General features: G+C 56.1%; 54 protein-coding genes (2 of these 54 cut by a window edge). 29 read left to right on the forward strand and 25 right to left on the reverse strand.

Annotation, left to right across the window (positions count from 1 at the left end; genetic code table 11):
* A protein-coding gene (locus tag DEU53_RS06860) for a sensor domain-containing diguanylate cyclase (protein WP_101763522.1) crosses the window boundary here: on the forward strand, positions 1-1,286 show its 3' portion. Its footprint begins 307 nt before the window's first position; only the last 1,286 of its 1,593 coding nucleotides appear in the window; its start codon lies off the left edge, out of view; the stop codon is at positions 1,284-1,286.
* Positions 1,287-1,318: 32 nt separating this feature from the next.
* Here the strand turns inward: DEU53_RS06860 and bcp are convergent, their stop codons facing one another.
* Together bcp and DEU53_RS06870 are read right to left on the reverse strand one after the other, a co-directional pair.
* On the reverse strand, positions 1,319-1,786 hold the full coding sequence (gene bcp, locus DEU53_RS06865; RefSeq protein ID WP_110866493.1) for a thioredoxin-dependent thiol peroxidase: 468 nt from the start codon (positions 1,784-1,786) through the stop codon (positions 1,319-1,321).
* Between the two features lie 140 nt (positions 1,787-1,926).
* Positions 1,927-2,493, reverse strand: coding sequence for a glycine cleavage system transcriptional repressor (locus DEU53_RS06870; RefSeq protein WP_101763524.1), 567 nt, complete (start codon positions 2,491-2,493; stop codon positions 1,927-1,929).
* 143 nt (positions 2,494-2,636) lie between these two features.
* On the opposite strand from DEU53_RS06870, the gene dapA reads away from it, so the two are divergent.
* From dapA to ypfH, 6 genes are all read left to right on the forward strand, one after another.
* A complete protein-coding gene (dapA, locus tag DEU53_RS06875; RefSeq protein ID WP_110866494.1) occupies positions 2,637-3,515 on the forward strand; it encodes a 4-hydroxy-tetrahydrodipicolinate synthase in 879 nt (292 codons plus the stop codon).
* 14 nt (positions 3,516-3,529) lie between these two features.
* Entirely contained in the window at positions 3,530-4,558 is a 1,029-nt protein-coding gene (gene bamC, locus DEU53_RS06880; RefSeq protein ID WP_101763526.1) for an outer membrane protein assembly factor BamC, read from the forward strand.
* 144 nt (positions 4,559-4,702) lie between these two features.
* Positions 4,703-5,416, forward strand: a complete 714-nt coding sequence (purC, locus tag DEU53_RS06885) for a phosphoribosylaminoimidazolesuccinocarboxamide synthase (protein ID WP_007884822.1) — start codon at positions 4,703-4,705, stop codon at positions 5,414-5,416.
* Positions 5,417-5,630: 214 nt separating this feature from the next.
* Positions 5,631-6,500 (forward strand): neutral zinc metallopeptidase, encoded by an 870-nt coding sequence (locus tag DEU53_RS06890; RefSeq protein WP_110866495.1) that lies wholly within the window; start codon positions 5,631-5,633, stop codon positions 6,498-6,500.
* 26 nt (positions 6,501-6,526) lie between these two features.
* On the forward strand, positions 6,527-8,458 hold the full coding sequence (locus tag DEU53_RS06895) for a tRNA(Met) cytidine acetyltransferase TmcA (protein WP_110866693.1): 1,932 nt from the start codon (positions 6,527-6,529) through the stop codon (positions 8,456-8,458).
* Positions 8,459-8,531: 73 nt separating this feature from the next.
* The gene (gene ypfH, locus DEU53_RS06900) at positions 8,532-9,227 is read left to right on the forward strand and encodes an esterase (RefSeq protein ID WP_110866496.1); all 696 of its coding nucleotides are present in this window, start codon (positions 8,532-8,534) and stop codon (positions 9,225-9,227) included.
* Between the two features lie 47 nt (positions 9,228-9,274).
* Here ypfH and DEU53_RS06905 read toward each other — a convergent pair whose 3' ends face one another.
* From DEU53_RS06905 to DEU53_RS06915, 3 genes are read right to left on the reverse strand one after another with little or no spacing between them, the layout of a single operon-like run.
* Positions 9,275-9,463 carry a YpfN family protein gene (locus DEU53_RS06905; protein ID WP_008108368.1) on the reverse strand — a complete coding sequence of 63 codons (189 nt, stop codon included), beginning with the start codon at positions 9,461-9,463 and terminating at the stop codon, positions 9,275-9,277.
* 19 nt (positions 9,464-9,482) lie between these two features.
* A complete protein-coding gene (gene dapE, locus DEU53_RS06910) occupies positions 9,483-10,610 on the reverse strand; it encodes a succinyl-diaminopimelate desuccinylase (protein WP_064739513.1) in 1,128 nt (375 codons plus the stop codon).
* A gap of 1 nt (position 10,611) precedes the next feature.
* The gene (locus DEU53_RS06915) at positions 10,612-10,980 is read right to left on the reverse strand and encodes an ArsC family reductase (RefSeq protein ID WP_101763530.1); all 369 of its coding nucleotides are present in this window, start codon (positions 10,978-10,980) and stop codon (positions 10,612-10,614) included.
* Positions 10,981-11,384: 404 nt separating this feature from the next.
* Between DEU53_RS06915 and ypfM the strand changes: the two genes are divergently transcribed.
* Complete coding sequence (ypfM, locus tag DEU53_RS23300) at positions 11,385-11,444, forward strand: protein YpfM (protein WP_137386901.1); 60 nt, start codon at positions 11,385-11,387, stop codon at positions 11,442-11,444.
* A gap of 196 nt (positions 11,445-11,640) precedes the next feature.
* Here ypfM and acrD read toward each other — a convergent pair whose 3' ends face one another.
* From acrD to narQ, 3 genes are all read right to left on the reverse strand, one after another.
* A complete protein-coding gene (gene acrD / locus DEU53_RS06920) occupies positions 11,641-14,757 on the reverse strand; it encodes a multidrug efflux RND transporter permease AcrD (RefSeq protein WP_110866497.1) in 3,117 nt (1,038 codons plus the stop codon).
* A gap of 195 nt (positions 14,758-14,952) precedes the next feature.
* Positions 14,953-15,585 (reverse strand): response regulator, encoded by a 633-nt coding sequence (locus tag DEU53_RS06925; protein WP_110866498.1) that lies wholly within the window; start codon positions 15,583-15,585, stop codon positions 14,953-14,955.
* Between the two features lie 109 nt (positions 15,586-15,694).
* Positions 15,695-17,383: a nitrate/nitrite two-component system sensor histidine kinase NarQ gene (gene narQ, locus DEU53_RS06930; protein ID WP_110866499.1), complete on the reverse strand. Its 1,689-nt coding sequence runs from the start codon at positions 17,381-17,383 to the stop codon at positions 15,695-15,697.
* A gap of 244 nt (positions 17,384-17,627) precedes the next feature.
* On the opposite strand from narQ, the gene DEU53_RS06935 reads away from it, so the two are divergent.
* The 8 genes from DEU53_RS06935 (at position 17,628) to nudK (ending at position 24,909) form a co-directional block, all read left to right on the forward strand.
* Complete coding sequence (locus DEU53_RS06935; RefSeq protein WP_101763534.1) at positions 17,628-17,900, forward strand: YdgH/BhsA/McbA-like domain containing protein; 273 nt, start codon at positions 17,628-17,630, stop codon at positions 17,898-17,900.
* Between the two features lie 279 nt (positions 17,901-18,179).
* Entirely contained in the window at positions 18,180-19,682 is a 1,503-nt protein-coding gene (gene ansP / locus DEU53_RS06940) for an L-asparagine permease (protein WP_101763535.1), read from the forward strand.
* Between the two features lie 163 nt (positions 19,683-19,845).
* A complete protein-coding gene (gene napF / locus DEU53_RS06945; protein WP_110866500.1) occupies positions 19,846-20,316 on the forward strand; it encodes a ferredoxin-type protein NapF in 471 nt (156 codons plus the stop codon).
* A complete protein-coding gene (locus DEU53_RS06950; protein ID WP_110866501.1) occupies positions 20,306-20,584 on the forward strand; it encodes a chaperone NapD in 279 nt (92 codons plus the stop codon). Before napF ends, DEU53_RS06950 begins: the two co-directional genes overlap by 11 nt.
* Positions 20,581-23,067 (forward strand): nitrate reductase catalytic subunit NapA, encoded by a 2,487-nt coding sequence (napA, locus tag DEU53_RS06955; RefSeq protein ID WP_110866502.1) that lies wholly within the window; start codon positions 20,581-20,583, stop codon positions 23,065-23,067. Before DEU53_RS06950 ends, napA begins: the two co-directional genes overlap by 4 nt.
* Positions 23,068-23,078: 11 nt before the next feature.
* The gene (gene napB, locus DEU53_RS06960; protein WP_110866503.1) at positions 23,079-23,510 is read left to right on the forward strand and encodes a nitrate reductase cytochrome c-type subunit; all 432 of its coding nucleotides are present in this window, start codon (positions 23,079-23,081) and stop codon (positions 23,508-23,510) included.
* A 7-nt stretch (positions 23,511-23,517) separates the two neighbouring features.
* On the forward strand, positions 23,518-24,102 hold the full coding sequence (napC, locus tag DEU53_RS06965) for a cytochrome c-type protein NapC (RefSeq protein WP_101763540.1): 585 nt from the start codon (positions 23,518-23,520) through the stop codon (positions 24,100-24,102).
* 228 nt (positions 24,103-24,330) lie between these two features.
* Positions 24,331-24,909 (forward strand): GDP-mannose pyrophosphatase NudK, encoded by a 579-nt coding sequence (gene nudK / locus DEU53_RS06970; RefSeq protein ID WP_101763541.1) that lies wholly within the window; start codon positions 24,331-24,333, stop codon positions 24,907-24,909.
* Positions 24,910-24,997: 88 nt separating this feature from the next.
* Here nudK and DEU53_RS06975 read toward each other — a convergent pair whose 3' ends face one another.
* From DEU53_RS06975 to DEU53_RS07010, 8 genes are read right to left on the reverse strand one after another with little or no spacing between them, the layout of a single operon-like run.
* Positions 24,998-25,960, reverse strand: coding sequence for a ribokinase (locus tag DEU53_RS06975; RefSeq protein WP_101763542.1), 963 nt, complete (start codon positions 25,958-25,960; stop codon positions 24,998-25,000).
* Entirely contained in the window at positions 25,960-26,853 is an 894-nt protein-coding gene (gene alsK, locus DEU53_RS06980; RefSeq protein WP_110866504.1) for an allose kinase, read from the reverse strand. The genes DEU53_RS06975 and alsK overlap by 1 nt, the downstream gene beginning before the upstream one ends.
* Positions 26,850-27,542: a D-allulose 6-phosphate 3-epimerase gene (alsE, locus tag DEU53_RS06985; protein ID WP_061717928.1), complete on the reverse strand. Its 693-nt coding sequence runs from the start codon at positions 27,540-27,542 to the stop codon at positions 26,850-26,852. The genes alsK and alsE overlap by 4 nt, the downstream gene beginning before the upstream one ends.
* Positions 27,542-28,591 (reverse strand): ABC transporter permease, encoded by a 1,050-nt coding sequence (locus DEU53_RS06990; RefSeq protein WP_110866505.1) that lies wholly within the window; start codon positions 28,589-28,591, stop codon positions 27,542-27,544. The genes alsE and DEU53_RS06990 overlap by 1 nt, the downstream gene beginning before the upstream one ends.
* Before the next feature lie 16 nt (positions 28,592-28,607).
* On the reverse strand, positions 28,608-29,597 hold the full coding sequence (locus tag DEU53_RS06995; protein WP_101763545.1) for an ABC transporter permease: 990 nt from the start codon (positions 29,595-29,597) through the stop codon (positions 28,608-28,610).
* On the reverse strand, positions 29,590-31,095 hold the full coding sequence (locus DEU53_RS07000) for a sugar ABC transporter ATP-binding protein (protein ID WP_110866694.1): 1,506 nt from the start codon (positions 31,093-31,095) through the stop codon (positions 29,590-29,592). The genes DEU53_RS06995 and DEU53_RS07000 overlap by 8 nt, the downstream gene beginning before the upstream one ends.
* A 2-nt stretch (positions 31,096-31,097) precedes the next feature.
* A complete protein-coding gene (locus DEU53_RS07005) occupies positions 31,098-32,081 on the reverse strand; it encodes a substrate-binding domain-containing protein (protein ID WP_110866506.1) in 984 nt (327 codons plus the stop codon).
* Between the two features lie 12 nt (positions 32,082-32,093).
* On the reverse strand, positions 32,094-32,924 hold the full coding sequence (locus tag DEU53_RS07010; protein WP_101763547.1) for a DeoR/GlpR family DNA-binding transcription regulator: 831 nt from the start codon (positions 32,922-32,924) through the stop codon (positions 32,094-32,096).
* A gap of 488 nt (positions 32,925-33,412) precedes the next feature.
* On the opposite strand from DEU53_RS07010, the gene DEU53_RS07015 reads away from it, so the two are divergent.
* A complete protein-coding gene (locus DEU53_RS07015) occupies positions 33,413-34,486 on the forward strand; it encodes a DUF1176 domain-containing protein (protein WP_110866507.1) in 1,074 nt (357 codons plus the stop codon).
* A 92-nt stretch (positions 34,487-34,578) separates the two neighbouring features.
* Here the strand turns inward: DEU53_RS07015 and ampH are convergent, their stop codons facing one another.
* The 3 genes from ampH to tal all read right to left on the reverse strand — a co-directional run bounded on the left by ampH (position 34,579) and on the right by tal (position 38,924).
* A complete protein-coding gene (gene ampH, locus DEU53_RS07020; RefSeq protein WP_101763549.1) occupies positions 34,579-35,748 on the reverse strand; it encodes a D-alanyl-D-alanine-carboxypeptidase/endopeptidase AmpH in 1,170 nt (389 codons plus the stop codon).
* 146 nt (positions 35,749-35,894) lie between these two features.
* Complete coding sequence (gene tkt / locus DEU53_RS07025; RefSeq protein WP_110866508.1) at positions 35,895-37,904, reverse strand: transketolase; 2,010 nt, start codon at positions 37,902-37,904, stop codon at positions 35,895-35,897.
* Positions 37,905-37,973: 69 nt separating this feature from the next.
* Positions 37,974-38,924, reverse strand: coding sequence for a transaldolase (gene tal / locus DEU53_RS07030; RefSeq protein ID WP_101763551.1), 951 nt, complete (start codon positions 38,922-38,924; stop codon positions 37,974-37,976).
* Positions 38,925-39,265: 341 nt separating this feature from the next.
* Between tal and maeB the strand changes: the two genes are divergently transcribed.
* A complete protein-coding gene (maeB, locus tag DEU53_RS07035) occupies positions 39,266-41,545 on the forward strand; it encodes an NADP-dependent oxaloacetate-decarboxylating malate dehydrogenase (RefSeq protein ID WP_110866509.1) in 2,280 nt (759 codons plus the stop codon).
* A 104-nt stretch (positions 41,546-41,649) separates the two neighbouring features.
* On the opposite strand, the gene hemF is transcribed toward maeB, so the two are convergent.
* On the reverse strand, positions 41,650-42,570 hold the full coding sequence (hemF, locus tag DEU53_RS07040; protein ID WP_110866510.1) for an oxygen-dependent coproporphyrinogen oxidase: 921 nt from the start codon (positions 42,568-42,570) through the stop codon (positions 41,650-41,652).
* 48 nt (positions 42,571-42,618) lie between these two features.
* Positions 42,619-43,476 carry an N-acetylmuramoyl-L-alanine amidase AmiA gene (amiA, locus tag DEU53_RS07045; RefSeq protein WP_110866511.1) on the reverse strand — a complete coding sequence of 286 codons (858 nt, stop codon included), beginning with the start codon at positions 43,474-43,476 and terminating at the stop codon, positions 42,619-42,621.
* A gap of 211 nt (positions 43,477-43,687) precedes the next feature.
* Here amiA and DEU53_RS07050 point away from each other — a divergent pair, with 211 nt between their 5' ends.
* The 11 genes from DEU53_RS07050 to DEU53_RS07100 all read left to right on the forward strand — a co-directional run bounded on the left by DEU53_RS07050 (position 43,688) and on the right by DEU53_RS07100 (position 53,494).
* Positions 43,688-44,113, forward strand: coding sequence for a GNAT family acetyltransferase (locus DEU53_RS07050; protein ID WP_061717913.1), 426 nt, complete (start codon positions 43,688-43,690; stop codon positions 44,111-44,113).
* Between the two features lie 8 nt (positions 44,114-44,121).
* Positions 44,122-44,574 carry a DUF2919 domain-containing protein gene (locus DEU53_RS07055; protein WP_233501682.1) on the forward strand — a complete coding sequence of 151 codons (453 nt, stop codon included), beginning with the start codon at positions 44,122-44,124 and terminating at the stop codon, positions 44,572-44,574.
* Positions 44,575-44,637: 63 nt separating this feature from the next.
* Positions 44,638-45,258 carry an RpoE-regulated lipoprotein gene (locus DEU53_RS07060; protein ID WP_110866512.1) on the forward strand — a complete coding sequence of 207 codons (621 nt, stop codon included), beginning with the start codon at positions 44,638-44,640 and terminating at the stop codon, positions 45,256-45,258.
* 101 nt (positions 45,259-45,359) lie between these two features.
* Positions 45,360-46,256, forward strand: coding sequence for a Dyp-type peroxidase (locus DEU53_RS07065; RefSeq protein WP_110866513.1), 897 nt, complete (start codon positions 45,360-45,362; stop codon positions 46,254-46,256).
* Between the two features lie 269 nt (positions 46,257-46,525).
* Positions 46,526-47,542, forward strand: coding sequence for a sulfate ABC transporter substrate-binding protein (locus DEU53_RS07070; RefSeq protein WP_110866514.1), 1,017 nt, complete (start codon positions 46,526-46,528; stop codon positions 47,540-47,542).
* Positions 47,542-48,375, forward strand: a complete 834-nt coding sequence (gene cysT, locus DEU53_RS07075) for a sulfate/thiosulfate ABC transporter permease CysT (protein WP_064739484.1) — start codon at positions 47,542-47,544, stop codon at positions 48,373-48,375. Before DEU53_RS07070 ends, cysT begins: the two co-directional genes overlap by 1 nt.
* Positions 48,375-49,247, forward strand: a complete 873-nt coding sequence (gene cysW, locus DEU53_RS07080; protein ID WP_110866515.1) for a sulfate/thiosulfate ABC transporter permease CysW — start codon at positions 48,375-48,377, stop codon at positions 49,245-49,247. The genes cysT and cysW overlap by 1 nt, the downstream gene beginning before the upstream one ends.
* Positions 49,237-50,325 carry a sulfate/thiosulfate ABC transporter ATP-binding protein CysA gene (gene cysA, locus DEU53_RS07085; RefSeq protein WP_110866516.1) on the forward strand — a complete coding sequence of 363 codons (1,089 nt, stop codon included), beginning with the start codon at positions 49,237-49,239 and terminating at the stop codon, positions 50,323-50,325. Before cysW ends, cysA begins: the two co-directional genes overlap by 11 nt.
* Positions 50,326-50,397: 72 nt before the next feature.
* Positions 50,398-51,279 carry a cysteine synthase CysM gene (cysM, locus tag DEU53_RS07090; protein WP_110866517.1) on the forward strand — a complete coding sequence of 294 codons (882 nt, stop codon included), beginning with the start codon at positions 50,398-50,400 and terminating at the stop codon, positions 51,277-51,279.
* Between the two features lie 176 nt (positions 51,280-51,455).
* Positions 51,456-52,136 (forward strand): response regulator transcription factor, encoded by a 681-nt coding sequence (locus tag DEU53_RS07095; protein ID WP_008107810.1) that lies wholly within the window; start codon positions 51,456-51,458, stop codon positions 52,134-52,136.
* Complete coding sequence (locus DEU53_RS07100) at positions 52,133-53,494, forward strand: ATP-binding protein (protein ID WP_110866518.1); 1,362 nt, start codon at positions 52,133-52,135, stop codon at positions 53,492-53,494. Before DEU53_RS07095 ends, DEU53_RS07100 begins: the two co-directional genes overlap by 4 nt.
* Positions 53,495-53,732: 238 nt before the next feature.
* On the opposite strand, the gene crr is transcribed toward DEU53_RS07100, so the two are convergent.
* From crr to cysK, 4 genes are all read right to left on the reverse strand, one after another.
* Positions 53,733-54,236 carry a PTS glucose transporter subunit IIA gene (gene crr, locus DEU53_RS07105; RefSeq protein WP_008107804.1) on the reverse strand — a complete coding sequence of 168 codons (504 nt, stop codon included), beginning with the start codon at positions 54,234-54,236 and terminating at the stop codon, positions 53,733-53,735.
* A 41-nt stretch (positions 54,237-54,277) separates the two neighbouring features.
* Positions 54,278-56,005, reverse strand: a complete 1,728-nt coding sequence (ptsI, locus tag DEU53_RS07110; protein WP_110866519.1) for a phosphoenolpyruvate-protein phosphotransferase PtsI — start codon at positions 56,003-56,005, stop codon at positions 54,278-54,280.
* Between the two features lie 157 nt (positions 56,006-56,162).
* Positions 56,163-56,420: a phosphocarrier protein Hpr gene (gene ptsH / locus DEU53_RS07115; RefSeq protein WP_101763576.1), complete on the reverse strand. Its 258-nt coding sequence runs from the start codon at positions 56,418-56,420 to the stop codon at positions 56,163-56,165.
* 388 nt (positions 56,421-56,808) lie between these two features.
* Positions 56,809-57,671, reverse strand: partial view of a cysteine synthase A gene (gene cysK, locus DEU53_RS07125; RefSeq protein ID WP_101763577.1) — the 3' portion only. 109 nt of this gene lie beyond the right edge of the window; 863 of the gene's 972 nt are visible here — the last part of the coding sequence; its start codon lies off the right edge, out of view — the gene reads right to left on this strand; it ends in the stop codon at positions 56,809-56,811.

Raw genomic sequence — 57,671 nt, forward strand, 5'->3', positions numbered from 1 at the left:
TTAACTCGGTGGCGGTGGTGGACAGCAACGGCATCGTGAAAGCCATTTCACCCGAATCGCTGATGCTGAAAGGCATGCAGCTCACCAGCCAGGCTTCGCGTGAAGCGCTGGCGCAGCGTCAGCCGATGGTCAGCAAACCCAGCATCTCCGCCGCCAATAATTTGATTGTATTTGTCTCCTGGCCGATCTGGAGCAAAGACGGACGTTACCTTGGCTACGTCGGCGGCACCATCTATCTGAAGAAGAAAAGCATCCTCAACGCGCTGCTCGGCGAGCAGTTCTATCGCGATGGCACGCATGTTTACGTGCTGGATCGCAATAATCAGGTGCTGTACCACCAGAATACCCAGCTGATTGGTAAAAGCGTGCCGGGCATCGTTAGCGATCGCCAACGCGAGGAGAAAACCAACGGTGAAGTGCAACTGACGGAAGAGAACGTGCCTAAGCTGGCCGGTTACGCCATCGTGCCCACCACCGGCTGGATGGTGGTGGCGTTGAAACCCACCGATGTGACGCTGGCGCCGCTCACCGGCTTGCTGCTGAAAGTGTTGAAAAACTCCGTGCCATTTGCGCTGCTGACCTTGCTGGTGGCGGTGATTCTGGCGCGTCTGATTGCGCTGCCGCTGTGGCAACTGGCGCGCAAAGCCAGCCAGATGGATTCCCAGGGCGTGTCGAACGAGATTGGCGGCATTCGCGCCTGGTATTTCGAAGCGGCGCAGGTCAAACGCGCGCTGCTCACCGGTATTGGTTTAGTGCAGGATAAGATTGGTCGCCTGAAATCGGAAGTGCAGAGCGATCCTATGACCAATCTGCTTAACCGTCGAGGCCTGAGCGCGGTGCTCGACTACTTCGCCACCATGCGCCAACCGTTCTCGGTGCTGGCGCTGGATATCGATCACTTCAAACGGGTCAACGATACCTTCGGTCATGACGTCGGCGATGAGGTGATTAAACATGTGGCGCGAACCTTACGCAGCAGCGCCCGTCAAACCGATGTGGTGTGCCGTAACGGCGGGGAAGAGTTCCTGATGTTGCTGCCTGCGACGTCGGTGGAAGACGCACGCATTCTGGCCGAGCGCGTGCGCATCAGCATTGCAGAAAACTGGATTGATCAGGTTGGCAATGTCACGCTGTCGGTGGGCATTGCCGACTGGCAGCCGGAAAGTGGTTCGCAGGAGCAGAGCCTCAAGCAGGCCGATGCCGCGCTTTATCAGGCGAAAAATGCCGGACGCAACTGCGTGATGATCTCCGGTCAGGATGCGTTGGTCAGCAGCATTACGCATTAACGCTCCGGGTGCGGCCTGCGCACCCGTTTATCTCAGGCTGACTTCAGATAATCCAGCACGATGTCGTGGTGATTGGAGGTTTTGAAATCCTCGAACACTTTCTCAACTTTGCCGTTGGCATCAATCAGGAAGCTGATGCGGTGAATGCCGTCATAGGTTTTGCCCATAAAGGTTTTCTCGCCCCAGACGCCAAACTGCTCGCACACCTGATGATCTTCATCCGATAACAGCGTGAAGTTCAGCAGCTCTTTATCGGCAAAGCGTGACAGCTTCTCCGCTTTGTCGGTGCTGATACCCAGCACAACAACGCCTTCAGTTTTCAACTCATCCATGTTGTCGCGCAGACCGCAAGCCTGCACGGTGCAACCCGGCGTCATGGCTTTAGGATAGAAATAGACCAGAACGCGCTGTCCCTGGAAGTCGGCCAAATTTACTTGTTCGCCGTCCTGATCGGGCAAACTAAATTTCGGTGCGGTATCACCGGCTTTCAGTGGATTCATCACAACTCTCCATTTTTTTACATGCTGTGGGTAATACACCATCAAGAGCAAAAGTGCCAGGTGGTGTTTACCGTCAGGGTTATTTCACCACACGGTTTGCCGCAGCGGCAGAGTGTGTGGCGAAATAACCCGGAGCCTGATTAAACGGTGCTGTTAGCATCGTCGGTGACACTATAAAGACGAATTGAGCCTTGTGCATGCAGTTCTTCGCACAGCTGATTGAAAGCCTGCTCGATGGGCGCACTGAATTGATTGGCTGGGCTGTGCGCCGTTATTTGAATATAGAGCGTCGGTGCCACGCCATCCTGCGCCGGTTTAATTCTGGACACCAGTTCGGCAATGTTCATCTGATGTTTATCGAACAGATCGGTGAAGCGCTCAATGATATGCGGTGAATCCGGCACTTCAATCTGCACCCACACGGTGGCGGGCATCGGTGGCGTGGCGCGCGCATTGGTGCGCTTCATTACAATCAGCAACTCCAGCTCGGCACCTTTCATCGGCAGCGTCGATTCAATCAGGGTGATCGCGTTCCAGCTACCGGACAGCAGCATGATAAAAGTGAACTCATCGCCCAGCATTGCTAAACGGCTGTCCTCGATATTGCAGCCGCAGCTGCTGACGTGACGGGTGATGGTATTGACGATACCCGGACGATCAACGCCCAGTGCGGTGATCACCAGATGGTGAGGCTGTGACTGCGACAAAATGGCATTTCCTGTACGTTCGCTAATAACTATAAGGTAAACATAAAAAAAACTGCTGACAAGCGCGGGAATGGCGTGGCTCGCTTGCTTTTCTTTCAATGTAAAACGTAACATGAGGCACTTGTTTGTCGAGGGGATAGCCCATGTTCACCGGAAGTATTGTTGCGCTCATTACGCCAATGAATGAAAAAGGTAATGTCTGCCGCGAAAGTTTGAAAAAACTGATTGATTATCATGTTGCCAGCGGCACCGCGGCGATTGTTTCTGTTGGCACCACCGGCGAATCAGCCACGCTCAGCCATGACGAGCACGGTGATGTGGTTATGCAAACCCTGGAACTGGCGGATGGCCGTATTCCGGTTATAGCCGGCACCGGCGCAAATGCCACGGCTGAAGGCATCTCTCTGACCAAACGCTTTACCGGCAGCGGTGTGGTGGGCTGTTTAACGGTCACGCCTTATTACAACCGTCCGACGCAGGAAGGTCTGTTCCAGCACTTTAAAGCTATTGCGAAAAGTACCGATCTGCCGCAGATGCTGTATAACGTTCCTTCGCGTACCGGTTGCGACATGCTGCCGGAAACCGTCGCGCGCTTGGCCGAAATTAAAAATATTATCGGAATCAAAGAGGCCACCGGGAACTTATCGCGTGTCTCACAGATCCAAGAGCTGGTTAATGATGAGTTCATCATCGTCAGCGGCGATGACGCTACGGCGCTGGACTCCATGCAACTGGGCGGCAAAGGCGTAATTTCGGTCACGGCTAACATTGCAGCGCGTGAAATGGTTGAACTCTGTGCCTTAGCGCAACAGGGCAAATTCGCCGAAGCGCGTCGCCTGAATCAGCGTCTGATGCACCTGCACCAGACGCTTTTCTGTGAACCCAATCCAATCCCGGTGAAATGGGCAGCAAAACAGCTAGGATTAATCGCGGATGACACGCTGCGCTTGCCAATGACGCCACTGACCGAAGCTGGTCAGACGAAAACGGCGCAAGCGTTGATTAAAGCGGGTCTGCGATAATTTAGGGAGAATCAATGAGTTATTCAGTTAAGCGCTCGACGCTGGCAACGGTAGTGGGCCTTTCCACCCTGATGCTGCTCACAGCGTGTTCCAACGATCAGCGTTATAAGCGCCAGGTCAGCGGGGATGAATCTTACCTGCAGGCGCCTGAGCTGCATGATTTAAAAGCCCCCGCGGGCATGATTCTGCCGTTGCAGAATGGGGATTACGATGTTCCGCACAGCGTGGCGAAAGGCGCGGTTGGTAAAGAGCTGGATATTCGTCCGCCAGCCCAGCCGCTGGCGCTGCTGAACGGCACGCGTGCGCAGTTCACCGGTAATACGGGCGTGCTGGCAGTGGAAAGCAGTCGCGGTTCTATCTGGTCGCAGGTTGTGGGTGTGATTCAGTCTTACAAGTTCCCGATTGCCCAGCGTGATGACGCTTCGCAACAGCTGACCACCGATTGGGTGCAGTGGAACCGTGCTGACGAAGATAACCAGTATCGCGGTCGCTATCAGATCAGCGTGCAGAATCAGAGCTATCAGCAAGTGCTGACCGTACGTTTGCTGGAACTGCAGCAGTCTGGTCAAGCCGTTACTTCTCCGGCACAGATTCAACGCTATACCGGCCAGATGTTGAACGACATCAGCACCGGTCTGGATAAAGTCGATTCTGCCAGCCAGGATGCGGCGGCCAACCGTGCCACCGGACAGATTGATGTGCAGAGCGGCGCGGATGACACCGGTTTACCGCTGTTGATTCTGCGCGCACCGTTTAACGTCACCTGGCAGCGTTTGCCAGCGGCGCTGAAACGCGTGGGCATGGAAATCACAGATGACAACCGTTCGCAGGGCAGCCTGAAAGTGACCTACAAACAGCCGGGCAGCGGCGTGTGGGATCAGATTGGCGCCAAAGATCCAGAACTGCCCAACGGCGATTACAAGTTGCAGGTTGGCGATCTGGATAACCGCAGCAGTCTGCAGTTCATCGATCCGAAAGGTCACGTGCTAACCCAGGCGCAGAACGACGCGCTGGTGCAGGTGATTCAAGGCGCGCTGAAATAAATTGCCAAAGGGCCGGAGATTCTCCGGCCTTTTTGTTTTGGATTTGGCATAATAGCGCCCGGCGAAGTAAACGATTGCGTCACGCAATCGGCGCGCGGTGAAACACCGCTGAACACGGGTTCTTTCATGTTTGGAGTTAACAAGATGCAAAAGCGAGCTGAGTTGTATCGCGGTAAAGCGAAAACCGTATACAGCACCGATAATCCGGATCTGCTGGTACTTGAATTCCGCAACGATACGTCAGCAGGAGACGGTGCACGAATCGAGCAGTTTGATCGCAAAGGAATGGTAAACAACAAGTTTAACCATTTCATCATGACCAAATTGCAGGAAGCGGGCATTCCGACCCAGATGGAAGCGCTGCTGTCAGATAACGAAGCGCTGGTGAAAAAGCTGGAGATGGTGCCGGTGGAGTGCGTGGTGCGCAACCGAGCGGCAGGATCGCTGGTAAAACGTCTGGGTGTGGAAGAGGGCATTGTGCTCAATCCACCGCTGTTTGATCTCTTCCTGAAAGATGACGCCAAACACGACCCGATGGTCAACGAATCCTATTGCGAAACCTTCGGCTGGGTGAGCAAAGCGAATCTGGCACGCATGCAAGAGCTGACCTTCAAAGCCAATGATGTGCTGAGTAAACTGTTTGATGACGCAGGTTTGATCCTGGTCGACTTCAAGCTGGAGTTTGGTCTGTTTAACGGCGAAGTGGTGCTGGGCGATGAGTTCTCGCCAGATGGCGCGCGTCTGTGGGACAAAAACACCATGGATAAAATGGACAAAGACCGTTTCCGTCAGAGCCTTGGCGGCTTGGTTGAAGCGTACGAAGAAGTTGCACAGCGTTTGGGTGTGAAGCTGGATTAAGTCCTGTTTGCACCGGCCCGTAGCGGCGCGATTTATCGCGCTCTTTTACGGTCGGTGCACCTTCCAGACATTGCGCGATAAATCGCGCCGCTACAAATTCCTTCCCCCTTTATCACACCATTTCTCTCATTCTTACCGTGCTGTCACTACAACACTGGTGCTTACCGCTGCCGCCAACTAAAATCATGCCAAACATGTTTAAAGGAGTTAGACCATGCGCTGGCAAGGGCGTCGTGAAAGCGACAATGTAGAAGATCGACGCAATGATTCACCTGGCCTTGGCGGCGGCGGGGGACGGCAAATCCGCATTCCACGCGGCAAAGGCGGCCTTATCTTGCTGGTGGTGGTCGCTGTTGCCGGCTATTACGGCTACGACCTCACCGCGTTATTGGAAGGCGGCGGCAGTGTCGCGCCAACGTCGCAGCAGCGTCAGGTAAACACCGCGCAGAGTAACGAAGATGCCAAATTCACCTCGGTGATTCTGGCAACCACCGAAGATACCTGGAGCAAGCTGTTCCAGCAGATGAACAAACAGTATGTGCCGCCGAAGCTGGTGATGTATCGCGGGGCAACGCGCACCAACTGCGGCACTGGCCAATCGGCGATGGGGCCGTTTTACTGTCCTGCCGATCAAACTGTGTATATCGATTTGTCATTCTACGATGACATGAAAACCAAACTCGGCGCCGGTGGCGACTTTGCGCAAGGCTACGTGATTGCGCATGAAGTGGGGCATCACGTACAAAAGCTGCTGGGCATTGAGCCAAAAGTGCGTCAGATGCAGCAGGGCGCGAGCCAGGCGCAGGCGAATCAGCTGTCGGTGAAAATGGAGCTGCAGGCGGATTGCTTCGCCGGCGTTTGGGGCCATTACATGGAGCAGCAAAACGTTCTGGAAGTGGGCGATCTGCAGGAAGCACTCAACGCGGCTGAAGCGATTGGCGACGATCGTCTGCAGCAGAAAGGTCAGGGCCGCGTAGTGCCGGATAGCTTCACCCATGGCACCTCTCAGCAGCGTTACACCTGGCTGAAACGCGGTTTCGATAGCGGCGATCCTGGCCAGTGCAACACCTTCGCTAGCAAGTGATCTCCCTGGTTGAACAAACGGCGGCGATGCAGCGTGCAGGCATTCGCCGCCTTTGCGTGATAGCGGGTGATGCGGAGTGGGCGCAGCAGCAGGCCACAGGTTGGCACACCGCGCTGCCCGGCGACTGGCTGACGGTGAGCGACAGCACCGATTTCTCGCACGCCGTTGCTCCCGCGGCTTTACGCACCTTGCTGGGGCGTGAATTCCAGCATGCGATATTTGATGCCCGCCGCGGTTTTCACGCCGAAGCTTTTGCAGCACTGGCCGGAACCTTACGCGCGGGCAGCTGGTTATTGCTGTTAACGCCTGATTGGGAAAGCTGGCCCAAGCAAACCGATGCCGACAGCTTGCGCTGGGCGGATGTCGCTGAACCGATCGCCACGCCGCACTTTATCCACCATCTGCAATCCCTGATGCGGCAAGACGCGCAGGTGATGTTGCAACGTCAGCATCAAGCGGTGCGTTATCCGGTGGAAACGCATCTGCCCGACTGGCGCTGTCAGGCGCCGCAGCAGCAGATGCAAATCCTTGAACAGCTTGAAGCGATGCCGCCGGGCGTGGCAGTGATCACCGCCGCGCGCGGTCGCGGCAAATCGGCGTTGGCCGGCATGCTAGCGCAGCGCAATCAACACTGTTTAGTCACGGCGCCGGCCAAAGTCTCCACGGCGGTGCTGGCAGAATTCGCTGGTGAGCATTTCAGTTTCATGGCTCCCGATGCCGTTCTCGCGCAGGAAGCGACGCCTCAGGCGCAGTGGCTGATTGTCGATGAAGCGGCCGCCATTCCCGCGCCCATCCTGCAACAGCTGGTGCAACGTTTCCCGCGCGTACTGCTTATCACTACCGTGCAAGGTTATGAAGGCACCGGACGCGGCTTTATGCTGCGCTTCTGCGCCACCTTGCCGGATGTGCGCCTCTTCCAGCTCGACGAGCCGTTGCGCTGGTCGCCGAACGATCCGCTGGAGCAGTGGCTCAGCCAGGCGTTGCTGTTTGAAGAGGCGCAGGAGAGCCGCGCAAGCGATGAGATCGCCATTTATCCGGCAACGCCGGACCACAACATAACGGCGCTGGAAGCGGGCTATCGCCTGCTTGCCAGTGCGCACTATCGCACTTCGCCACTGGATTTACGGCGCATGCTGGATGCGCCCGGCATGCGTTTTTGGTTGGCGGGTGCAGCCGAACAGGTAACCGGCGCGCTGTGGCTGGTGGAAGAGGGCGGATTGGATCAGCCACTGGCCGACGCGGTGTGGGCCGGTCATCGTCGGCCGCGTGGCAATCTGGTGGCGCAATCGCTGGCGGCCCATGCCGGTTTCGCGCAGGCGGCAACGCTGCGCTCACTGCGCATTAGCCGGATTGCGGTGCAGGCGTCACAGCGTCAGCGTGGGATCGGCAAAGCATTGGTGGCCACCGCACGACAGCAGGCGCAGAATTGTGATTATCTCTCGGTAAGTTTTGGCTACACCGAATCTTTGTGGCGCTTCTGGCGCGCCTGCGGTTTTACGCTGGTGCGGATTGGCTCGCAGCGCGAAGCCAGCAGCGGCTGCTATGCCGCGATGGCGCTGCTGGCAATCTCTGCGGCAGGTGAAGCGCTACAACAGCAGGCAGCGCAGCGCCTGGCGCGTGATTGGCCGTGGCTGCAAGCGATTATTGAGCTGCCGTTAACGCTGGCAAGCGATGCCAATCCACAGTTGAACGAGGATGACTGGGCGCTGCTGGCCGGTTTTGCCTGGGCGCAGCGCCCGTTCGAAGCCAGCTACGCGGCGCTACAGCGGCTGGTGCGCCAGTCTCCTTCACCGTTGTTGAATGCCATCCTGCTGCAAAAACAGACGCTAACCGATGCCGCGCAACATGCCGGTCTCAGCGGGCGTAAAGCCTTGATAAACCAGCTGCGATCGGAAGCTGGCGCAGCACTGATTTGCCTCAATCCCGACGCGGCGCAGCGGCTGCGTTCATTGCAATAAATCCATTATCTCGTTCAAATTTTCCCGATATCTCTGTGCCAGCAGCGGCGTATAGTGATTTGAGGAGGATCTTATGGCACTACGATATGTAATTGTTCAGCAACCCAGCAGTGCAGCACAGCTGTTTCTGCTGTATCACGGCATCAACGACAACCCGGATTCGATGGCGCAGATTGGTAGCTGGTTCGCGAAAGCGTTCCCGCAAGCGCTGGTGGTGTCGGTCGGCGCACCTTACGCGGGCAGCGTGCCGCAAGGACGTCAGTGGTTTGCCGATATTCCGCCGCACGATCGTTCGGAACAGCAGGGCGTGGATGCGATCATGCCAGAGTTCGTGGTATCGGTGCGTCACTGGCAGCAAGAGAGCGGCGTGCGTGCCGAAGCCACGGCGCTGGTGGGCTTTTCCCAGGGCGGCATCATGGTGCTGGAAGGCATGAAAGCGCAGCCGGATTTGGCGGGACGCGCGATTGTGTTCAGCGGCCGCTATGCCACGCTGCCGTTGCGGGCCAGCACGCGCAATACCATTCATCTGATTCATGGCGATTACGACGAACAGATCCCGCTGCAGCACGCTGAAGAGGCGAAGCAACGTCTGATTTCGTTGGGCGGCGATGTCACGCTGGATGTGGTGGAAGATTTACCGCACGCGATTAACGATCGCAGCATGGAACTGGCGCTGAATCATCTGCGTTATACTGTGCCGCGTCGTTACTTCGATGAGGCGCTGAGCGGTGCGAAGCCGGGCGATGATGATGTGGTGATGATGATGTAGCAGGATGCGTAACGGCGCGAGTTATCGCGCCGTTTGCGATATGACGATTATTTCTTTTTCGGCCAGTCGTCCTCGTCATCCCATTTATCGTTGAAATCACGATGCGGCGGTAACGTCGGTTTGTTGTCCATGAATTTTTTATGGTCGATACGTTTTAGGTCTTTGTAAACGTTCATCAAAATACCAACCATCAGCAGGATCACCAGGATCCACCAGTACTCTTTAAAGAATTCCATCCCCTTTCTCCTTTCGCGCTTAGGCGATCAGCTGTTCCATGATGCGCTGATACATACGGCTCAGCATCTGCAAATCTGACGCTTTCACGCACTCATTGATCTTATGAATGGTGGCGTTCACCGGGCCCAGTTCCACCACCTGCGCACCCATGCGCGCAATGAAGCGCCCATCGGAGGTGCCGCCGGTAGTTAGCAACTGCGGCTTAATTTCATTATAGTGCGCCACAGCGTTCACCACGGCATCCACCAGCTTACCGCGTGATGTCAGGAATGGCTGGCCGGAAACATTCCACTCCAGCGTATAGCGCAGCTGGTGACGATCGAGCAGCTCCGCCACGCGATCTTTAATCATCTGATCGGTCAACTGCGTGCTGAAACGGAAGTTGAACTGCACAAAGAATTCGCCAGGAATTACGTTGTTGCTGCCGGTTCCGGCCTGCACGTTGGCGATCTGCATGCTGGTCGGTGGGAAGAATTCGTTGCCTTCATCCCACACGGTTTCTACCAGCTCATTCAGCGCCGGCATGGCGCGATGCACCGGATTATCCGCCAGATGCGGATAGGCTACGTGGCCCTGCACGCCGTGAAGGGTGAGATTCGCGGTCATCGAGCCGCGACGGCCATTCTTCACCACGTCACCCACAATCTCGGTGCTCGATGGTTCGCCGACCAGGCAATAATCCATGCGTTCGTTGCGCGCCATCAAGCGCTCAACCACTTTCACCGTTCCGTTAACCGCGCTGGCTTCTTCATCGGAGGTAATCAGAAACGCCAGACGACCTTTATGCTGCGGATTAGCGGCCACAAAGCGTTCCGCTGCCACCACCATCGCCGCCAGCGAACCTTTCATATCGGCGGCACCGCGGCCAAACAGCATGCCGTCGCGGATGCTGGGTTCAAACGGCGGGCTGATCCAGCGGTTGGCGTCGCCCGGCGGCACCACATCGGTATGACCGGCAAACGCCAGCGTTTCGCCCTGGCCGCGCGTCGCCCAAAAGTTCAGCGTATCGCCAATGTGCATTGGCTCAACCGTGAAGCCGATGGCTTCCAGACGCGCAATCAGCAGCGCCTGACAACCGGCATCATCCGGGCTGAGTGACGGGCGACGGATAAGCTGCTGAGCCAGCTCAATAACCGGACAGAACATGTTATGACTTCTCCTGGATAAAGGCGGAATAAAGGGAATCTTTGAAGCCGACCAGCAGATCGCCATTCGGCGCGGCTAACACCGGACGCTTGATGATGGCAGGCTGCGCCAGCATCACCGCTTTGGCGCTGGCGGCATCGTTTACCGCGTCGCGTTCGGCTTCCGGCAGCTTGCGCCACGTGGTACCGCGCGTATTCAGCAGCGCCTCATAACCGAGTTGATCGATAAACGATTGCAGCAGCGCGTCGTCAATGCCCTCCACGCGATAGTCGTGAAAACAGTAGTCGATACCGGAAGACGCCAAATAGTTGCGTGCTTTTTTAATCGTGTCGCAATTTTTAATTCCGTACATCACCCACTGCGCTGTCATCGCTTATTCCCGTTGAGTAAAAAATAAAGCGCGAGTTTACCACAGCGCTCTAAGGGCTGTGAGCGCTGACAGTGAAAGCCGGCCTTATTCACCCATTTTTCATGGCCCTTAAGCCGTTATAAATTTTATTACTTAGGGCCAGGAAGCGCTTTCACTTACGCACTTAATAATTGCCTGCGACATCATTAAGCCACTAAGGATTATCCTAAACGCAGATTTCTGCTAGCCGATTTAAGTCAGCCATTTTTCCTGCCGCATTATAGAGTTGCTGAAATGTGCGTCAGTACGCAATTTCAACAGATTGAAGCTTTTCTACGCTTTTGCCGATAGTGATAACAGGTGGAAACGTATTCACCACCAGAAAAAAACGGCGTAGAATTGCCGCTACAATAAGAGAGGGTTTTATGGTCGACACCGAAATGGGAAACTGGAAAGAATTCATCGAAGCGATGTTACGTAAGTAACGCGTGAAGAGAAAAGCAGGGCACTTCCCAACTTGCTGTAATTCTTACCACACACAACAATAAAGCCGCCATGGATGTTCATGGCGGCTTTTTTATTCATTTAACCGCGCGCGATGAATCACGCCGCGACAAGTGTGTGCACTTGATATGCGCGGAACCTGATGTCCGCACAAGCCTTAGCGGCGCAATGGCATGCTCAATCGTGTGGCTTCTCTTTTAGCGGGAAGCGGCGGCGTACCACCACAAAGAACAGCGGCACAAAGAAAATCGCCAGCACGGTGGCAGAAATCATCCCGCCCATCACGCCGGTACCCACCGCGTGCTGGCTGCCGGAACCGGCACCGCTGCTGATGGCCATCGGCAGCACGCCGAAGATAAACGCCAGCGAAGTCATCAGAATCGGGCGCAGACGCTGACGCGAGGCTTCCAGCGTCGACTCCATCAGCTCGCGGCCTTTACTGTTGATCTCATTGGCGAACTCGACAATCAAAATGGCATTCTTCGCCGACAAGCCAATCACCGTGAGCAAGCCCACCTGGAAATAGACATCGTTCTCCAGCTCGCGCATCCAGGTTGCCACCAGCGCGCCCACCACGCCGAGCGGCACCACCAGCATCACTGAGAATGGAATCGACCAGCTCTCATACAACGCCGCCAGACACAGGAACACCACCAGCAGCGAAATCGCATACAGCGCCGGCGCCTGCGAACCGGATAAGCGCTCCTGATAGGAGGCGCCGGTCCACTGGAAGCCTACGCCCAGCGGCAGCTGCCCAACCAGTTTCTCCATCTCGTCCATCGCGGTACCGCTGCTGACGCCGTTCGCCGCTTCACCGACAATCTCTAGCGCAGAGTAACCGTTGTAGCGCTCCAGACGCGGTGAACCGGTTTGCCAATGGCTGGTGGCGAAGGCAGAGAAGGGCACCATGCTGCCGCTGTTGTTACGCACATACCACTTATTCACGTCTTCCGGCAGCATGCGGAACTCTGCCGCCGCCTGCACGTAGACTTTCTTCACGCGACCGCGATCGAGGAAGTCATTAACGTAGGTTGAGCCCCACGCGGTGGTTAAGGTGTCATTGATGGTGTCCAGCGACACCCCAAGCGCCTGCGCTTTGCGCTGGTCGACATCAATCTGCAACTGCGGGCTGTCGTCGAGGCCGTTGTGACGTACGCGTGACAGCGCCGGATTGCTGTCAGCCAGCTCAAGCAACTTATCGCGCATTGCCATTAGCCGCGTGTGGCCGATGCCGCCGTGATCCTGCAGCTCCATATCGAAGCCTGATGAACTGCCCATGCCGGTAATCGCGGGCGGGCTGCTGGCGATAACGCGCGCTTCGTTGATCTTGTGGAAGGCTTTTGTCGCACGCTCGATGATGGCGAAAGAGGTGCGATTGCTGCCCGGACGCTCCTCCCAATCTTTCAAGCGAACGAACAGGCGCGCGACGTTTTGACCGTTACCGCCAGGACCCGCTCCGATGGTGGAGAACACCGAAACCACATTGTCTTTCTCCTGGGTCATATAATAATTTTCGACCTTCGCCACCACGTCCGAGGTTTGTTGCAGCGTCGAACCGGCCGGCAATTGCACCTGCGTCAGGAACACGCCGCGATCTTCCAGCGGCAGGAACGAGGTGGGCAGACGAATAAACAGGAACGCCATCACGCCGATAATCGCCAGATAGAGCAGCAGCCAGCGGCCGCCTTTACGCAGAATTTTGGCGACGCCGCGCTCGTAACGTTCTGCGCTGGCGTTGAAGGTGCGGTTAAACCAGCCGAAGAAGCCACGACGACCGTGATGATGGCCTTGCTCCAGCGGTTTCAGCAGCGTGGAACAGAGCGCGGGCGTCAGAATCATCGCCACCAATACCGACAGCACCATCGCCGAAACGATAGTGATCGAAAACTGGCGATAGATGGCGCCGACGGTGCCGCCAAAGAACGCCATCGGCACAAACACCGCCGACAGCACCAGCGCAATGCCGACTAGCGCGCCCTGAATCTGGCCCATCGATTTACGCGTAGCGGCGCGCGGCGACAGACCTTCCTCGCTCATGATGCGCTCGACGTTTTCCACCACCACGATAGCGTCATCCACCAGCAAGCCGATGGCGAGCACCATGGCGAACATCGTCAGGGTGTTGATGCTGTAGCCGAAGGCGTAGAGCACCGCAAAGGTGCCGAGCAGCACCACCGGCACGGCAATAGTCGGAATCAGCGTGGCACGGAAGTTTTGCAGGAACAGATACATCACAAGGAACACCAGCAGGATCGCTTCCAGCAGGGTCTTCACCACGTCTTTAATCGAGGCCTTAACAAACGGCGTGGTTTCGTAAGCGACTTTGGCTTCCAGCCCGTGCGGAAAGTAATGCGACAGCTCAGCAATACGCTCACGCACCAGTTTGTCGGTGTTCATCTCATTGGCACCGGAAGCCAGCTTAATGCCGAGCCCCGATGCCGCCTGACCATTGTAGCGGCTGAGGAAGTCATATTTTTCCGCGCCCATCGCCACATCCGCCACATCGCCGAGCGTCACCACCGAGCCGTCGCTGTTGGTTTTCAGCGTCACCGCTTTGAACTGCGCCGGGGTTTGCAGCATCGACTGCGCATTCACCGTGGCGTTGAGCGCTTGCTTGTCCACCGACGGCAATCCGCCTACCTGACCCACCGCCACCTGCGCATTTTGCGATTCAATCGCGCTCACCACGTCTTCGGTGGTCAGCGCGTAGGCAATCAGCTTGTTGGGATCGAGCCAGATACGCATCGCATATTGCGAGCCGTAAGCATCCACCTGGCCGACACCATCAACACGGCTGAGCGGATCCTGAATGTTACTGGCGACGTAATCTGAAATATCCTGTTTGTCCATGCTTCCGTCGGTAGAGACGAAGGCAATCATCAGGATATTGCTGTCACCGGTTTTATTCACCGTCACACCTTGTGACTGTACCGCCGCGGGCAGTTTACGCAGTGCACTTTGCAATTGGTTTTGCACCTGCTGGCGCGCTTCGTCGGGATTGGTGCCCGCGGTAAAGGTGAGGGTAATCTGGGCCTGGCCGGTGTTGCTGCTGTTGGAGGACATGTACATCAAATTATCGATGCCGGTCATGTTCTGTTCGATAACTTGCGTAACGGTGTTTTCCAGCGTTTCCGCGGATGCGCCGGGATAGTTGGCGGTGATACGCACGTTAGGCGGCGCGAGGTCGGGATATTGCTCAACCGGTAGCGAGACGATCGCCAACGTACCGCACAGGCAGAGCAGAATAGACAGAACCCAGGCGAAAATGGGCCGGTCGATAAAGAAATTCGACATGAAACCGACACTCCTCAACTGCGTATTTTTTACTTTTATTATGATGAGCGCGATGCGCGGACGGCGTCACGCTGGCGGAGTGCAAACTGCTCTCTCGAAAGACTCCTGCTGCAGACACTCTACGCGGCACAAATTAGAGAATCGTGAGTAAATTATGGAGAAAGTGTAAATATAGTGACGGTTTTTTGTGCGCGACTACAGATGTCGGCTTTCGAGCCACAGTACCGTAGCGGCAACGCGCGAACGGACATCCAGCTTGCGCAGCAGGTTGCGAATGTGCACTTTTACCGTCTCTTCGGAGATATGCAAGGTGGCAGCAATTTCCTTATTCGATAAGCCACGCGCCACTTCCTGCAGCACATCCAGTTCGCGTTCGGTGAGCTGTTTGAACGGGTTTGACGTCGGCTGGCGCGTCGCCAGATAATCGGCCACCACCTCGCTAAACACGTTTTCACCTTTAGCGCCGCGCATCACTTGCGCCAGCAGCAGTTCGGGTTCGCTGTCCTTGAGCAGATAGCCATCGGCACCGGCATCCACCATCGCATAAATATCACTGCGCGCATCGGAAACCGTCAGCACCAGAATGCGTGCGGCGATGCCTTCATTACGCAGCGCTTTCAGCGTGTCCAGCCCGGACATGCCTTTCATGTTGAGATCCAGCAGAATGACATCCGGCGACAAACGGCGTGCTTCGGCCAGCGCTTCAGTGCCATTATTGGCTTCCGCTACCACGTCCAGCCGGGGCTCCAGCGCCAGCAGCTGGCGAATACCACGGCGCATCAGTGGATGATCGTCAACGATCATAATAGTCAGGGAAGGGTTAGCCATAATATCTCCAGTATCAAAGGCAACTTTCTTTCATTAACGCATCTGCCGTAGCGGCGCAGTTTATTGCGCGATGAATCGCGCCGCTACAGCAGGTGCGCTCTATAATCTGTCAGCTCAACCGGTGCGTCGGGCGCGGTGGAAAACGCAGCGTGACGCGCGTGCCTTGCGCCTGCGGGGTGATCATCAGCGTGCCGGATAATCGCGCGGCGCGCTCCGCCATGATGGTGAGACCATAATGTCCTGGCGGCTCTTCGAGGCTGCTGATGCCGCAGCCATCGTCTTCGATGGTCAGTAAGTGGTCCTCATCAGCGACACGCTGATAGTGAATCTGAATATTGTGCGCCTGCGCATGGCGAATCGCGTTGAGCAGCGCTTCGCGCGCAATCTGCAGCACATGCACTTGCTGCTGCGCATCCAGCATCTGCAAGCCGGGCTGATAATCGAAGTCGATTGCTGCCTGCGATTGCTCCTGCAGCGGCGCAATCATCGCCTGCATCGCCTGCACCAAATCAGCCTGTTCGATGGTCAGACGGAAGGTGGTCAGCAGTTCGCGTAGCTGCTGATAGGCTTCGGCCAGCGCGCGATCGAAATCAGCGATAATCGCCAGCGCCTGCGGTTGCGACCCATCGACATTGCGTCGCAGCAGCGCCAGCTGGATGCGCAGGAAAGAGAGCGACTGCGCCAGCGAATCGTGCAGTTCACGCGCAATGGTGGCGCGCTCTTCTATTAATAGCATCTGCTGATACTGCTTTTGCGTCTGCCAAATCCACAGTGCGCGCGCCAGCATGTTCGCCAGGCTCTGCATCAGTTCGTCGGCGGGCGGTGCGCGGTGGGTTTGCCAGCACAGTTCGCCCAGCCGCTGCTCTTCCTGCATCAACGGCAAACGCTGCCAGCTCACCTCATCCGCCGCCACACCGGCCTGAAACTCAATCCCTTCGCTGACAATTTTCAGCACCGTCAGCGCTTCACGGCGCTGTACCAGACGCAGCAATCCCTGAAACAGTTCGGGATTGGGTGGGCTGCTGGTGAGAATTTGTGAGCTTTCATACAGTAGAGAAAGTGTGCGATTGGCCTGGGTGAGATCTTCGGTTTTATCACGCACCGCGCACTCCAGCAGGCGATAGTGCGAATGCAGCCGTTCGGCCATGGTAGTAAAAGCCTGCGCCAGCACGCCCAGTTCATTCGGCTGTTGCACCGGCAGCGGCGGAAAAGCGAAGTTCGCCTGCTCAACATATTGGCTGGCGGTCACCAGCGCGTTGAGCGGTCGCACCACGTTGCGGCGGATAAAGCGAATCGTCCACAACGCCAGCGCCACAATCGCCAGAAAACCGAACAGGCTGCTGGCGGCCACCAGATGCATCTTCAGTTCAGCATAATGCTGTAATGCCAGCACGAAGCGGTCGATCTCGCTGACGTAGCCCGCGACACGCTGCTGGTAGATTTGTGCCCGCCTGGGCTGCAACGTTTCCTGCAGCATCGGCCAGCTGTGACGCAGATAGCGATAGCGGCTACTCACTTCAAGCGGTACCCACGCGCGCTCCAGATGCTGCAGCGCCGGGGATTCCAGCGTTTGCCGGTAGAGTTGGATGTGATGATCCAACTGCTGCGGATCGCGCGTGCTGTCCCACGCCAGACGGTATATCTGCATGCGCAGCGATCCGGCGACATTCACCGCTTCGGCATCGCGCAGGCTGCTGGAGAGCGTCATCAGCGCCAGCCCGGTGGTCAACAGCGACAGCAGCACAATCACGCTAAGTGCGCGCGCAATGGTACGAGTAACGGGACGTTTCACAATCACAGTAATAACCCTTGTAAGAGCGGGGGATTATAGGGCAGCCGTGCGGTGACGGCGAGTGACATCTCGTCACATCAGGTTACTTTTAACAGAGAAAACCCTTTCTCTTTACCTTTCTCTAAATAACCCGCGCTAAGCTGGCGAATTATTAAACGGCTTTACGGCTTGCTCAACCTGGTTTTCATTCCCTGCGTGATAATAAGTCCTGTAACGCTTAACCCTTAACGGAAGACAACAGGAGCATCACATGAAGAGACGTTATGCCGTTCTGACTGCTGCACTGCTTGCCACCGCAAGTTTCTCGACGCTGGCGGCCCAGCCCGTAAGCGCCACGCAAGCGCAAAACCTGCAAAGCGCGGGCACCGTTTCCATCAGCGGCGTACGCGGCTCGCTGGATGACGCAACGCGCCATCTGTCGCAAAAAGCGCAAGAGGAAGGTGCCAGCGGCTATCGTGTTATTGGTGTACAAACTCCGGGCGACTCCAGCCTGTGGAGCGGCACCGCAGAGATTTATCGTTAATTCCCTCCAGTAGTTATCCCTGTAGCCATCCCTTTACCGGTCAGCCCTCTGGCCGGTTTTTTTGTGCACCGCGACGGATTATTACAATTCATCTTGTGCAGCCTGGCGGTATTTTTTGCTTCGTTCTTGCAGAACGGGTAGGATTCATCGCCGTAAATTCCCAGCCCGCCACGCGACATCGTTCCGCCGCTGTGACACCGGGTTTTTACCCCATTTCGCACCGCCATACGCAATCGTTTGGTTACGCGGTGATTGATGGTCAGGACAAACAGGATAGCTATGAAATCAACTAAAAAAACCGCAGCCGAACAACGCGCTGCGAAAAGACGCTGGCTCAACTCGCACGACAGCGGTTACCACAAAGCAATGGGTAACCGCCAGGTACAAATGATCGCCATCGGCGGTGCTATCGGTACCGGTCTGTTCCTCGGTGCTGGCGCGCGCCTGCAAATGGCCGGTCCTGCACTGGCGCTGGTTTATCTGGTGTGCGGTATCTTCTCCTTCTTTATCCTCCGAGCGTTGGGCGAACTGGTGTTACATCGTCCTTCCAGCGGCAGCTTTGTTTCTTATGCGCGTGAATTCCTTGGGGAAAAAGCGTCTTACGTTGCGGGCTGGATGTATTTCGTTAACTGGGCGATGACCGGTATCGTCGATATCACCGCAGTCGCGCTTTATATGCACTATTGGGGCGCGTTTGGCGATGTGCCGCAGTGGGTGTTTGCGCTAGGCGCGCTGGCGATTGTCGGCACCATGAACATGATCGGCGTGAAGTGGTTCGCCGAGATGGAGTTCTGGTTCGCGCTGGTGAAAGTGCTGGCTATCGTGGTGTTCCTGATTGTCGGCGTGGTGTTCCTCGGCAGCGGTAAACCGCTGGACGGCAATACCACCGGCTTCCATCTGATCACCGATAACGGCGGTTTCTTCCCGCACGGCTTGCTGCCAGCGCTGGTGTTGGTGCAGGGCGTCGTGTTCGCCTTCGCCTCGATTGAGCTGGTAGGTACCGCAGCAGGCGAATGTAAAGATCCCAAGACCATGCTGCCAAAAGCCATCAACAGCGTGATCTGGCGTATCGGCCTGTTCTACGTCGGTTCCGTGGTGCTGCTGGTACTGCTGCTGCCGTGGAATGCCTATCAGGCGGGGCAAAGTCCGTTCGTGACCTTCTTCTCCAAACTGGGTGTGCCTTATATCGGTAGCGTAATGAACATCGTGGTGCTGAGCGCCGCGCTGTCGAGCCTCAACTCGGGTCTCTATTCCACCGGCCGTATTCTGCGCTCCATGTCGATGGGCGGTTCTGCGCCACAGTTTATGTCGAAGATGAGCAAACAGCAGGTGCCGTATGCCGGCATTCTGGTCACCGTTGCCGTTTACATCATCGGCGTGGTGCTGAACTACTATGTGCCGTCGCAGGTGTTTGAAATCGTTCTGAACGTGGCGTCACTCGGCATCATCTCGTCGTGGGCCTTTATCGTGGTGTGCCAGATGCGTCTGCGCAAAGCGATCAAAGAGGGTAAAGCCGAAGATGTCAGCTTCAAGCTGCCGTGGGCGCCGTTCACCTCCTGGTTGACGCTGCTGTTCCTGGTGAGCGTGCTGGTGCTGATGGCGTTCGACTATCCGAACGGGACGTACACCATCGCCTCGATTCCCCTGATTGCCGTGGTGCTCGTGCTGGGTTGGTTTGGCGTGCGCAAACGCGTTAATGCCGAAGCGATGAAAGAGCACGAACATCATGCTGACGACCAGGATGATGTATCGCCGAAACTGGCGGACGATAACGCGCGTTAATCGTAGCGATTCTCATCTACGGGGGCCTTTTGGCCCCCGTTTTTATTTCAATTCCCCTTCACTTGATCCCACGTCGGGATTTACCCCTTTGGGGTGATATAGCCCTGTTTAGCGTCAGGTTATTTTACGCACCATCTCTCTTTCCCCCGTTTAAGGTGAACCGATGGCGCTGTCGCGACGTGAACTCTTTACCGGGCAGCGCGTAGCGTCTGCTGACGGCATCGCTTTGCCATGGTGGCGGGGAGTGAAGGGTTGTGATGGCTGCGGCAAATGCGTCTCGGCCTGCGAAACCCACATCATCCGCCTGGCTGCCGGTGAAGTGCCGCACCTCGATTTTCTGCAGGGCGAATGCACGTTTTGCGCCGCGTGCATAGACGCTTGCCCGCAGCCGCTGTTCCACGCGCGTGAAACCGAGCCGTTTCCACAGCGCATTCGCATCGACAACCGCTGCATCACCTTCCTGGGCGTGAACTGCCGCAGCTGTCAGGAGAGTTGTGAACAGCAAGCCATCCGTTTCCAGCTGATGCCGAACGGCATCGCACAGCCTGAAACCCTTCCGCAGCATTGCACCGGTTGCGGCGCCTGCATCGCGCCTTGCCCGGTCTCAGCCACAGGATTACATCATGAACCATGAAAACAGTTGGCACGTCTGCGGCCTGGTGATTCAGGCGCGGCCGGCGTCGATTCCCGCCGTAAAAAGTGCGCTGCTGGCCTTTGCCGATTGCGACATCGCCGCGGAAGACGCCGCGCGCGGCACGCTGGCGGTGACGCTGGGTGCCGTGGATAGCGCCGCGCTGCTGCGCAATATTGAAGAGAGCCGCAACATCGCTGGCGTGTTGGCGGTATCGCTGGTCTATCAGCAGCAAGACGAAATTGAAGAACCTTGTAAGGAAGCATCATGAGCATAAGTCGTCGTGATTTTATGAAGGCCAATGCGGCGGCTGCTGCTGCAACGGCTGCAGGACTCACCATTCCCACCGTCACCAAAGCCGCGACCTCGCTGGCTGCGCCAATTCGCTGGGAAAAAGCGCCGTGTCGATTCTGCGGTACCGGCTGTGGCGTGCTGGTTGGCACCCAGGATGGCCGCGTAGTGGCGTCGCAGGGCGATCCGCAGGCAGAAGTGAACCGCGGTCTGAACTGTATCAAAGGCTATTTCCTGCCGAAGATCATGTACGGGAAAGATCGTCTGACCCAGCCGCTGCTGCGCATGACCGACGGTAAATATGCCAAAGAGGGCGAGTTCACCCCGGTCAGCTGGGATCAAGCCTTCGACATCATGGAAGAGAAGTTCAAAGCGGCGCTGAAAGCCAACGGCCCGGATTCGGTTGGCATGTTCGGTTCCGGTCAGTGGACGGTGTGGGAAGGTTATGCGGCCTCCAAGCTGATGAAAGCCGGTTTCCGCACCAACAACCTCGATCCCAATGCGCGTCACTGCATGGCTTCAGCGGTGGTTGGCTTTATGCGCACCTTCGGCATGGACGAACCGATGGGCTGCTACGACGACATCGAGCAGGCCGACGCTTTTGTGCTGTGGGGCTCCAACATGGCGGAGATGCATCCGATTCTGTGGTCACGTATTACCGCGCGTCGTCTCAGCCGTGAGAATGTCAAAGTGGCGGTGCTTTCCACCTATCGTCATCGCAGTTTTGAGCTGGCCGACAACGCGATGGTGTTCACACCGCAGAGCGATCTGGCGATCCTCAACTTCATCGCCAACTACATTATTCAGAACAACAAGGTTGATAAAACCTTCCTGCAGAATCACGTTACGCTACGTAAAGGCGTGACCGACATCGGTTACGGTTTGCGCTCCACCGATCCGCGTCAGGCTTCGGCGAAGAACCCGGACAGCGGCGAATCCACGCCGATGAGCTTTGACGAGTTTGCGAAGTTTGTCTCTGAGTACACGGTGGAAAAAGCCAGCGCAATGAGCGGTGTGGAGAAAGATCAACTCATCGCCCTCGCCGAGCTGTATGCCGATCCGAAAGTCAACGTGGTGTCGTACTGGACCATGGGCTTCAACCAGCATACGCGCGGCGTGTGGGCCAATAACCTGTGCTACAACCTGCACTTATTGACCGGCAAAATTTCACGTCCGGGCACCGGTCCGTTCTCGCTCACCGGCCAGCCGTCGGCGTGCGGCACGGCGCGTGAAGTCGGCACCTTTTCGCACCGTTTACCGGCGGACATGGTGGTCAATAATGACAAACACCGCGCCACCGCCGAGAAGCTGTGGAAGCTGCCGCAGGGCACGGTGCCGGCCAAAATTGGTTTGCATGCCGTGGCGCAGGATCGCGCGCTGAAAGATGGCAAGCTCAACGCCTACTGGGTGATGTGTAACAACAACATGCAGGCCGGTCCGAACCTGACGCAGGAGCGTATGCCGGGCTGGCGCGATGAGCGCAACTTCATCGTAGTCTCCGATCCCTATCCCACCGTCAGCGCCTTGTCGGCTGACCTGATTCTGCCCACTGCGATGTGGGTGGAGAAAGAGGGCGCGTATGGCAACGCCGAGCGTCGTACTCAGTTCTGGCATCAGCAGGTGAAAGCGCCGGGCGACGCGAAATCCGATCTGTGGCAGCTGGTGAATTTCTCCAAACGTTTCAAAGTAGCGGAAGTGTGGCCGGAAGCGCTGCTGGCGCAGAATCCGGAGCTGCGCGACAAAACGCTGTTTGATGTGCTGTACGCCAACGGCCAGGTCAACCAATTCCCACTGAGTGAAGTGGCAGATGATCAGTTGAATGATGAAGCGCGCGAGTTTGGTTTCTACATCCAGAAAGGCTTGTTCGAAGAGTACGCCAGCTTTGGACGCGGTCACGGCCACGATCTTGCGCCGTTCGATGCTTACCATCAGGCGCGCGGCCTGCGCTGGCCGGTGGTGGATGGCAAAGAGACGCGCTGGCGCTATCGCGAAGGTTACGACAGCTACGTCAAAGCCGGTGAAGGCGTGCGTTTCTACGGCAAGCCGGATGGTAAAGCCACCATTTTCGCGCTGCCCTACGAACCGCCAGCCGAATCGCCGGATGATGAGTACGACCTGTGGTTCTGTACCGGTCGCGTGCTGGAACACTGGCACACCGGCACCATGACGCGTCGCGTGCCGGAGCTGCACCGCGCAGTGCCGCAGGCGCTACTCTATATACATCCGCTGGATGCCAAAGAGCGCAATTTCCGTCGCGGCGAGAAAGTCCGCGTGGTGTCGCGTCGTGGCGAAACCCTTGCCACCGTGGAAACGCGCGGTCGCAATCAGCCGCCCAAAGGTCTGGTATTTATGCCGTTCTTTGATGCGGGCGTGCTGGCCAACAACGTCACGCTGGACGCCACCGATCCGCTGTCGAAGCAGACCGATTACAAAAAATGCGCCGTCAAGCTGGTTAAAATTTAAGGCAGGATGCAATGAAACCCTTAATCACACTTGTTACTTTGGCCGCCCTGATGCTGGGCAGCACGGTTTACGCCCACAACGGCGTCGATCTCAATCAGTCACCGGAAGTGACGGCCACGCAACAGGGCACCATTCATCAGCCCAAAGAGCAGAGCCGCAAGCCGTTGAACTACGTGAATCAGCCGCCGGTGATCCCGCATAGCGTCGATGGCTATCAGGTGACGAAAAACGTGAACCGTTGCCTGCAGTGTCACGGCACGCAGAGCTATCTCACCACCGGCGCGCCTCGCGTTAGTCCAACGCACTTCACCGATCGCGATGGACTGGTGAGCAGCACCGTGTCGCCGCGTCGCTACTTCTGCCTGCAGTGTCACGTACCGCAAACCGATGCCAAACCGGTGGTGGAAAACACCTTCAAACCGGCTGACGGCTTCGGTAAGTGAGGACATGATGAAAGAGAAACTTCTGCGCATCTGGCGCTGGTGGCGGCGTCCGAGCCGTCTGGCGCTCGGTACGCTACTGATTCTGGGCTTTGCTGGCGGCATCATTTTCTGGGGCGGCTTCAACACCGCAATGGAGATGACCAACCGCGAGCAGTTCTGTATCGGCTGCCATGAGATGCGTAATAACGTCTATCAGGAATATATGCAGACGGTGCACTACAACAACCGCAGCGGCGTGCGCGCCACCTGTCCGGATTGTCATGTGCCGCACGAGTGGGGCCCGAAAATGCTGCGTAAGATCCAGGCGAGCAAAGAGGTGTATGCCAAGATTTTCGGCATCATCGATACGCCGCAAAAGTTCGAGGATCATCGCATCAAGCTGGCGCAAAACGAGTGGCGCAGAATGAAAAACAACAATTCGCAGGAGTGTCGTAACTGCCACAACTTCGATTATATGGATTTCACCGCGCAGAAAACCGTGGCCGCGAAGATGCACAGCAAAGCAGTTGAGGAAGGGAAAACCTGTATCGATTGCCACAAAGGTATCGCGCACCATCTGCCCGATATGAAAGACCAACCCAACGGTTTTTGAGGCCTAACAACGCGGCAAGAATGGGCGTAATGCCGATCACTACCGCAGCGCATCAAACCACTGCACAATCCGTAGCGGCGCGATTTATCGCGCAACCCATTGCGCCGCTACACTCTGTGCACTGAGTCAGGAGCGCCCATCACGGCGACCGGCCTCACAATTCAGATAGTTTTCCCCGCCGCTTCGGCCTATCATCTCAGGCTCCCTCAATTTAGCAGTGGAGCGGTTATGTCGTTAAAGATCAACATCATCAAAGACAAGTTGCTGTCAGAAAACTGGTTTGTGCTGCGCAACTTCACCTACGAACTCACCCGCAACAACGGCGAAGTCGTGCGCCATAAGCGCGAAGTGTACGATCGCGGAAACGGTGCCACCATCCTGCTGTACAACACTGAAAAAAATAGCGTGCTGCTGGTGCGTCAGTTCCGCATTGCCACTTATGTCAATGGCAATGAAAGTGGCGAACTGATTGAGACCTGCGCCGGGCTGCTGGATGACGACTCGCCGGAAGATTGCATCCGCAAAGAAGCGATAGAAGAGACCGGCTATCAGGTGGGTAAGGTCGATAAAGTTTTTGAAGCCTACATGTCGCCGGGCGGCGTGACTGAACTGATCCACTTCTTCGCCGCGGAATACAGCGATGCACAGCGCGCCAACAAGGGCGGTGGCGTTGAGGATGAAGAGATTACCGTGCTGGAGCTGAGTTTCCCGGAGGCGCTGGCGATGGTGAAAGATGGCCGCATTCGTGACGGTAAAGCCATTATGCTGCTGCAGCATGCGCAGATTGCCGGTTGGTTGCAGGCGTAAACATAATCTCCCAATCGCACAGTTTCGTAGCGGCGCGATTCATCGCGCAATAAATTGCGCCGCTACAGCAATGTGTGGCCATCTTGCCTTACACACACTCTCCCAACGTTTCCGGGACGCATTGCGGATACGCCTGCAGTCTTGCCAGTGCTTCGGCATACGAAGGCATCGAGTGCGCTGCACCGGAGCGTTCCACACACAGCGAAGCATAAGCTGAAGCAAACAGCGCCGCCTGCGGCAGTTCATCGCCGGAAGCCAGCCGCGCCGCCAGTGCGCCATTAAACGCATCGCCCGCGCCGGTGGTATCCAGCGGCTGAGCCGGGAACAGCGGAATTCGCAGCGGCGGCTGGTCTGCTACTGACAGCAACGCACCGCAAACCCCCAACGTAATAATCACCTGACGCGCCCCTTTGCGATGCAGCTTCTCTGCGGCTTGCTGCGCGCTGGCGAAGTCGGTGACCTTCACGCCGGTCAGCTGCATCGCTTCGGTGCTGTTAGGCGTCAGCAAATCCACTTTTGCCAGCAGCGCATCGGTGACCTTCTGCCACGGCGCAGGATTCATAATCACAAAGGTGCCACCGGCGCGCGCGTTGTCGATCATGCGCTGAATGGCGCTGAGATTATTCTCCAGCTGCACCAGCAGAATATCGGCTGCCGCAACGGTGGGTTGGCAGCGCGTCACCTCGGCGGCTGTTACGGTGGTGTTCGCGCCGGGATAGACCGAAATCATGTTCTCGGCATCGTCCCCGGCGACATAAATCAGCGCATTGCCGGTCGGTTTCTCCTTGCAGGTAAACAAGGTAATGGCATCGAAACCGGTCTTTTCCAGATGGCGACGCGCAAACATGCCGAAGTCATCATTACCAATCTTACCGATATAGTGCACGCGCGCGCCGGCGCGCAGCGCGGCCGTCGCCTGATTCGCGCCTTTGCCGCCCGGTCCCATCATGCTGGTATGGGCGGTGAGCGATTCGCCCGGCATCGGAAAGCGGTTCATTACCGCGACTACGTCGAGGTTGAACGAGCCAAACACACACACTTTTCCTTTCATCATGCACTCCTGAACAGACGTTCGGCGGCTAAACAGGCACCGCGACAACCGGTGTGGTCGGTGGATTGGCTAAACACGATCTTCAAACCCTCACGCGTGGCGGGTGGACGAAGATGCTGCTGAATCTGGCTGCGCAGCTGTGCCAGCGGGAAGTCCGCCATCGCCAGCACGCCGCCGCCCAGAATCAGGTATTCCGGATCGAGGATGTTCATCTCGGTGGCAATCAGTTGCGCCAGCCGCTGTACAAAAGCCTGCAGCTCCGGATGCTCACGATGCTGGGTAAACAGCGCCGACATGTTGGTATCCGGCACATGGGTGCTCGCCCAGCGACTCAGCCAATGGCCCGACGTCACGGTTTCCGCACAGCCACGATTGCCGCACGGGCAGGGCAGATCGTTGCCGGCAACAGGCACATGACCAAGCTCACCCGCGCCACCGTGTTGACCATGATAAAACTGGCCGTTAAGCCACAGGCTGTTGCCCATGCCGGTGCCGGGATACAAACCCACCGCGCTGTCTGGCAGCTGCTCCAGCTGCAGTAAATCCCACAGCATCAGATGGTTAACATCTTTGTCCATCGCCACCGGTACGCCAAGGCGTTCGGTGAGGCGCGCGGCAACCGGTTGCTGGTCCAGCGCCTGAATAAACGGCAGCGAAATCACCTGCTGGCGGTCGCGGCTGAGAATGCCGGGTAACCCGAGCATCACGCCGCTAACTGGCTGCTGCTCCAGCGTTTCGCTGATTAACTGGCCCAACGCGTTAAGTGCATCAGGCTGCTGCGCCCAGCTGGCCGTCGGCACTTTACGGAAGCTCGACCAAACGCGGCCTGCTTCCATCAGCTGCAGACGTGTGCCGGTGCCGCCAATGTCGATACCAAGCCAGCATTTTTTCATGCGGATACCTGCGCCAATCCCTGAGCCTCATCAATGCTTTCGCGCATCATATTCCAGGCGGTTTCCAGATCGTCGTGAATATTGAACAGGCCGGAGGTGCCGACAATCAGCACTTCTGCGCCCGCGCCGACCAGCGTGTTGTAGGTGCGGGTGTTACAGGAACCGTCGATCTCAATCAGATATTGATAGCCGTTGGCCTGCTTCAGCGCTTTCAGCTCCTGTACCTTCTGCACCATTTCCGGAATAAACGGTTGTCCGGCGTAGCCTGGGTCTACCGTCATCACGGTGATCTTATCCACCAGATGAATGTAGTGATGAATAAAGGAGACCGGCGTAGCAGGATTAAGCACCACGCCGACTTTCTTGCCGAAGCTGCGGATCATATTGATCACCCGGAATGCATCGCGGTTGATGGTTTCAGCGTGCGGGCAGATGTAATCGGCACCCGCTTTGGCAATCACTTCAATGAAATCGGTGGGCTGCTCGACCATCAAATGCACATCCAGCGCCACTTTGGTGAACGGGCGAATCTGCTCAATAAAGAACGGTGACAGCGTGATATTTTTCACGTAGTGACCATCCATAATGTCGATATGCAGGAAGTCGGCGCGGGAGTCCAGCACGGCGAGCTGGTGCTTGATCTCCATCAGATTCATACACATCAACGACGGGGAGACTTGAATACGCATCATACTTCCTTTTTTTCGGTCAAAGGGTTAAGCGCCGCCGCCAGTTTGCTGAGCTTGACGGCACGATGTTCGTTAAAGCGAGTTTTGAATTGTTTGAAGGCCAACACCACAATCAGCACCGCGCCCCACATTGCCAGGCTAACGTGCTGGCTGATGTTCATCAGGTTGAAGCCGGTGGAGAGCACTTGCAGGGCGATCAGCGCCAGCACCACGCCGGTCACGCGACCAAATCCGCCATTCGGGTCGGTGCCGCCGAGGATAATGGCCAGCACCGTCAGCAGCAGATAAGCATCGCCGTAACCCATACGCGCCGAGTTGAAGCGCGCCATCATGATCAAACCGGCCAACACACACAGCAGGCTGGAGATGACGTACACCAGAATCACCATGCGATGCGTATTGATGCCGCTAAACCAGGTGGCGTTGATGTTGCTGCCGCCCATGTAGATGCATTTACCGGCGCGGGTTTTGCCGAGGAACAGCGCCAGCAGCGCGGCGGCAAACAGGAACACCCACAGCGGCAGTGGAACGCCGAGCAGCGTGTTGGAACCGAGCGCCTGCACCACCGACGGCATGCCGCTGACGGCCGCGCCTTTGGTCAGCCAGATGCCGATGCCGTTCAGCGTCATCATGGTCGCCAGCGTCACCAGAATCGGGTGCGCACCGATGCGCGTTACCATCACGCCGGTAATCACGCCAATCAGCGCGGCAATCAGCATCGCGCCGATGATGGCGATGAACAGCCACAACAGTTGCATACCGGTTCCCGCATCGGCGGGCAGGGCGCGCATCAGCGTCCAGGCGATAAACAGCGCCGTCAGGTTGGCGGTGGCGATGATTGCCAGATTCAGTCCGCCGCTGAGAATGGCGATAAACATCGCCAGCGTCAGCAAGCCCAGTTCGGGCAGCTGAAATGCCATGCTCATAAAGGTCGAATCAGTGAGAAAGCGGCCCGGCAACATGACGGTAAAGATCGCCAGCGCCAGCGCGATTAACAGCATCAGGCCGATATTGGTGCCGTCCGGACGCAGAGCAGAGAGTGATTTCATGTTGATGCGGCTCCCGTTAGACGAAACTGACATCAGTTTCTTTACGTTTTTTGTAGTGAGTCACGGCGATGGCCACCATGATTACGCCGCCCACCACGATGTTCATGAAGTAGTTGGAGACGCCAATCAGGTTGAGGCCGTTCTTCAGGATGGCGATGAGGAACACGCCCATTAAGGTGCCGCTCACCGTGCCTTTGCCGCCCATCAGGCTGGCACCGCCCAGCACCGTGGCGGCCAGCACATCCAGCTCGCCGCCGACCAGCGCATTTGGCACCACTTCGCCCATGCGATAGACCTGCACCAAGCCGCCAATCGCCGCCATGGCACCCAGCCAGCCATAGGCGAAGACATGAATCAGACCGACGCGAATACCGATGCGGCGCGCCGATTCCGCATCGCCGCCCACCGCATACAGTTGGCGACCGAGATTGGTTTTGTTCAGCAGCAGCGCGGTGAGTCCGGCAATCACCAGCATGGTCACCAGCGGCAAGCCAATCTGGAAGCTGTTGCCTTGCCAGGTGAATGGCAGCACGCTGCGCAGCGTGATCCACCAGTCCGGCAGCGAATAGAGGCTTTTGCCGCCGGTTACCCACATCAACAGGCCAAACAGCAGCGACTGCATGCTGATGGTGATGATGATCGAGACGACGCGCAGCGTGGTGATCAGCAGGGCGTTGATCACGCCAAACAGCGTGCCGCACACCACCGCCAGCAGGATGCTGAGCAGGGCGTTATCAAACTGGAACTGCACAAACAGCGAGGCGATCAGGTATTGCACCACCGACGCCACCGCAGCAAAGGAGATATCGATGCCGCCGGTCACCAGCACCACAAACAGGCCGAGGGCAAAGATGCCGGTCACGGCGTAGCTTTCTGCCAGATCCAGCAGGTTTTGCACCGTCAGGAACTGATCGCTGGCGGCAGAGAAAAACACAATGAACGCCAGCAAAACCCAGGCCAGCCAGCCCTGGCTGGAGCTCGGACGTAAACGAGAAAAATCAGGCATTGATCACCTCCGCCAGCTGCTGTTGCTCAACGGTATCGGGTTGGTATTCGGCATGAACGGTGCCATCACGGAAGTGCAGGATGCGGTCGCAGTTGTACCAAACCTCCGGCACTTCGTCGGAAATCAGGATGATCGACAAACCCTCTTTTGCCAGCAGATGAATCAGTTGATAGATGCTGGCTTTAGCGCCGACATCCACGCCAACGGTGGGCGAATCGAGGATCAGGATGCGCGGCTGGGTCAACACCCATTTCGCCAGCACGATTTTCTGCTGGTTGCCGCCGGACAGCGTGGAGATGGCCAGATTGGGATCGGCAACACGCACGCCAAGCTGCTGAATCCACTGCAGGATCAGCTTGTTCTTGCGGTATTCATCAATCAGGTGGAAACGGTTTTGCAGCTTGTCGAGGATCGGCAGCACCATGTTGTCGGCCACCGATTGTTGCTGCACTAAACCCAGGGTTAAGCGATCTTCGGAGACGTAGCCGATGCCGGCTTTGATCGCATCTTCGTGCCCACGGAAGCGCACCGGTTTGCTGTCGAGCCAGATCTTGCCGCTGTCCGGTTTGGTCATGCCAAACAGCGACAGCGCCAGTTCGGTGCGTCCCGAGCCTAAAAGGCCGCACAGGCCCAGCACTTCGCCCTGATAGAGTTTGAAATTAACGTCATGGTATTGTCCGGCGCGCGTCAGTTTTTCGACTTCGAGGATCAGGCGATCGTCATGGCGCGTCGGCGTTTTCAGCTGATAGTCGAGCTTCAGGCCGGTCATCAGTTCGGTCAGATGATGCGGCGTCATCGCTTTGGCGGGCCAGCAGCCCATTTTGCGGCCGTCGCGGATCACCGTCACGCGATCTGAGATCTCCAGCACTTCATCCAGTCGATGGCTGACAAACACCACGCAGATGTTTTTGTCTTTCAGGTAACGCACGGTGCGCAGCAGCTGATTCACTTCGGTGCGCGTCAGCGACGCCGTCGGCTCATCCATGATCACCAGCCGCGCATCGGCGACCAGCGCGCGGCAGATCGCCACCTGCTGACGCTGCGCAATCGACAGCGACGCCACTTTCTCATCGAGATCGAGTTCAAACTTCAGTTCATCAATGATGCGCTGCGCAGTTTCACGCAGTTTGGCTTTGCGATGCCAGCCGAGCAGGCTATTCAGGTTGTGCTCGAAGGCGATGTTTTCCGCCACGCTAAGGTTGGGGAACAGCGACAGATCCTGATAAATCACCTGGATACCGAAGTCACGCGCCTGGCGAGTGGTCAGACGCGGAAAGCTCGGGCCGTCGCCCAGCGTGATACGGCTGCCGCTATCCGGGGCGTGCACCCCGGAAATGACTTTGATTAAGGTGCTCTTGCCACAGCCGTTGGTGCCAGCGAGACAGTGCACTTCGCCAGCCAGTAAGGTCAGCGAGATATCGCTCAGTGCGCGGTTGCCACCAAATGTTTTCGACAAGTTGTCGAGCGCAATCAGCGTCTGTGGGATCACCTCATTCATCATTACAGCCCCATTTTCACCAGTTTTGGCAGGTTCTCTTTGTCCAGGCTTTCGGTGTTGTTGCCGAGGATGGTGTGGGTCGCCTCGTCAACTTTCACTTTGCCCAAACCCTCGATGGTCATTCCGTCGGTGATTGGCTCTTTCTTCTGCATCATGTCGGCGATACGCACGAACACTTCGCCTGCGGTTTGTGGATTCCAGATGTAGCCGCCTTTGATCGCGCCACGCTGCACCAGCGATGCGCCCTGGCCAGGACTAAAGGCGCCAATTACGCAGACCTGATCGATCTTGTTACGGTTCATCACCGCGCGACCGGCGCCAATCGGACCTTGTGAACCAAAGGCCATAATCCCTTTCAAATCCGGATATTTGGACATCAGTTCGTTAGTGGTGCGAATCGAGTCATCCAGCGATTCGCCGACGCCAAACTTGTCGGTGACCATCTGCATCTTCGGATAGTGTTCTTTCTGATAATTCAGCGCTGCGTCGGTCCACTGCTGGTGCAGCGGCACGGTCAGGCTGCCGACGTACATGGCGTATTTGCCCTCTTCATGCATGCATTTCGCCAGCGCTTTCATATGGTTGATGCCGTGCGTCGGCGCATCCACCAGTTCGAAGTCCCAGTTAGCGCCTTTCTGATCCGGCGATTCGTGGGTGATCACTTCAATACCGGCATCACGGGCGCGCTTCAGCACCGGTTCCAGCACTTTCGGGTCATTTGGCACCACGCCAATGATGTCGACCTTCTGGGCAATCAAATCTTCGATAGCGCGCACCTGCAGAGCCGGATCGGCCGCCGTTGGTCCCACCATCCACGCGTCAATGCCGCGTTTCGCCGCTTCACTCTTGATGCCCGCTTCCATGGCGTTGAACCACGGAATACCGCCAATTTTCACCACGATGCCCATGCGTAATTTGTCAGCAGCCTGCGCGCCGGAGGCGGCAAACAGGGCGAGCAGAGAACAGGCGATAAGATGTTTTTTCATAAAGACTCCGATTTAATTTTTTATTAGCTGCATAGAATGGCTGCGCTGGGAGCAATCAATAATATTGACGCCGTTCCACGCTAATTCTTGTTCCAGCTCTTTGTCTTTTAATTGGTCAGTAATGAGAAAGTCCACATCGCGATAATGACAAATACGCGCGAATGAGGGCCGCAGGAATTTACTTCCGTCCAGCAGCAGATGTTTTCTTTCCGCTGCTAATAACATTTGCTGTTTTAAATGTGCGTTGTTTTCGTTACCTTCACGTAAATAACCGTCATTGCCTAAACTGCTACAGGAGAAAAAGATCTTATTGATCTGAAATTCCCTGAGCGGTTGCTCGGCGACGACGCCGTGGAAATCTTCATAACGGTCAGAATATTCTCCCCCCAGACAGATGGTGCGGATGCTGCCGCGCGCCGCAAGGGTTTGTACAATCCTGATGGAATTGGTTAATACCGTTAATTCAATATCCGGCAGCTGTCGCGCTAAATACCAGCAAGTGGTGCTGCTATCGAGTAATATACAATCGCCGGGGCTAATGAAATCGAGTGCGCGTTTGGCAATAGCCATTTTTGCATCAACATGTTCATTGACTCTCTGGCGGAAAGATAATTCATACTCGTTAACACCTCGCGTATTTCCCTGAATGTTGGCGGCCTGTCGTTTTGCTGGTACCGCACCACCGTGACTGCGTTGTAACAGACCACGTTTCTCCAGCTGCGTTAAATCACGCCGAATAGTTTCTTGTGAAACCTGACATAACGTGACTAATTCAGCGACAATGACCCGACCATTTAAATTTAATTCGTCAATAATTCGCTGCTGTCTTTCAATCGGCAACATAACTAACCTCCGATGGCTATAAATTACTGGATAGCGCATTTGGAAAGTGTGGGCTGCGCACGAGTCCACAGTCACCAAAACGCCTTGGCTGATTAGAGTGATCTGGATCCGTCTTATATGTAAATGAGATGTCTGGTTATCAAAATTAAGTGATATGTCTCACATAAATAAGCCTAATGGCGCGAAATCCGCGTTCTACGCGCGTTGCAAATCCAAAACATGGATTTAACCTAACATGACCGCTTATGACCGTTTGTGTGTATTTGACCGTTTTGTGATGAGTTAACAAGAGTCCGACGAATCCGATTGAGCAGTAATCGGTCAAAACGGATGATGAGCGCTTGCCCCATCCAGTTCCCGTTCGCCACAGGTGACGGCTTTTTCAGCGGTTAACCTCGCTTTTAGGGCCGGCTCACAGTTTAGGCCTGCTGACAGCGTTCCCGTTGCGCTATTATTTTCTTTCCAGGAATTTGGGGACCGATTTTTTGATGTCGTATTGGATGAAGTTACTGCTTTTATTGCCCTTTCTTTTTGTCGCGTGCGTTCAGGCTCAGCCACTGCAAAAGTCATTTTCCGACTGGCAACTGACCTGTAACAACGCGGCTTTTTGCGTGGCACGCAGTTTTCCCGGTGACAACGGCTTAGTAATGACGCTCTCACGTCATGCTGGCGTCAACGATCGTCCCTTGCTGCGTATTGATTACGGCAGCGCCTACAGCGGTGAGCTGCCGGGCGGCCCGCTCAAGGATAACCTGCTACTCGATCAACGCCGTCTCACACCAGACCTTAAACACTGGACGGTGGAACCGCATCATCTGGCGACCAGTAATGCTATCGCCATCGACGAGTTTCTGGCGCAGACGCTGGATGCGCAAAATCTGCAGCTGACCTATAAAGCCAACGCCACCATTCCGCTTAGCGGCATGAAGGCGGCATTACTGTTGATGGATGACGTGCAGGGCCGCGTCAACGGTGCCAGCGCCTGGGTGAAGCGTGGCGACCGCGTGCAGTGGGATGTACCGCCGCAGCCAGCGTTGCCGGCGTTACCTTCGCCATTACCGCCGCCGCCGCCGCTGACGCAGGAAGAGACCAGCGGTTTAATTGATTTTGGTACCTGGCGGGTGAATACCGATAACTGCTCGCTCGATCCACTGCGGCGTGAAGTGAGCGTGTCGCCGCTGACCGACAGCAAAGCGCTACTGCTGATCAGCTGCGAAACCGGTGCGTATAACGTGATCGATCTGGCCTTTGAAGTGACGCGCACGCAGCCTTATGTATCGCGCGGTCTGAGCTTAACGCTGCCGTTTACGCCGCCGTCACGCGGAGATAATCAGCTGGAGTTGGTGAACGCGGAATTTGATGCCAGCCATGGATTGCTCTACACCTTCAGTAAAGGACGTGGTTTGGGGGATTGCGGCGTGGCAACGCGCTGGCAGTATGACGGCAACGAGTTTGTGCTGGCGGAGTATGCGGAAGAGAAGACCTGCGATGCGTGGCACAGCAGTGAGGATTGGCCAACACTCTGGGTCACTGAATCGCAAAATCCGGCGCAGTCGCGTTAATACCACGTGCAGCATTAAATCATTGCACATTCCGTAGCGGCGCGATTTATCGCGCAATGAATTGCGCCGCTACAGCCTGCACCACAACCCAGTTAGCGGATGGCTTGCACCGTCATCGGTGAACCCGATTGATTGCCCACCAGCTCGGTCAGCATATTATTCACGCCATCGCTCATCGGGGTGAAACGCGTTAACGGCGAGCGAGTCACCACCACAAACACGCCGACGTTGTGCTGCGGCACCATCGCCATATAGGTAATGAAGCCGCCGCCACCGCCGGTTTTCTGAATAATCCCCGGACGACCTTCCTTTGGCCCCATATAGACCCAACCCATGCCCAGCGCATCGGCGCGGCCCGGCACATCCATGCCTTCCACTTTGGTTAGCTGGTCACGACGATAAATCAGCGTTTGCAGGCGATCAATTTGCGGCGTGCGGTGATTCACCGCCGAGTTAAGGAACTGCTGCATCCAGCGGCCCATATCGTCTGGCGTTGAGTAAACGCCGCCGCTACCGATGGCCGCAAGCGTGTTGTTACACGGACTGGCACCTTTCTCGGCAATCATCAGACGCTGACACTGATCCGGTGACGGCGTAAAGGTGGTGTCTTTCATGCCCAGCGGACGCGTTATCAACTGCTGGAACAGTGCTGGATAGGGCATGCCCGCCGCTTTGGCGAGCGCATCGCTCAGCAGATCAAAGCCCAGGTTGGAATAGGCGGCATTGGTGCCTGGCGCGGCCTTTAATGCCGCTCCGCTCAGCCACTGCCAGCGATCGGACTTGGTCGGCCAGACAAACACCGGACGATGCGGTTTACCGCCGGGCTGCTCGCGCGGCAGGCCGCTGGTGTGGGTGGAGAGGTTAATCAGGCGAATCGGCTGGCCGTTATAGCTTGGCACGCGCGCGCCAGGCGGCGCGTATTTGCTGAGCGGATCGTCAAGACGCAGTTGACCGCGTTCGGCCATCTTCACCATCACTTCGCTGGTCATCAGCTTGCTGAGCGAGGCAATACGAATCACCGAATCGGGCTGCGGACGCACGTTGTTGCCGGGGCGCGTATCACCAAAGCTGGCGAAAACCCGCTGATTGCCATCAATCGCCACCAGCGCCATGCCGGTTGCGCCGCTGCCATAGAAAATGTGCTCGGCGTAGCGATCAACAATTTGCGATGCCAACAGCGGATCGGGCGACGACTGCGCCATGCTTTTTAATGGAAGCACTGTAACCATTAAGGCCAGTAAAAAAGGAGTACGTTTTTTCAACGGGAAAGCGTCCGCTATAAGAATCGGAGGAAAGCTTATAGTAATCAGTTTGCGCGAGGCGTGAAGGGGGCAGGGCGGATTTTTTTCTGTTTCAGGCTGTGATCAAAAAATGGCCCTTACGCCAAAAAGACGCAGGGCCAGATCGATTAGTGCGGCTTGAGTAAAGCTTCAGTATGGCTGACGATGTTCTCGACGGTGAAACCGAATTCCGGGAACAGTTTGCCGGCGGGGGCTGACTCACCAAAGGTGGTCATACCGACAATCGCGCCATCCAGACCAACATACTTGTACCAGTAATCAGCAATACCGGCTTCGACCGCCACGCGCGCTTTCACGCCGGATGGCAGCACCGATTCGCGATACGCAACGTCCTGCTTATCAAACACGTCGGTGCTCGGCAGCGAAACCACGCGAATCTTGTGGCCAGCAGCGGTGAGTTTATCTGCCGCGCCCAGCGCGATTTCAATCTCCGAACCGGTGGCGATGATGATCGCATCCGGCGTGCCGTTGCTGTCCTGCAGCACATAGCCACCGCGCGCAATATTCGCCACCTGCTCTTTGCTACGCTCTGGCTGCAGCAGGTTCTGACGCGACAGGATCAGCGCGGTTGGCCCATGATGGCGCTCAACGGCGGCTTGCCACGCCACGGCGGTTTCCACCTGATCGCACGGACGCCACACACTCATGTTTGGCGTAACGCGCAGGCTGGCAATCTGCTCAACTGGCTGGTGTGTCGGACCATCTTCGCCGAGGCCGATGGAGTCATGCGTATAGACCAGCACCTGACGCGCCTTCATCAGCGCCGCCATGCGCACCGCATTACGCGCGTACTCGACGAACATCAGGAAGGTAGCGGTGTATGGCACGAAGCCGCCGTGATGCGCGATGCCGTTGCCGATCGCCGTCATACCAAATTCACGTACGCCGTAGTGAATGTAGTTACCGGCACTATCCTCTTTGATCGATTTTGAGCCCGACCAGATGGTGAGGTTACTGGGTGCCAGATCCGCTGAGCCGCCGAGGAATTCCGGCAGCAGCTTGCCAAACACTTCCAGCGTATTTTGTGAGGCTTTACGGCTGGCGATTTTCTGTGGATTAGCCTGCAGCTCTTCAACAAACTTCTGCACTTCGCTACTCCAGTTAGCCGGCATTTCACCGCTCAGACGACGGGTAAACTCCTGCGCCAACTCGGGGTGTGCCTCTTTATAAGCGGCAAACTTATCATCCCAGGATTTCTCGCGCTGCGCGCCCGCTTCTTTGGCATCCCACTGCTGATAAATCTCTTTCGGGATCTCAAACGGCGGATAGTGCCAGCCCAGTTTCTGCCGCGTCAACGCCACTTCTTCTTCGCCCAGCGCCGCGCCGTGCGACTCCTCTTTACCGGCTTTGTTCGGCGAGCCGAAACCGATAGTGGTGCGACAGATAATCAGTGACGGCTTGTCGGTAACGCTTTGCGCCTCTTTAATCGCCGCAGCGATCGCTGCCGAATCATGGCCGTCGATACCTTCTGCGCTACCGATGACGTGCCAGTTGTAGGCTTCGAAACGTTTGTGCGTGTCGTCGGTGAACCAGCCTTCGGTTTCACCATCGATGGAGATGCCGTTGTGATCGTAGAAGCCAATCAGTTTGCCGAGACCGAGCGTACCGGCCAGCGAGCTCACTTCGTGCGAGATGCCTTCCATCAAACAGCCATCGCCCATAAACACGTAGGTGTGGTGATCGACGATGTCGTGGCCGGGACGGTTAAACTGCGCCGCCAGCGTGCGTTCGGCAATCGCTAAACCTACCGCGTTGGCCAGGCCCTGGCCGAGCGGACCGGTGGTGGTTTCCACGCCTGGCGTGTAACCGAGTTCGGGATGCCCCGGCGTTTTAGAGTGCAGCTGACGGAAGTTTTTCAACTCTTCCATCGGCAAGTCGTAGCCGGTGAGATGCAGCAGGCTGTAGAGCAGCATCGAGCCGTGACCGTTGGAAAGAATAAAGCGGTCACGATCGGCCCACGCCGGATTGTTGGGATTGTGTTTCAACACATCGCGCCATAACACTTCGGCGATATCTGCCATGCCCATCGGCATACCTGGGTGCCCGGAATTTGCTTTTTGTACCGCATCCATGCTGAGTGCACGAATTGCGTTAGCCAACTCTCTGCGTGAAGACATAAGGTTCTCCCTTGTGATTTGGCGATAGCGGATGAGCCAATGCCCATCCGCCATAAGAGTGAGTGCGGATTACAGACGAGAAGAGAGCACGTCTTCCAGCTTCTGCTGGTCGACGGCGAACTGACGAATGCCGTCTGACAGTTTTTCTACCGCCATCGGATCCTGATTGTGTTCCCAGCGGAATTCCGCTTCAGAAAGTGAAGCCGGCTGATGGAAACCTTCGGTTGATGGCTCCAGCTTACGCTCCAGCGGCGCGTCGCTGTTGGCCAGCTCTTCCAGCAGGTTAGGGGAAATGGTCAAACGGTCACAGCCGGCCAGCGCCTGAATCTGTTCCACTTTGCGGAAGCTGGCGCCCATGATGACGGTGCTGTAACGGTGCTTCTTGTAGTAATCGTAGATACGGCGCACAGATTTCACGCCCGGATCTTCATCAACCACATACGGATCCATCGGTTTGCGGGTATTGTACCAGTCGTAAATACGGCCAACAAATGGCGAGATCAGGAACACACCGGCTTCGGCACAGGCACGCGCCTGAGCGAAGGAGAACAGCAGCGTCAGGTTGCACTGAATGCCGTTTTTCTCCAGCTCCTCGGCGGCTTTGATGCCTTCCCAGGTTGACGCCAGTTTGATCAGAATGCGTGAGCGGTCGATGCCGTGCTCTTCGTACAGACGCACCAGCTTCTCGGCTTTGGTGACACACATGCCACGATCGAAGGAGAGGCGCGCATCCACTTCGGTCGAAACACGGCCCGGTATGCTTTTCAGAATTTCCATACCGAGGTTGATCGCCACTTTGTCGCTGGCGTTGATGATTTGCGTCTCTTTGCTGCCGCCCTGTTTTTTCGCGTAGTCGATGGCGTCATCAATCAGATGTTTATAACCCTCAAGACCGGCGGCTTTCAGAATCAATGAGGGGTTGGTGGTCGCGTCTTCTGGATTGTAATGGCGAATGGATTCGATATCGCCGCTGTCCGCCACCACGGTGGTGTATTGTTTCAATGCATCTAGCTGGTTCATCACTTAACTCCTTGATTAGCAATAATGTGGGCAAAGGTGTTGCACCCATTCCTGTTAAGTATTGGTCCAACACAGTGCTACAGACGTTACACGAAGAAAATGCGTTTTCTCTGATTGTGGCGTCGTGGCGCTTAAGAGGTGCGATAGTGAAAGGAGGACTGGCCTAAACGGTTCAGCTACGCTTTTTGCCATCAATAAGGATAGCAGGCTGTGCCGATCCCGCAGGCGAAGCGGTGGCAATCCGTGCCTTTCAGTCTGTGCGTTCTTTGAGCGCCTTCACCCTCTTTTGTGCCGCACATTCCTATACTGAATGCCTATTTAGCGATGCCAAAGGATGCCCAATGGACGATCAACTCAAGCAAAGCGCGCTCGATTTTCATCAATTTCCCACGCCCGGAAAAATTCAGGTTTCACCCACCAAACCGTTAGCCACGCAGCGCGATCTGGCGCTGGCCTATTCGCCCGGCGTCGCTGCGCCTTGTCTGGAAATTGCCGCCGATCCGCTGGCGGCGCGCAAATACACCGCGCGTGGCAATCTGGTGGCGGTGATCTCCAACGGCACCGCGGTGCTGGGGCTGGGTAACATTGGCGCGCTGGCGAGTAAGCCGGTGATGGAAGGCAAGGGCGTGCTGTTCAAAAAGTTCGCCGGCATTGACGTGTTTGATATCGAAATCGATGAGCGCGATCCCGATAAGTTGATTGAGGTGATTGCCGCGCTGGAACCCACTTTTGGTGGCATCAATCTGGAAGATATCAAAGCGCCCGAGTGTTTCTATATTGAGCAACAGCTGCGTGAGCGCATGCAGATCCCGGTATTCCACGACGATCAGCACGGCACGGCGATCATCTGTACCGCGGCGGTGCTCAACGGCTTAACCATCGTTAAAAAAGCCATCAGCGAGGTGCGGCTGGTGGTTTCCGGCGCAGGGGCTTCGGCGATTGCCTGCCTGAATCTGCTGGTAGCGCTCGGCATGCAGCAGCACAACATTGTGGTGTGCGATTCCAAAGGGGTGATCTATCGCGATCGCGAGCTGAATATGACGCCGACCAAAGCGGCCTATGCGGTGGCCGACAGCGGCGCACGCACGCTGGACGAGGTAATTGGCGGCGCGGATATTTTCCTTGGCTGTTCCGGCCCCAAAGCGCTGACGCCGGAGATGGTGCAGAAGATGGCGCAGGATCCGCTGATTCTGGCGCTGGCCAATCCCGAACCGGAAATCATGCCGCCGCTGGCCAAACAGGTGCGGCCCGACGCGATTATCTGCACCGGGCGCTCTGATTTCCCCAATCAGGTGAACAACGTGTTGTGCTTCCCGTTTATCTTCCGTGGCGCGCTGGACGTGGGTGCCACGGCGATCAATGAAGAGATGAAGCTGGCGGCGGTGCACGCGATTGCGGCGCTGGCGCAGGCGGAACAGAGCGATGTGGTGGCGTCGGCGTATGACGATCAGGATCTGAGTTTCGGCCCGGAATACCTGATCCCCAAACCGTTTGATCCGCGTTTAATCGTGCAGATTGCGCCCGCGGTGGCGAAAGCGGCGATGGAATCCGGCGTCGCCACGCGACCGATTGAGGATTTTGATGCTTATCGTGAGCAGCTCACCGAGTTCGTCTATAAAACCAACCTGTTTATGAAGCCAATCTTTTCGCAGGCGCGTAGAGATCCCAAACGCGTGGTGCTGGCAGAAGGCGAAGAGGTGCGCGTGCTGCACGCCACGCAGGAGCTGGTGACGTTAGGGCTGGCGAAGCCGATTCTGATTGGCCGGCCGAATGTAATCGCTATGCGTCTGCAAAAGCAGGGTTTGAAGATCGAGGCGGGCAAAGATTTTGAGATCGTCAATAACGAATCCGATCCACGTTTTAAAGAGTACTGGAATGAGTATTACCAGATCATGAAACGGCGCGGCGTGACGCCGGAAACTGCCCAGCGCGCGGTGATCGGCAATCCCACGCTGATTGGCGCGATCATGGTGCATCGCGGTGAAGCCGATGCGCTGATCTGCGGCACCATCGGCGATTATCAGGAACATTATGATGTGGTGGAGAAAGTGTTTGGGCTGCGAGAGGACGTGAAGGTGGCGGGCGCGATGAATGCGCTGCTATTGCCGAGCGGCAATACCTTTATAGCTGACACCTACGTTAATGAAGATCCCAGCGCAGAACAGCTGGCGGATATCACGCTGCTGGCGGCGGAAACGGTGCGACGCTTCGGCATTGAACCGCGCGTGGCGATGCTGTCGCACTCCAGCTTTGGCACCTCAAATGCGCCGGGCGCGCGCAAAATGCGCGACGTACTCGCGTTGATTCAGCAACGCGCCCCGGATCTGGAGATTGACGGCGAAATGCACGGTGATGCGGCGCTGGTCGAGAGCATTCGCCGTGAACTGATGCCGGACAGCCCGCTGAAAGGCACCGCGAATTTGCTGATTATGCCGAACGTCGAAGCGGCGCGTATCAGCTATAACCTGCTGCGCGTCTCCTGCTCCGAAGGTGTCACGGTGGGACCGGTGTTGATGGGGATCAGCAAGCCGGTGCATGTGTTGACGCGTATCGCCTCGGTGCGGCGCATCGTGAATATGGTGGCGTTAGCGGTGGTGGAGGCGCAGACCGAGCCGTTGTAACGACTTGATTGGCGAATGAGTTGCGCCGCAATGAAATTCTGCACACCTTGTCGCGGCGCCATTCATTGCGCGATAAATCGCGCCGCTACGGGGTGTGCGGTTGGTTAATTATGTAGCTTCAACCAATCTTTGACTGGCAGGAAATCGCGGTACAAGGCGGCTTCGGGGGAATCGGCTTCTGGCTGATAATCGTATTCCCAGCGCACCAGCGGTGGCATCGACATCAAAATGGATTCGGTGCGGCCGCCGGTTTGCAGCCCAAACAGCGTGCCGCGATCCCACACCAGATTGAACTCGACGTAGCGACCACGACGATAGAGCTGGAACTGGCGCTCGCGATCGCCCCACGGCAGCGTTTTGCGCTTCGCCACAATCGGCAGGTAGGCGTTGGCAAAACCGTTGCCGACTGCCTGCATAAAATCGAAGCAGTAATCGAAATCGGGCGTGTTCAGGTCGTCATAAAACAGACCGCCGATACCGCGCTGCTCGTCGCGATGCTTGAGGTAGAAGTAATCGTCGCACCACTTTTTGTAGCGCGAATAAACCTCCTCACCAAACGGCTGGCATAGATCGTGCGCGGTTTGATGCCAGTGCAGCGCATCCTCTTCGAAGCCGTAATAGGGCGTAAGATCGAAACCGCCACCAAACCACCACACCGGATCGGCGCCCGGTTTTTCCGCAATAAAGAAGCGCACGTTGGCGTGGCTGGTGGGCACATAAGGATTGGATGGATGCACCACCAGCGATACGCCCATCGCTTCAAAGCTGCGCCCGGCCAGTTCAGGACGATGCGCGGTGGCGGACGCGGGCATTTGATCGCCATGCACGTGCGAGAAGTTAACGCCGGCTTGTTCAAACACCGCGCCATCACGCAATACGCGACTGCGTCCGCCGCCACCGCCGGGACGTTGCCACTCATCTTCGGCAAAGCTCGCCTTGCCATCTTCCGCCGCTAATTGGGCGCAAATATCATCTTGCAGCGCCAGCAAAAAGGCTTTGACGCGGGAAATATCGGGATTGCTCATCAGTCACTCGTTCCGGAAATTTGCCGCGATTCTACCACAGGATGAAGGCTATGCTTCGCGACGATCGACCTCATCGAAGTAGCGGGTGATGCCGTCGGCAATGGCGCTGGCAATTTTCTGGCGGAACGCCTGCGTGCCAAGCAGCTGCTCTTCACGCGGATTGGTAATAAAGGAGGTTTCCACCAGCACCGAAGGAATCGACGGCGATTTCAGCACCGCAAACGCGGCCTGTTCGGTGTGCTGGCTGTGCAGATGATGCACCGGGCGAATCTGATCGAGGACGTGTTTACCCAGCGTCAGGCTGTTGCGAATGGTATCGGTCTGCACCAGATCGAACAGAATCTGGTTGAGGTAATGATCTTTATCCTGCACCTCAGCACCGCCCACTTTGTCTGCATCGTTTTCACGCTGCGAAAGGTATCGCGCCATCGCGCTGCTGGCACCGCGATTGGAAAGGGCAAAAACCGATGCGCCGTTAGCATCCGGGCTGGTGTAGCCATCGGCGTGAATCGACATAAACAGGTTAGCGCCATGCTGGTGGGCGATTTCGACGCGCTGATAGAGCGGAATAAAGTGGTCGCTGTCGCGCGTCAGGCGCACTTCGATGCGTGGATGCGATTGCAGCAGCGTCTTCACGGTATTGGCGATCGCCAGCACAATGTGTTTCTCTTCCGAACCCTCTTCGCCGACGGCGCCGGAATCGATGCCGCCGTGGCCGGGATCGATCATCACGATGCGTTTGCCGTTGCTGGCGGGTTTCGGTGGCGTATGACGCGGACTAACGCGCAAATCGCTGTTCTGTTCTTTGGCCTGCACCGCACGCGGTGACAACACCGCCAGCGCTAAACCGGAAAGTATCAGTTGGCGACGATTGGTAAGGCGCTTAAGCAGTGAAATCTTCATCATTTACGGGTCCATGGCAGGTAAATCCTGCCCCGTGTTATAGCGTAACAATTGCCAGGCGGCGACCTCGCAACTATTTCAAGTGTTTACTTTCTATTGCAACAGACTAACAGCGATGTCGCGCTTTTTTTGCTCCGTTGTCACGCGTGAGGGTTGCGCCTGGCAAAGAATGCGTGATAATCAGCGAATTGTGCCTAACAGCAGGATAACGTCGATGGAAATCCGTTCTTTCCGCCAGGAAGATTTTGAAGAAGTGATCACGCTCTGGGAGCGTTGCGATTTGTTACGCCCATGGAACGATCCGGAGCTGGACATTGAACGCAAAATGAACCACGACGCGGAACTGTTTCTGGTCGCGGAAGTCGGTGGCGAAGTGGTCGGTACGGTGATGGGCGGCTACGACGGCCATCGCGGCTCCGTCTACTATCTGGCGGTGCATCCTGATTATCAGGGCCGTGGCTTTGCCAATGCGTTGATGAATCGTCTTGAGAAGAAGCTGATTGCGCGCGGTTGCCCAAAAATCAATTTGATGGTGCGCGAAGAGAACGATCAGGTGGTGGCGTTTTACGAAAAGCTCGAATACGAGCCGGTGGACTCGCTGCTGCTGGGCAAGCGTTTGATTGAAGATCGCGAGTATTGAGAGTCGGTTTGAAATACCTTCCCGAAGAGTACGATGCGAAAGGGCAGCTGCGGCTGCCGTTTCTTTTCTGGCTGATCCTGTTATTGCAGGCGCGCACCTGGCTGCTGCTGGTGATGGCGGGCGCATCACGCCAGCAGGGCAATGATTTGCTGGCGCTGTTCTATCCCGACCGCCAAAGCTTCTGGCTGGGGCTGGCGTTAGGCATTCCGGCGGCTATCGGCTTATTGCTGACCGGCTATCGCCAGCGCTGGCCGCGCCTGTGGCAAAGCTGGCGTCATGTATTGAGCGCATCGCTCCTTGTCAGCCTGCTGTGGCAGGGTTCCAGCCTGCTGCAAGGCGCCTTTCCCGACTCGCCGCTGCCGCTGTTATTGACGCTATTTGACCTGCTGGCGTTGTTCTGGCTGCAAACGCAACCTCGCCTGCGCGACTGCTTTCTGCCGGAACATCAGCAGGTCGAATAAACTTTTTGCCGGTTTGTGACTCCAACAGGCACGCCAATCGGCTTAGCAGATCAAGGAGTTTTCATGAAAGTTGTTCGTCACGCACTGCTGGTTAGCAGCATGGTTCTGGCCGGCTGCGCCAGTTCGGGTTCCTCTGGCAGCGCGAGCGATAGCGAAAGCCATTGGTACAATCCGCTTAGCTATCACTGGTCGGCGCTCAATCCACTCGGCTGGTTTGGTGGATCGCTGGAGGTCACCGAGCAAGGCGTTGCGGGCCTGACGAGCACCACCTCAATGTCGGAAGACGCCATCCATAAAGCGCTGAACGGCGATTACAAATTGCGTCAGGGCATGCGCACGCAGAATGGTCAGGTGGTGGATTTCTGGCAGGCGCTGGATGGCGACAACGTTAAATTGGTGATTAACGGCAGCAGCAGCGTGGAGCGCATTGAAGTGCAGGATGCCGATGCCAAAGCGGCGGACGGCAGCAAGATCGGCAATCTGTTCAGCGACATGTTCAGCAAAGCCTTTAACAACTGCAAAATGGCCACCGGTCTTGATGCACGCGATGTTGAGTGCCGTGCGCCGGGCAGCCAGCACATCTCCTACATTTACAGCGGTGAATGGCATGGTCCGGAAGGCTTGATGCCGTCGGACGATACCCTGAAAAGCTGGAAAATCAGCAAGATCGTTTGGCAGCGTTAAACCAGATAAAACTTGCTTAAAAACCCGCTCAAAAAGTGTGGCTTTCCGGTATGATGCGGGCGAAAAAATATCGTCTAACCATCATGCCGGAGAGCATAGCAATGTCTCAGTTTCAGAGCGGGATCCTGTTGGAGCACCGCCGTTTCGCCATTTGGCTCGAAGCCCGCGTCACGGGCGATCTTGACGCGTTGCGCCAGGGTAGCAAATTCTTCTTACAGCAGCTTGAAGCGCTGCAGACGCAATTCAGTGATGCCGGATTGGGCGCGGTGATCGCCTTTGGTGATGCGCTGTGGCGCGATCTGCAAGGCAACGCTTCTGCACCTGAACTCAAAGCTTTCGCCGCGCTTGGTAACGGCATTGCGCCTGCCACGCAGCGCGATTTGCTGATCCATATTCAATCTCAACGACACGACGTGAACTTCACGCTGGCTCAGGCGGCACTTAGCGCCTTTGCCGCTGCGGTCAATATCGAAGAAGAGACGCACGGTTTCCGCTGGATTGAAGATCGCGATCTGTCGGGCTTCGTTGATGGCACGGAAAATCCGCAGGGCGAAGCGCGCAAGGAGGTAGCGATTATCAGCGCAGGCGCGGATGCGGGCGGCAGCTATGTGTTTACCCAGCGCTGGGAGCACAACCTTAAGCTGTGGAACCGCATGGCGGTGGAGAAGCAGGAAGCAATTATTGGCCGTACTAAAGAGACGGATGAAGAGTTGCCGGGCGATCAGCGTCCTGCGACATCGCATCTCAGCCGTGTCGATCTTAAAGAAGAGGGCAAAGGGCTGAAGATTCTGCGCCAGAGCCTGCCATACGGCAGCGCCAGTGGCACGCATGGGCTGTACTTCATCTCTTACTGCCATCGTCTCTATAATATCGAGCAGCAATTGCTGAGCATGTTCGGCGAGCGCGACGGCAAAATGGACGCCATGCTGCGCTTCACCAAACCGGTTAGCGGCAGCTACTTTTTTGCGCCGTCGCTGGATGCTTTGCAAGCGCTGTAACCTCTATGTATTAAGGTCAACCTGGCGCGATTCATCGCGCCGCTACGGATATCAGCACTTATTTGTCGCGGCGCAATTTATTGCGCAATGAATCGCTTAATGCCGATTTACATTTCCATTCGCCGCATAAACTCTCCCGCCGTCTTATGCCTTTTTAGACTTTGAAATCCCTAAACGATATATAAAACCGTTACAGCTTTCCCCTGAGTTATAAATACACTGACAGCATCTAATGGCATTGGCTTAACTGCCGTCTTTCAGGGTGCAGCATGACACTTCCGATTTCGAAAAAATGGCTTGGCGGTATCGCGCTGTCGTGTGCTTTAGCCGGTGCGGCGCAAGCGACCGAGTTGCTGAATAGCTCTTACGACGTTTCGCGCGAACTGTTCGTTGCCCTGAATGCACCCTTTGAAAAACAGTGGGACGCTGCCCATCCCAATGACAAACTGACCATCAAGCAGTCGCACGCCGGTTCCTCTAAGCAGGCGCTGGCGATTCTGCAAGGGCTGCGCGCCGATGTGGTGACCTACAATCAGGTGACAGATGTGCAGGTGCTGCACGACAAAGGCCAACTGATTCCCGCTGACTGGCAACAACGTCTGCCAAACAGCAGTTCACCGTTTTACTCCACCATGGGGTTTCTGGTGCGTAAAGGTAACCCGAAGCAGATTCACAGCTGGGCCGATCTGGCGCGCGATAACGTGAAGCTGATTTTCCCCAACCCAAAAACCTCGGGTAACGGCCGCTACACTTATCTCGCCGCGTGGGGTGCGGCCGATCAGGCGGATGGCAAAGATAAAGCCAAAACTGAAGCCTTTATGGCGAAGTTCCTCAAGAACGTGGAAGTGTTTGATACCGGCGGTCGCGGTGCGACCACCACCTTTGCCGAGCGCGGTCTGGGCGATGTGTTGATCAGCTTTGAATCGGAAGTGAATAACATCCGTAATCAATACGGCAAAGACGACTACGAAGTGATCGTGCCAAAAACCAATATTCTGGCGGAGTTCCCGGTGGCGTGGGTCGACAAAAATGTCGAGCACAACGGCACCACCGACGCGGCCAAAGCCTATCTGAATTATCTCTACACGCCTGAAGCGCAGAAAATCATCACCAATTATTATTATCGCGTGAATAACCCGCAGCTGATGGCGGAGCAGAAAGATCGCTTCCCGCAGACAGAACTGTTCAACGTCAAAGACGCCTTTGGCGGCTGGGATAACGTGATGAAAGTCCATTTTGCCAATGACGGTGAGCTGGACAAATTACTGGCAGCGGGGCGCGGTTAATGTTCGCGCTCGCTCAAAAACGTGTTTTGCCGGGCTTCGGACTGAGCCTCGGCACCAGCTTACTCTTCACCTGTCTGATTCTGCTGCTGCCGATCAGCGCGCTGCTGATGCAGCTGTCGCAAATGACGCTGGCGCAATACTGGGCGGTGATTAGCCATCCACAGCTGATCGCCGCGTATAAAGTGACGATTCTGGCGGCGGGCGTGGCCTCGCTGTTCAACGCCGTATTCGGCATGCTGATGGCGTGGATTCTGACGCGTTATCGCTTCCCCGGCCGCACGCTGCTGGATGGTTTGATGGATCTGCCATTTGCGCTGCCGACTGCGGTGGCAGGTTTAACGCTGGCGGGCCTGTTTTCGGTCAACGGCTGGTACGGTCAGTGGCTGGCGCATTTTGATATCAAAGTCTCTTACACCTGGCTCGGCATCGCTGTGGCGATGGCCTTTACCAGCATTCCGTTTGTGGTGCGTACCGTGCAGCCGGTGCTGGAAGAGTTAGGTCCGGAATATGAAGAAGCCGCGGAAACGCTGGGCGCAACGCGCTGGCAGAGCTTCCGTCGCGTGGTGCTGCCAGAAGTGGCGCCGGCATTGCTGGCCGGCACTGCGCTGTCGTTTACCCGCAGCATCGGTGAGTTTGGCGCGGTAATCTTTATCGCCGGCAACATCGCCTGGAAAACGGAAGTGACCTCGCTGATGATTTTTGTGCGTCTGCAGGAGTTTGATTATCCGGCGGCGAGCGCCATCGCCTCGGTGATCATGGCGGCTTCTTTGCTGCTGCTGTTCGCGATTAACACCTTGCAGAGCCGCTTCGGCCGTCGCTTAGGAGGCCACTGATGGCGGAGATTTCACACATCAATCACGACGACCGCCAGCCAATCAACTGGGGCAAGTGGCTGCTGATTGGCATCGGTGCGCTGGTTTCCATCCTGCTGCTGGTGGTGCCGATGGTTTCCATCTTCTGGGAAGCGCTCAACCAGGGTTTGGTTGCCTCGCTGAGTAACCTGAAAGATGGCGACATGCTGCACGCCATCTGGCTGACCCTCTTAGTGGCGCTGATTACCGTACCGGTCAACATGGTGTTCGGTACGCTGCTGGCGTGGCTGGTGACGCGCTTCACCTTTCCCGGCCGCCAGCTGCTGTTGACGCTGTTTGATATCCCGTTTGCGGTGTCGCCGGTGGTTGCCGGTTTGATGTATCTGCTGTTCTGGGGCGTCAACGGTCCTGCCGGTGGCTGGCTGGATGCGCACAATATTCAGATTATGTTCTCCTGGCCGGGCATGGTGCTGGCCACCATCTTCGTTACCTGTCCGTTTGTGGTGCGTGAGTTGGTGCCGGTGATGCTGAGCCAGGGCAGTCACGAAGATGAAGCGGCGGTGCTGCTCGGCGCATCCGGCTGGCAGATGTTCCGCCGCGTGACGTTGCCGAATATCCGCTGGGCGCTGATGTACGGCGTGGTGCTGACCAACGCACGTGCGATTGGTGAATTTGGTGCGGTCTCGGTGGTTTCGGGATCGATTCGCGGCGAAACCTATACCTTGCCGCTTCAGGTTGAATTACTGCATCAGGATTACAACACCGTGGGCGCCTTTACTGCCGCCGCGCTGCTGACCCTGATGGCAATCGTAACGCTGTTTCTGAAAAGTGTGGTGCAGTGGCGATTAGAGCATCAGCAGAAGCGCCTACAGGAGGAAAATCATGAGCATTGAGATTAAACAAATCAACAAATCGTTTGACCGCACATCGGTTCTTAACGACATCTCTCTGGATATTCCTTCCGGCAAGATGGTGGGGCTGCTGGGGCCATCCGGTTCTGGTAAAACCACGCTGCTGCGTATCATCGCTGGGCTGGAACATCAGAACAGCGGACAGATCCATTTCAATGGCAAAGACGTCAGCCGCATTCATGCGCGCGATCGTCAGGTGGGCTTTGTGTTCCAGCACTACGCGCTGTTCCGCCACATGACGGTGTTCGACAATATCGCCTTTGGCCTTACTGTTCTGCCACGTCGCGAACGTCCAGGTGCTGCTGAGATCAAACAGCGCGTTACGCGTCTGCTTGAGATGGTACAACTTTCCCATCTGGGCAACCGCTTCCCGGCGCAGTTGTCCGGTGGACAGAAGCAGCGTGTAGCGCTGGCGCGTGCATTGGCGGTAGAACCGCAAATCCTGCTGCTGGATGAGCCGTTTGGCGCGTTGGATGCGCAGGTGCGTAAAGAGTTGCGTCGCTGGCTGCGTCAGTTGCATGAAGAGTTGAAATTCACCAGCGTGTTCGTGACCCACGACCAGGAAGAAGCGATGGAAGTGGCGGACACCGTGGTGGTGATGAGCCAGGGCAACATCGAACAGGTTGGCACGCCAGATGACGTATGGCGCGATCCATCGACGCGCTTTGTGCTGGAATTCCTTGGCGAAGTGAATCGCTTTACAGGCGAAGTACACGGCTCGCAGTTCCATGTGGCCGCGCATCGCTGGTCGCTGGGCTACACGCCTGCGCATCAGGGCGAAGTTGAACTGTTCCTGCGTCCGTGGGAGATCGATATTTCACGCCAGAGCAGCCTGGAAACGCCTTTGCCGGTGCAGGTGCTGGAGATCAGCCCGCGCGGCCACTTCTGGCAGTTGGTAGTTCAGCCGAGCGGCTGGCAGGGCGAGGTGTTCTCCGTGGTGTTCGACGGCGATCACCATGGGCCGATGCGTGGTGAACGCCTGTTCGTTGGCCTGCAACAGGCGCGAATTTACCATGGCACTACGCCGCTTCGCCCGGTTGCCTTTGCCGAGAGCGCCTGATATTTTTGACACTCCTTCGGGCGGGACTTTCCCGCCCGTTTTATTTGCCCCTCTTTCGTCTGGAATTAAACCGTGACCACACTGGAAAATACCATCGGCAATACGCCGTTGATAAAGTTGCAGCGGCTGACACCTGATAACGGCAGCGAGATCTGGCTAAAGCTGGAAGGCAACAATCCAGCCGGTTCCGTCAAAGATCGTGCGGCCTGGTCGATGATTCATCAGGCGGAGTTGCGCGGTGACATCAAACCGGGCGATACCTTAATTGAAGCCACCAGCGGCAACACCGGCATTGCGCTGGCGATGATCGCCGCGATGAAGGGCTACAAGCTGCGCCTGCTGATGCCCGATAACATGAGCCAGGAGCGCCAGGATGCGATGCGCGCCTACGGCGCTGAATTGCTGCTGGTATCGCGCGAGCAGGGCATGGAAGGGGCACGCGATTTGGCACAGGCGATGGCCGATCGCGGCGAAGGACGCGTGCTGGATCAGTTCAACAATCCCGATAATCCGCTGGGCCACTATCTCACCACGGGCCCGGAAATCTGGCAGCAAAGCGCTGGCCGCATGACGCATTTTGTCTCCAGCATGGGCACCACCGGCACCATTACCGGCGTTGGACGTTACCTGAAAGAGTTCGCGCCAGCGGTGCAGATAATTGGCCTGCAGCCACAAGAGGGCAGCAGCATTCCCGGTATACGTCGCTGGCCGGAAGCCTATCTGCCCGGCATCTTCCGCCCGGAGTTAGTGGATGAGGTAATAGATATGGCGCAGCGCGAGGCGGAAGAGACCATGCGCGCGCTGGCGCAGCGTGAAGGGATTTTCTGTGGCGTCAGCTCTGGCGGCGCGGTGGCCGGCGCATTGCGTATCGCCACGGCCCAGCCTGGCAGCGTGGTGGTGGCGATTGTGTGCGATCGCGGCGACCGCTATCTCTCAACCGGCGTTTTCCACTGATCCCACTTTCCCACCGATGATTTGGCCTGCGCGTACTGTGATGGTACGTCCAGGCCATTTTTGTCTATAGTCTTCGTAATAATCGTCTGACGTAAGCAACGTAAGGATCGCGTAAAACCGGCTGCGTTCGTTGTGGACTCAGGACAAAATAGCGGCAATTTACACGAGAGATAACGATGAAAATTCTGCTGGTTGATGATGATGTAGAACTTGGCACCATGTTGAGCCAATACCTGATTGCTGAAGGTTTTGAAACACAACTGGTTTTAACCGGTAGCGCCGGTGTGGAAGGCGCGTTATCGGGCAACTATACCGCAATGATTCTCGACATCATGCTGCCTGATATGAGCGGCATCGATGTTCTGCGCCAGGTGCGGCAGAACAGCCGGTTACCGGTGATTATGCTGACGGCGAAAGGCGACAATATTGATCGGGTGATCGGCCTGGAAATGGGTGCGGATGATTACATGCCGAAACCGTGCTATCCGCGTGAACTGGTGGCCCGTCTGCGCGCCGTGCTGCGTCGCTTTGAAGATCAGACTCCGCTGCCGGATAAGAAAGAGCTGCTGCGCTGGGGCGATCTCAGCCTCAATCCCGCCACGCGTATTACCGAATGGCAGGGCAAAGCGTTCGATCTGACGGCTTCAGAGTTTAACTTGCTGGATTTGCTGCTGCGTGCGCCGGATCGCGTGGTGTCGAAAGATGAGCTGTCGGAAAAAGGCCTTGGCCGTCCGCGCGAAGCTTACGATCGTAGCGTTGATGTGCATATCAGCAACATCCGTCAAAAGCTGGCTGCCTTAACCGCCGACAGCGTCAACATTGAAACTGTGCGCAGTATTGGTTATCGCATTCGATGAAACACAGCTATCGCGGCCGCATGTTCTGGAAGATTTTGCTGGGCTTCTGGATTGTGTTTGTCATCATCAGCCAACTGTTGTGGCTAGGCTTTACGCTCTCCGGTAATCGACATGAGCCGCCAGAGCTGGTGGCGATTCGGCGTATCGTTAATCTGCAAATGTCGTCAGCGGTTTCAGTACTGGAGCGCGGTGGTCCCAGCTCGCTTGATGACATGATGGCCGACTGGGAACCGAACGATCGGCAATTCTTCTCGGTGATCCAGCACGAAAAACCCGCTGCGACGCCCAACAATGCGCCGCCAGAAAGCATCAACGAACCCTTTCAGGGACCGTTTCCTGATGTGATTGTGCGTTGGGTAAAAGGGCAGGATAGCAAACAGTACGAGCTGCGTTACGACGTTAAAGGTCTGCGCGAAGACAGCTCAATGGGCGGCGGCCGCCCGCGCCGCATCCTGAATATCCCCGAACCGATGTTTACCTTCGCTGGCGCATTGGGGCTGCTGTTTAGCCTGCTGCTGGCGTGGAACCTGACGCGACCAATGCGTCAGCTGCGTGAGGGCTTTGCGCGCGTCTCCAGCGGTGATTTGTCGGTACGGCTCTATCCGGTGATGCGTAAACGCCATGATGAGCTCTCGAACGTTGCGCAGGATTTTGATGCGATGGTGGAGCGCCTCGATACGCTGGTGAAAGCGCGTGAGGAGTTGCTGCATGATATCTCCCACGAGCTGCGTTCACCGCTGGCGCGCTTGCAGCTGGCGACCGGCCTGGCGCGGCAGACGCCGGAATCCGTCGAATCCTCGCTCAATCGCATTGATGAGGAAGCCCGACGCCTCGACAAGATGATTGGCGAGCTGCTGACGCTTTCGCGTGCTGAGCACGAAAGCATGCCGGGGGAACAATATTTCGACCTTACCGGCCTGCTGCATGCGGTGGTGACGGATGTGCGCTACGAAGCGCAGATTCCCGGCGTGATTGTCGATTTTCAGGTGGATGAGAATGCGGATTACACCGTTCACGGCAATGCGGAACTGATTCGTCGTGGTGTGGAGAATGTGCTGCGCAATGCGCTGCGATTCTCGCACAAAGGGCAGCACATCAATGTGCGGCTGCAGGCGGAAAATCAGTGGCTGGCAATTAGCGTGCGCGATCAAGGGCCGGGCGTGGACGATGAGAAGCTTTCGAGCATCTTCGATCCTTTTGTACGGGTTAATTCTCCGCTGATGGGCAAAGGCTACGGTTTGGGGCTATCGATTGTGCGTAAGGTGATTCTGGCGCATCACGGTGAAGTTCAGGCGGTAAATCGCCCGGAAGGTGGTCTGGAGTTAACGTTAAGGTTACCGCGCTGGAAGCAGGAATAAGGCTTAGTGCAGTCGGTCAGGACAACGGGGCAGATCGTAAAGACGGCATAAACCGTCCCTGGGCCTCGGCTCGCGCCTTCCCTGGCGCGAGACGCTTTACTCCTCTGCCCCGTCGTCCCGACCTCTTCCCGCATTGTGCGCGTTGAAAGATGCAAGAGTAGGGCAGACTGAAACAAAATGAAACAAAAAACGGCACCCTTTGGGTGCCGTTTTGCAATTCTCACGAATCAGCCGAAGCTTACTTTTTAATGCGGATAACCGGAGTCTCGCCCACAGTTACCTGACCGGAGAGTTTGATCAGGTCTTTAATCTCGTCCATGTTCGAGATTACAACCGGCGTCAGCGTGGATTTCGCTTTCTCTTCCAGCAGTGCCAGATCAAACTCGATCACCACGTCGCCTTTCTTAACCTTCTGGCCTTCTTCAGCGATGCGTTTGAAACCTTCACCTTTGAGCTCAACCGTGTCGATACCGAAGTGAACAAACAGTTCGATACCGTTATCAGACTCGATTGAAAATGCGTGGTTAGTTTCGAAAATCTTGCCGATAGTACCATCAACCGGTGCAACCATTTTGTTGCCGGTTGGTTTGATTGCGATACCGTCACCCACGATTTTCTCAGCGAATACCACATCAGGTACGTCTTCGATATTTACGATTTCGCCTGACAGAGGCGCAACGATATCAATAGTGCCTGACGCGCTCTCTGATTTTTCGCCAAAAAGTTTAGAAAACAAACCCATGATCTTCTCCTAAGCAGTAATTTGAGGCTAGCGTCCGTGGATCAGCAGAGCGTTTTTTCTTTAATGAACTTGTTGACCAAATTCATCAAATCATCCGCTGTTGGTTGATCCAGAGCCTGCTCCGCCAATGCCTTCGCATCTTCGAAATTAGTATTACGAATGATTTTCTTGATGCTTGGGATTGAAATGGCGCTCATGCTGAATTCGTCCAGCCCCATTCCCAGTAACAGTAGTGTAGCACGTTCATCACCAGCCAGCTCACCACACATGCCGGTCCATTTCCCTTCGGCATGTGATGCGTCGATCACTTGCTTAATGAGGCCAAGAACAGACGGCGTCATTGGGTTATAGAGGTGTGAAATCAAATCATTACCACGATCGACCGCCAGAGTATACTGCGTCAGGTCATTTGTCCCAATACTAAAGAAGTCGACTTCTTTCGCCAGATGGCGAGCAATCACTGCGGATGCTGGCGTTTCAACCATGATGCCGACTTCGATGGTCTCATCAAAGGATTTGCCTTCTTCACGCAGTTGCGCTTTCAGCAGCTCCAGTTCGCCTTTCAGAATGCGAACTTCTTCTACTGAAATGATCATTGGGAACATGATGCGCAGTTTACCGAATGAGGATGCACGCAGAATCGCGCGCAGCTGCGCATGCAAAATCTCTTTACGGTCCATGGCGATACGAATCGCGCGCCAGCCGAGGAACGGGTTGTCTTCTTTCGGCAGGTTCATGTAAGGCAGGTCTTTGTCGCCGCCGATGTCCATGGTACGCACGATAACCGCCTGCGAACCCACGGCTTCAGCCACGGCTTTATACGCCTGAAATTGTTCTTCTTCGGTTGGCAGTGAATCACGGTCCATAAACAGGAACTCGGTACGATACAGGCCAACACCCTCCGCGCCGTTGCGTTCAGCACCGGCAACATCACGCACGGTACCGATGTTAGCGCAGACTTCAACCTGATGGCCGTCCAGCGTAATGGCTGGCAGATCTTTCAGTTTCGCCAGTTCATGCTTTTCAGACAGATATTGAGTCTGAATTGCTTTCAATTCTTCCTGCACGTCATCAGTTGGATTGACGTAAATTTTGTTGTTCACGCCATCAATGATCAGGAAATCACCGTTTTTCACGGTGGCAGTCACGTTGCCGGTGCCGACAATCGCAGGCAGCTCAAGCGAACGCGCCATGATCGAGGTGTGAGATGTACGCCCACCCAGATCGGTAATAAAGCCCAGCACCTTCTTCAGGTTCAGCTGTGCGGTTTCTGACGGCGTTAAATCTTTCGCCACCAGAATAGATTCGTCAGCAATCGCACTCAGGTCGACAATGTGCAGACCGAGAATGTTCTGCAGCAGACGCTTACCTATATCACGTACGTCAGCCGCACGCTCTTTCAGGTATTCGTCATCCAGCTCTTCCAGTGCAACGGCCTGGCCTTCAATCACGGTGTGAGCAGCGGCGTCCGCGGTAGCATGGTCTTTCTTGATGAGGTCGATGATTTCCTGCTCAAGCTCTTCGTCTTCGAGCAGCATGATGTGACCTTCAAAGATCGCCGCTTTCTCTTCACCGAAGGTTTCACCGGCTTTAATGCGAATGGCTTCGAGCTGTGAAGCAGCTTTGCTGCGTCCATCGAGGAAGCGCTGAACTTCCTGCTCAACCTGATCGTCAGTAATTTTTTTACGGCTGATGACGATCTCATCTTCCTTCAGCAAAAGTGCGTTGCCGAAAGCGATACCCGGTGATGCTAAAATGCCTGAAATCATAACCCTACCTTTTAATCACGATGGCTCATTGACCCGATGCGTCGCCACTGTCGCGGAGCAGTACTCTAAAGATGCAATAACGCGGACAGATTGTCCGCGATCAAGATATTTGCACTCAATGGGGCAAAGGGGTCGGTTTAGTTGCGAACTGAGCCGGTTACTCCAGCTCAGCCATCAGCTTGACCAGGTGCTCAACCGCTTGCTGCTCGTCTTCACCTTCAGCAGACAGCGTAACAACCGTACCTTGAGTCAGACCCAAAGTCTGCAGTTTAAACAGGCTTTTCGCGCTGGCAGATTTGCCATTAGAGGTCACATTGATTTCTGACTTAAAAGCCTTTGCTTCTTTGACGAACTGGGCTGCAGGACGAGTATGAAGGCCGTTAGGTGCGGTAATGGTAACTTCTTGCTGGAACATTCTATTTCCCCAACTTTATCAGGTTTGGTGTTATGGATCTAAAGTCTAGCCTGGAGCCGTAACTTTAGCCTGTGTAGGTGCGCTGGTATGGCTTTAAGCTCACCATAAAATGCGCTCGAATGAGTACGTCATTAACAGTGACAGATCAAAAACTGCACGAATGCGTCACTCTTCTCATTATGCCGTGATTCGCCGTTTCGCCAAATCAGTAAATCGATTCAGCTTGATCCACTTCAAAGGCGGATTAATTTCAGGCACCGAAATAATTGGAAGCTTAAATACCAGAGCCGCATCACTGAAAGCAATCTGTCGGGTGATAAAAGTGAGATCTGCACCACAAAAAAGCACCCATTCGGGTGCTTTTTTCGTCAGTTTCAGACTTTCAGCATCACTGCTGGAGTTCTTTCTCAGTGAAGAGATCGGCAAACAGCGCGGTACTTAAATAACGTTCGCCGGAGGAGGGCAGAATCACCACGATGTTCTTGTTGGCGAAGGCTTCATCTTCTTGCAGCTTCAGCGCGGCAGCAACGGCAGCACCTGAAGAGATACCTGCTAAAATACCTTCTTCTTCCATCAGCTTACGGGCGGTGCTAATGGCTTCTTCATTGGTGATCGCCACTACGCGGTCGATCAATTCCAGATCAAGGTTGCCAGGAATGAAGCCGGCACCGATGCCCTGAATTTTATGTGGGCCTGGTTTGATCTCTTCGCCCGCCAGTGCCTGAGCAATAACCGGTGAATCTGTTGGCTCAACGGCAACGGTAATCAACTCGGTCTTGCCTTTGGTATTCTTGATGTAGCGGCTCACGCCTGTCAGCGTACCGCCGGTGCCCACGCCCGCAATAAACACGTCCACTTCGCCGTCGGTGTCTTCCCAAATTTCTGGACCGGTGGTTTTTTCGTGGATTTCCGGATTGGCTGGGTTGCTGAACTGCTGCAACAGCACATATTTGTCCGGATCGCTGGCGACAATCTCTTCCGCCTTCGCGATGGCACCTTTCATGCCTTTAGGACCTTCGGTTAGCACCAGGTTAGCTCCCAGCGCTTTCAGCAGCTTGCGGCGCTCAATTGACATGGTTTCTGGCATGGTTAGCGTCAGCTTGTAACCGCGCGCTGCGGCGACGTAAGCCAGCGCAATACCGGTGTTACCGCTGGTTGGTTCAACCAGCTCAACGCCCGGCTTCAAAATACCGCGTTTTTCCGCGTCCCAAATCATATTGGCACCGATACGGCATTTGATGCTGAAGCTCG

Origin of the sequence: Pantoea sp. AG1095 (assembly GCF_003208415.1) — a bacterium.
In the GTDB taxonomy this organism is placed as follows: domain Bacteria; phylum Pseudomonadota; class Gammaproteobacteria; order Enterobacterales; family Enterobacteriaceae; genus Pantoea; species Pantoea leporis.

Excerpts from the sequence above, each read along its gene's own strand:
- DEU53_RS07010 (WP_101763547.1), bottom strand. The coding sequence starts at position 32,924 with ATGTTGCCGATTGAAAGACAGCAGCGAATTATTGACGAATTAAATTTA.
- DEU53_RS06890 (WP_110866495.1), top strand. The coding sequence starts at position 5,631 with ATGCGCTGGCAAGGGCGTCGTGAAAGCGACAATGTAGAAGATCGACGC.
- maeB (WP_110866509.1), top strand. The coding sequence starts at position 39,266 with ATGGACGATCAACTCAAGCAAAGCGCGCTCGATTTTCATCAATTTCCC.
- DEU53_RS06950 (WP_110866501.1), top strand. The coding sequence starts at position 20,306 with ATGAACCATGAAAACAGTTGGCACGTCTGCGGCCTGGTGATTCAGGCG.
- DEU53_RS06995 (WP_101763545.1), bottom strand. The coding sequence starts at position 29,597 with ATGCCTGATTTTTCTCGTTTACGTCCGAGCTCCAGCCAGGGCTGGCTG.
- acrD (WP_110866497.1), bottom strand. The coding sequence starts at position 14,757 with ATGTCGAATTTCTTTATCGACCGGCCCATTTTCGCCTGGGTTCTGTCT.
- alsK (WP_110866504.1), bottom strand. The coding sequence starts at position 26,853 with ATGAAAAAATGCTGGCTTGGTATCGACATTGGCGGCACCGGCACACGT.
- DEU53_RS07005 (WP_110866506.1), bottom strand. The coding sequence starts at position 32,081 with ATGAAAAAACATCTTATCGCCTGTTCTCTGCTCGCCCTGTTTGCCGCC.
- napA (WP_110866502.1), top strand. The coding sequence starts at position 20,581 with ATGAGCATAAGTCGTCGTGATTTTATGAAGGCCAATGCGGCGGCTGCT.
- tal (WP_101763551.1), bottom strand. The coding sequence starts at position 38,924 with ATGAACCAGCTAGATGCATTGAAACAATACACCACCGTGGTGGCGGAC.
- DEU53_RS07050 (WP_061717913.1), top strand. The coding sequence starts at position 43,688 with ATGGAAATCCGTTCTTTCCGCCAGGAAGATTTTGAAGAAGTGATCACG.
- DEU53_RS06925 (WP_110866498.1), bottom strand. The coding sequence starts at position 15,585 with ATGGCTAACCCTTCCCTGACTATTATGATCGTTGACGATCATCCACTG.
- purC (WP_007884822.1), top strand. The coding sequence starts at position 4,703 with ATGCAAAAGCGAGCTGAGTTGTATCGCGGTAAAGCGAAAACCGTATAC.
- crr (WP_008107804.1), bottom strand. The coding sequence starts at position 54,236 with ATGGGTTTGTTTTCTAAACTTTTTGGCGAAAAATCAGAGAGCGCGTCA.
- DEU53_RS06935 (WP_101763534.1), top strand. The coding sequence starts at position 17,628 with ATGAAGAGACGTTATGCCGTTCTGACTGCTGCACTGCTTGCCACCGCA.
- DEU53_RS07095 (WP_008107810.1), top strand. The coding sequence starts at position 51,456 with ATGAAAATTCTGCTGGTTGATGATGATGTAGAACTTGGCACCATGTTG.
- amiA (WP_110866511.1), bottom strand. The coding sequence starts at position 43,476 with ATGATGAAGATTTCACTGCTTAAGCGCCTTACCAATCGTCGCCAACTG.
- DEU53_RS06915 (WP_101763530.1), bottom strand. The coding sequence starts at position 10,980 with ATGACAGCGCAGTGGGTGATGTACGGAATTAAAAATTGCGACACGATT.
- cysA (WP_110866516.1), top strand. The coding sequence starts at position 49,237 with ATGAGCATTGAGATTAAACAAATCAACAAATCGTTTGACCGCACATCG.
- dapE (WP_064739513.1), bottom strand. The coding sequence starts at position 10,610 with ATGTTCTGTCCGGTTATTGAGCTGGCTCAGCAGCTTATCCGTCGCCCG.
- DEU53_RS07000 (WP_110866694.1), bottom strand. The coding sequence starts at position 31,095 with ATGAATGAGGTGATCCCACAGACGCTGATTGCGCTCGACAACTTGTCG.
- DEU53_RS06895 (WP_110866693.1), top strand. The coding sequence starts at position 6,527 with ATGCAGCGTGCAGGCATTCGCCGCCTTTGCGTGATAGCGGGTGATGCG.
- DEU53_RS07015 (WP_110866507.1), top strand. The coding sequence starts at position 33,413 with ATGTCGTATTGGATGAAGTTACTGCTTTTATTGCCCTTTCTTTTTGTC.
- ansP (WP_101763535.1), top strand. The coding sequence starts at position 18,180 with ATGAAATCAACTAAAAAAACCGCAGCCGAACAACGCGCTGCGAAAAGA.
- DEU53_RS06905 (WP_008108368.1), bottom strand. The coding sequence starts at position 9,463 with ATGGAATTCTTTAAAGAGTACTGGTGGATCCTGGTGATCCTGCTGATG.
- ptsI (WP_110866519.1), bottom strand. The coding sequence starts at position 56,005 with ATGATTTCAGGCATTTTAGCATCACCGGGTATCGCTTTCGGCAACGCA.
- DEU53_RS06990 (WP_110866505.1), bottom strand. The coding sequence starts at position 28,591 with ATGAAATCACTCTCTGCTCTGCGTCCGGACGGCACCAATATCGGCCTG.
- napC (WP_101763540.1), top strand. The coding sequence starts at position 23,518 with ATGAAAGAGAAACTTCTGCGCATCTGGCGCTGGTGGCGGCGTCCGAGC.
- bcp (WP_110866493.1), bottom strand. The coding sequence starts at position 1,786 with ATGAATCCACTGAAAGCCGGTGATACCGCACCGAAATTTAGTTTGCCC.
- nudK (WP_101763541.1), top strand. The coding sequence starts at position 24,331 with ATGTCGTTAAAGATCAACATCATCAAAGACAAGTTGCTGTCAGAAAAC.
- alsE (WP_061717928.1), bottom strand. The coding sequence starts at position 27,542 with ATGCGTATTCAAGTCTCCCCGTCGTTGATGTGTATGAATCTGATGGAG.
- hemF (WP_110866510.1), bottom strand. The coding sequence starts at position 42,570 with ATGAGCAATCCCGATATTTCCCGCGTCAAAGCCTTTTTGCTGGCGCTG.
- napB (WP_110866503.1), top strand. The coding sequence starts at position 23,079 with ATGAAACCCTTAATCACACTTGTTACTTTGGCCGCCCTGATGCTGGGC.
- cysT (WP_064739484.1), top strand. The coding sequence starts at position 47,542 with ATGTTCGCGCTCGCTCAAAAACGTGTTTTGCCGGGCTTCGGACTGAGC.
- DEU53_RS07060 (WP_110866512.1), top strand. The coding sequence starts at position 44,638 with ATGAAAGTTGTTCGTCACGCACTGCTGGTTAGCAGCATGGTTCTGGCC.
- DEU53_RS07100 (WP_110866518.1), top strand. The coding sequence starts at position 52,133 with ATGAAACACAGCTATCGCGGCCGCATGTTCTGGAAGATTTTGCTGGGC.
- DEU53_RS07065 (WP_110866513.1), top strand. The coding sequence starts at position 45,360 with ATGTCTCAGTTTCAGAGCGGGATCCTGTTGGAGCACCGCCGTTTCGCC.
- dapA (WP_110866494.1), top strand. The coding sequence starts at position 2,637 with ATGTTCACCGGAAGTATTGTTGCGCTCATTACGCCAATGAATGAAAAA.
- napF (WP_110866500.1), top strand. The coding sequence starts at position 19,846 with ATGGCGCTGTCGCGACGTGAACTCTTTACCGGGCAGCGCGTAGCGTCT.
- ptsH (WP_101763576.1), bottom strand. The coding sequence starts at position 56,420 with ATGTTCCAGCAAGAAGTTACCATTACCGCACCTAACGGCCTTCATACT.
- tkt (WP_110866508.1), bottom strand. The coding sequence starts at position 37,904 with ATGTCTTCACGCAGAGAGTTGGCTAACGCAATTCGTGCACTCAGCATG.
- DEU53_RS06975 (WP_101763542.1), bottom strand. The coding sequence starts at position 25,960 with ATGAAAGGAAAAGTGTGTGTGTTTGGCTCGTTCAACCTCGACGTAGTC.
- ypfH (WP_110866496.1), top strand. The coding sequence starts at position 8,532 with ATGGCACTACGATATGTAATTGTTCAGCAACCCAGCAGTGCAGCACAG.
- bamC (WP_101763526.1), top strand. The coding sequence starts at position 3,530 with ATGAGTTATTCAGTTAAGCGCTCGACGCTGGCAACGGTAGTGGGCCTT.
- cysW (WP_110866515.1), top strand. The coding sequence starts at position 48,375 with ATGGCGGAGATTTCACACATCAATCACGACGACCGCCAGCCAATCAAC.
- DEU53_RS07070 (WP_110866514.1), top strand. The coding sequence starts at position 46,526 with ATGACACTTCCGATTTCGAAAAAATGGCTTGGCGGTATCGCGCTGTCG.